General features: G+C 43.3%; 54 protein-coding genes (2 of these 54 cut by a window edge). 26 read left to right on the forward strand and 28 right to left on the reverse strand.

The window, feature by feature from the left end; all coding sequences use genetic code 11:
• From DI392_RS16480 to DI392_RS16490, 3 genes are all read right to left on the reverse strand, one after another.
• Positions 1-977, reverse strand: the 5' portion of a protein-coding gene (locus tag DI392_RS16480; protein ID WP_109320793.1) for an ATP-dependent nuclease. The gene continues 1,117 nt to the left of window position 1, outside the view; the window shows 977 of its 2,094 coding nt (coding positions 1-977); the start codon lies at positions 975-977; its stop codon lies beyond the left edge, outside the window.
• Positions 978-1,261: 284 nt separating this feature from the next.
• Positions 1,262-1,648 (reverse strand): YybH family protein, encoded by a 387-nt coding sequence (locus tag DI392_RS16485; RefSeq protein WP_181388451.1) that lies wholly within the window; start codon positions 1,646-1,648, stop codon positions 1,262-1,264.
• A 186-nt stretch (positions 1,649-1,834) separates the two neighbouring features.
• The gene (locus tag DI392_RS16490; protein ID WP_017066873.1) at positions 1,835-2,746 is read right to left on the reverse strand and encodes a LysR family transcriptional regulator; all 912 of its coding nucleotides are present in this window, start codon (positions 2,744-2,746) and stop codon (positions 1,835-1,837) included.
• A gap of 112 nt (positions 2,747-2,858) precedes the next feature.
• On the opposite strand from DI392_RS16490, the gene DI392_RS16495 reads away from it, so the two are divergent.
• The 6 genes from DI392_RS16495 to clcA all read left to right on the forward strand — a co-directional run bounded on the left by DI392_RS16495 (position 2,859) and on the right by clcA (position 9,678).
• Positions 2,859-4,010, forward strand: a complete 1,152-nt coding sequence (locus tag DI392_RS16495; protein ID WP_017066872.1) for an alanine racemase — start codon at positions 2,859-2,861, stop codon at positions 4,008-4,010.
• 2 nt (positions 4,011-4,012) lie between these two features.
• Entirely contained in the window at positions 4,013-4,936 is a 924-nt protein-coding gene (locus DI392_RS16500) for an ornithine cyclodeaminase family protein (protein ID WP_017066871.1), read from the forward strand.
• Positions 4,929-5,402 carry a GNAT family N-acetyltransferase gene (locus DI392_RS16505; protein WP_050907316.1) on the forward strand — a complete coding sequence of 158 codons (474 nt, stop codon included), beginning with the start codon at positions 4,929-4,931 and terminating at the stop codon, positions 5,400-5,402. The genes DI392_RS16500 and DI392_RS16505 overlap by 8 nt, the downstream gene beginning before the upstream one ends.
• Positions 5,403-5,542: 140 nt before the next feature.
• Positions 5,543-5,896, forward strand: a complete 354-nt coding sequence (locus DI392_RS16510) for a hypothetical protein (protein ID WP_109320794.1) — start codon at positions 5,543-5,545, stop codon at positions 5,894-5,896.
• Positions 5,897-6,727: 831 nt separating this feature from the next.
• A complete protein-coding gene (ylqF, locus tag DI392_RS16515) occupies positions 6,728-7,672 on the forward strand; it encodes a ribosome biogenesis GTPase YlqF (protein WP_109320795.1) in 945 nt (314 codons plus the stop codon).
• A 608-nt stretch (positions 7,673-8,280) separates the two neighbouring features.
• Positions 8,281-9,678: a H(+)/Cl(-) exchange transporter ClcA gene (gene clcA / locus DI392_RS16520; RefSeq protein WP_109320796.1), complete on the forward strand. Its 1,398-nt coding sequence runs from the start codon at positions 8,281-8,283 to the stop codon at positions 9,676-9,678.
• Positions 9,679-9,689: 11 nt separating this feature from the next.
• Here the strand turns inward: clcA and DI392_RS16525 are convergent, their stop codons facing one another.
• The gene (locus tag DI392_RS16525; RefSeq protein WP_109320797.1) at positions 9,690-10,370 is read right to left on the reverse strand and encodes an HAD-IA family hydrolase; all 681 of its coding nucleotides are present in this window, start codon (positions 10,368-10,370) and stop codon (positions 9,690-9,692) included.
• Positions 10,371-10,503: 133 nt separating this feature from the next.
• Positions 10,504-11,040 carry a flavodoxin gene (locus DI392_RS16530; RefSeq protein ID WP_109320798.1) on the reverse strand — a complete coding sequence of 179 codons (537 nt, stop codon included), beginning with the start codon at positions 11,038-11,040 and terminating at the stop codon, positions 10,504-10,506.
• A gap of 293 nt (positions 11,041-11,333) precedes the next feature.
• On the opposite strand from DI392_RS16530, the gene DI392_RS16535 reads away from it, so the two are divergent.
• Positions 11,334-11,804 carry a CreA family protein gene (locus DI392_RS16535; RefSeq protein ID WP_109320799.1) on the forward strand — a complete coding sequence of 157 codons (471 nt, stop codon included), beginning with the start codon at positions 11,334-11,336 and terminating at the stop codon, positions 11,802-11,804.
• A 164-nt stretch (positions 11,805-11,968) separates the two neighbouring features.
• Complete coding sequence (locus DI392_RS16540) at positions 11,969-13,717, forward strand: formate--tetrahydrofolate ligase (protein ID WP_109320800.1); 1,749 nt, start codon at positions 11,969-11,971, stop codon at positions 13,715-13,717.
• Positions 13,718-13,770: 53 nt separating this feature from the next.
• On the opposite strand, the gene DI392_RS16545 is transcribed toward DI392_RS16540, so the two are convergent.
• Complete coding sequence (locus DI392_RS16545; protein ID WP_181388452.1) at positions 13,771-14,415, reverse strand: OmpA family protein; 645 nt, start codon at positions 14,413-14,415, stop codon at positions 13,771-13,773.
• A 238-nt stretch (positions 14,416-14,653) separates the two neighbouring features.
• Between DI392_RS16545 and bamJ the strand changes: the two genes are divergently transcribed.
• Positions 14,654-15,127 carry a BamJ family beta-barrel-assembly machinery protein gene (gene bamJ / locus DI392_RS16550; protein ID WP_109320802.1) on the forward strand — a complete coding sequence of 158 codons (474 nt, stop codon included), beginning with the start codon at positions 14,654-14,656 and terminating at the stop codon, positions 15,125-15,127.
• 119 nt (positions 15,128-15,246) lie between these two features.
• Here bamJ and DI392_RS16555 read toward each other — a convergent pair whose 3' ends face one another.
• Positions 15,247-15,846 carry a beta-phosphoglucomutase family hydrolase gene (locus DI392_RS16555; RefSeq protein WP_109320803.1) on the reverse strand — a complete coding sequence of 200 codons (600 nt, stop codon included), beginning with the start codon at positions 15,844-15,846 and terminating at the stop codon, positions 15,247-15,249.
• 245 nt (positions 15,847-16,091) lie between these two features.
• On the opposite strand from DI392_RS16555, the gene DI392_RS16560 reads away from it, so the two are divergent.
• Entirely contained in the window at positions 16,092-16,547 is a 456-nt protein-coding gene (locus tag DI392_RS16560) for a methylglyoxal synthase (protein ID WP_109320804.1), read from the forward strand.
• 62 nt (positions 16,548-16,609) lie between these two features.
• Here DI392_RS16560 and helD read toward each other — a convergent pair whose 3' ends face one another.
• Entirely contained in the window at positions 16,610-18,679 is a 2,070-nt protein-coding gene (gene helD / locus DI392_RS16565) for a DNA helicase IV (RefSeq protein ID WP_109320805.1), read from the reverse strand.
• A gap of 192 nt (positions 18,680-18,871) precedes the next feature.
• Between helD and yccS the strand changes: the two genes are divergently transcribed.
• The gene (yccS, locus tag DI392_RS16570) at positions 18,872-21,052 is read left to right on the forward strand and encodes a YccS family putative transporter (protein WP_109320806.1); all 2,181 of its coding nucleotides are present in this window, start codon (positions 18,872-18,874) and stop codon (positions 21,050-21,052) included.
• Positions 21,053-21,084: 32 nt separating this feature from the next.
• Entirely contained in the window at positions 21,085-21,492 is a 408-nt protein-coding gene (locus DI392_RS16575) for a hypothetical protein (protein WP_109320807.1), read from the forward strand.
• On the opposite strand, the gene DI392_RS16580 is transcribed toward DI392_RS16575, so the two are convergent.
• The 5 genes from DI392_RS16580 to DI392_RS16600 all read right to left on the reverse strand — a co-directional run bounded on the left by DI392_RS16580 (position 21,483) and on the right by DI392_RS16600 (position 27,636).
• Positions 21,483-24,059, reverse strand: a complete 2,577-nt coding sequence (locus tag DI392_RS16580; protein ID WP_109320808.1) for a LuxQ periplasmic sensor domain-containing protein — start codon at positions 24,057-24,059, stop codon at positions 21,483-21,485. The two genes, DI392_RS16575 and DI392_RS16580, sit on opposite strands and share 10 nt — an antisense overlap.
• 2 nt (positions 24,060-24,061) lie before the next feature.
• Positions 24,062-25,189: an autoinducer 2-binding periplasmic protein LuxP gene (locus tag DI392_RS16585; protein ID WP_109320809.1), complete on the reverse strand. Its 1,128-nt coding sequence runs from the start codon at positions 25,187-25,189 to the stop codon at positions 24,062-24,064.
• Positions 25,190-25,355: 166 nt separating this feature from the next.
• A complete protein-coding gene (locus tag DI392_RS16590; protein ID WP_109320810.1) occupies positions 25,356-26,546 on the reverse strand; it encodes a conjugal transfer protein TraF in 1,191 nt (396 codons plus the stop codon).
• Between the two features lie 112 nt (positions 26,547-26,658).
• A complete protein-coding gene (locus DI392_RS16595) occupies positions 26,659-26,973 on the reverse strand; it encodes a GIY-YIG nuclease family protein (RefSeq protein WP_109320811.1) in 315 nt (104 codons plus the stop codon).
• Between the two features lie 3 nt (positions 26,974-26,976).
• Positions 26,977-27,636: a YceH family protein gene (locus tag DI392_RS16600; protein ID WP_109320812.1), complete on the reverse strand. Its 660-nt coding sequence runs from the start codon at positions 27,634-27,636 to the stop codon at positions 26,977-26,979.
• Between the two features lie 102 nt (positions 27,637-27,738).
• Here DI392_RS16600 and DI392_RS16605 point away from each other — a divergent pair, with 102 nt between their 5' ends.
• Both DI392_RS16605 and DI392_RS16610 read left to right on the forward strand, forming a co-directional pair.
• Complete coding sequence (locus tag DI392_RS16605) at positions 27,739-28,053, forward strand: DUF496 family protein (protein ID WP_109320813.1); 315 nt, start codon at positions 27,739-27,741, stop codon at positions 28,051-28,053.
• A gap of 246 nt (positions 28,054-28,299) precedes the next feature.
• Positions 28,300-28,554 carry a YgjV family protein gene (locus DI392_RS16610; protein ID WP_109320814.1) on the forward strand — a complete coding sequence of 85 codons (255 nt, stop codon included), beginning with the start codon at positions 28,300-28,302 and terminating at the stop codon, positions 28,552-28,554.
• A gap of 75 nt (positions 28,555-28,629) precedes the next feature.
• Here DI392_RS16610 and DI392_RS16615 read toward each other — a convergent pair whose 3' ends face one another.
• On the reverse strand, positions 28,630-29,088 hold the full coding sequence (locus DI392_RS16615) for a TetR family transcriptional regulator (RefSeq protein WP_109320880.1): 459 nt from the start codon (positions 29,086-29,088) through the stop codon (positions 28,630-28,632).
• 411 nt (positions 29,089-29,499) lie between these two features.
• Between DI392_RS16615 and DI392_RS16620 the strand changes: the two genes are divergently transcribed.
• On the forward strand, positions 29,500-29,808 hold the full coding sequence (locus DI392_RS16620) for a YfcZ/YiiS family protein (protein ID WP_109320815.1): 309 nt from the start codon (positions 29,500-29,502) through the stop codon (positions 29,806-29,808).
• Between the two features lie 124 nt (positions 29,809-29,932).
• The gene (locus DI392_RS16625) at positions 29,933-30,547 is read left to right on the forward strand and encodes a hypothetical protein (protein WP_425445701.1); all 615 of its coding nucleotides are present in this window, start codon (positions 29,933-29,935) and stop codon (positions 30,545-30,547) included.
• A gap of 24 nt (positions 30,548-30,571) precedes the next feature.
• On the opposite strand, the gene DI392_RS16630 is transcribed toward DI392_RS16625, so the two are convergent.
• Complete coding sequence (locus DI392_RS16630) at positions 30,572-31,687, reverse strand: 1-acyl-sn-glycerol-3-phosphate acyltransferase (protein ID WP_109320817.1); 1,116 nt, start codon at positions 31,685-31,687, stop codon at positions 30,572-30,574.
• A 210-nt stretch (positions 31,688-31,897) separates the two neighbouring features.
• Between DI392_RS16630 and DI392_RS16635 the strand changes: the two genes are divergently transcribed.
• Positions 31,898-32,506, forward strand: a complete 609-nt coding sequence (locus tag DI392_RS16635) for an AraC family transcriptional regulator (protein WP_109320818.1) — start codon at positions 31,898-31,900, stop codon at positions 32,504-32,506.
• A gap of 9 nt (positions 32,507-32,515) precedes the next feature.
• Here DI392_RS16635 and DI392_RS16640 read toward each other — a convergent pair whose 3' ends face one another.
• Entirely contained in the window at positions 32,516-33,031 is a 516-nt protein-coding gene (locus DI392_RS16640; RefSeq protein ID WP_109320819.1) for a hypothetical protein, read from the reverse strand.
• A 64-nt stretch (positions 33,032-33,095) separates the two neighbouring features.
• Positions 33,096-33,632, reverse strand: a complete 537-nt coding sequence (locus tag DI392_RS16645; protein WP_109320820.1) for a nicotinate-nicotinamide nucleotide adenylyltransferase — start codon at positions 33,630-33,632, stop codon at positions 33,096-33,098.
• Between the two features lie 91 nt (positions 33,633-33,723).
• Here DI392_RS16645 and nadE point away from each other — a divergent pair, with 91 nt between their 5' ends.
• From nadE to DI392_RS16680, 7 genes are all read left to right on the forward strand, one after another.
• Positions 33,724-34,554 carry an ammonia-dependent NAD(+) synthetase gene (gene nadE, locus DI392_RS16650; RefSeq protein WP_109320821.1) on the forward strand — a complete coding sequence of 277 codons (831 nt, stop codon included), beginning with the start codon at positions 33,724-33,726 and terminating at the stop codon, positions 34,552-34,554.
• A 232-nt stretch (positions 34,555-34,786) separates the two neighbouring features.
• Positions 34,787-37,960 (forward strand): HD domain-containing phosphohydrolase, encoded by a 3,174-nt coding sequence (locus DI392_RS19950; RefSeq protein ID WP_109320822.1) that lies wholly within the window; start codon positions 34,787-34,789, stop codon positions 37,958-37,960.
• A 92-nt stretch (positions 37,961-38,052) separates the two neighbouring features.
• Positions 38,053-39,474 (forward strand): xanthine dehydrogenase small subunit, encoded by a 1,422-nt coding sequence (gene xdhA / locus DI392_RS16660; RefSeq protein WP_109320823.1) that lies wholly within the window; start codon positions 38,053-38,055, stop codon positions 39,472-39,474.
• The gene (gene xdhB, locus DI392_RS16665) at positions 39,474-41,861 is read left to right on the forward strand and encodes a xanthine dehydrogenase molybdopterin binding subunit (protein WP_109320824.1); all 2,388 of its coding nucleotides are present in this window, start codon (positions 39,474-39,476) and stop codon (positions 41,859-41,861) included. Before xdhA ends, xdhB begins: the two co-directional genes overlap by 1 nt.
• Positions 41,851-42,666: a xanthine dehydrogenase accessory protein XdhC gene (gene xdhC, locus DI392_RS16670; RefSeq protein ID WP_109320825.1), complete on the forward strand. Its 816-nt coding sequence runs from the start codon at positions 41,851-41,853 to the stop codon at positions 42,664-42,666. The genes xdhB and xdhC overlap by 11 nt, the downstream gene beginning before the upstream one ends.
• 390 nt (positions 42,667-43,056) lie before the next feature.
• Positions 43,057-45,006, forward strand: coding sequence for a HAMP domain-containing methyl-accepting chemotaxis protein (locus tag DI392_RS16675; protein WP_109320826.1), 1,950 nt, complete (start codon positions 43,057-43,059; stop codon positions 45,004-45,006).
• 20 nt (positions 45,007-45,026) lie between these two features.
• The gene (locus DI392_RS16680) at positions 45,027-46,382 is read left to right on the forward strand and encodes an EAL domain-containing protein (protein ID WP_245884114.1); all 1,356 of its coding nucleotides are present in this window, start codon (positions 45,027-45,029) and stop codon (positions 46,380-46,382) included.
• Between the two features lie 126 nt (positions 46,383-46,508).
• On the opposite strand, the gene DI392_RS16685 is transcribed toward DI392_RS16680, so the two are convergent.
• The 5 genes from DI392_RS16685 to DI392_RS16705 all read right to left on the reverse strand — a co-directional run bounded on the left by DI392_RS16685 (position 46,509) and on the right by DI392_RS16705 (position 50,751).
• Positions 46,509-46,745: a PnuC protein gene (locus DI392_RS16685; RefSeq protein ID WP_109320828.1), complete on the reverse strand. Its 237-nt coding sequence runs from the start codon at positions 46,743-46,745 to the stop codon at positions 46,509-46,511.
• Between the two features lie 82 nt (positions 46,746-46,827).
• The gene (gene glgA / locus DI392_RS16690) at positions 46,828-48,303 is read right to left on the reverse strand and encodes a glycogen synthase GlgA (protein ID WP_109320829.1); all 1,476 of its coding nucleotides are present in this window, start codon (positions 48,301-48,303) and stop codon (positions 46,828-46,830) included.
• 167 nt (positions 48,304-48,470) lie between these two features.
• Positions 48,471-48,788 (reverse strand): cupin domain-containing protein, encoded by a 318-nt coding sequence (locus DI392_RS16695; RefSeq protein WP_109320830.1) that lies wholly within the window; start codon positions 48,786-48,788, stop codon positions 48,471-48,473.
• A gap of 35 nt (positions 48,789-48,823) precedes the next feature.
• Positions 48,824-49,528, reverse strand: a complete 705-nt coding sequence (locus tag DI392_RS16700; RefSeq protein ID WP_109320831.1) for a DUF4336 domain-containing protein — start codon at positions 49,526-49,528, stop codon at positions 48,824-48,826.
• A 74-nt stretch (positions 49,529-49,602) separates the two neighbouring features.
• Complete coding sequence (locus tag DI392_RS16705) at positions 49,603-50,751, reverse strand: YcbX family protein (protein ID WP_109320832.1); 1,149 nt, start codon at positions 50,749-50,751, stop codon at positions 49,603-49,605.
• Between the two features lie 223 nt (positions 50,752-50,974).
• Here DI392_RS16705 and pyrC point away from each other — a divergent pair, with 223 nt between their 5' ends.
• Entirely contained in the window at positions 50,975-52,003 is a 1,029-nt protein-coding gene (pyrC, locus tag DI392_RS16710; RefSeq protein ID WP_109320833.1) for a dihydroorotase, read from the forward strand.
• Positions 52,004-52,115: 112 nt separating this feature from the next.
• Here the strand turns inward: pyrC and DI392_RS16715 are convergent, their stop codons facing one another.
• On the reverse strand, positions 52,116-52,904 hold the full coding sequence (locus DI392_RS16715; RefSeq protein WP_109320881.1) for an AraC family transcriptional regulator: 789 nt from the start codon (positions 52,902-52,904) through the stop codon (positions 52,116-52,118).
• Between the two features lie 151 nt (positions 52,905-53,055).
• Between DI392_RS16715 and DI392_RS16720 the strand changes: the two genes are divergently transcribed.
• Positions 53,056-54,105, forward strand: a complete 1,050-nt coding sequence (locus tag DI392_RS16720; RefSeq protein ID WP_109320834.1) for a DUF4382 domain-containing protein — start codon at positions 53,056-53,058, stop codon at positions 54,103-54,105.
• A 94-nt stretch (positions 54,106-54,199) separates the two neighbouring features.
• On the opposite strand, the gene DI392_RS19955 is transcribed toward DI392_RS16720, so the two are convergent.
• The 5 genes from DI392_RS19955 to DI392_RS16740 form a co-directional block, all read right to left on the reverse strand.
• The gene (locus tag DI392_RS19955) at positions 54,200-54,331 is read right to left on the reverse strand and encodes a hypothetical protein (protein ID WP_281259837.1); all 132 of its coding nucleotides are present in this window, start codon (positions 54,329-54,331) and stop codon (positions 54,200-54,202) included.
• A gap of 140 nt (positions 54,332-54,471) precedes the next feature.
• Complete coding sequence (locus DI392_RS16725) at positions 54,472-55,431, reverse strand: LacI family DNA-binding transcriptional regulator (RefSeq protein WP_109320835.1); 960 nt, start codon at positions 55,429-55,431, stop codon at positions 54,472-54,474.
• 250 nt (positions 55,432-55,681) lie between these two features.
• A complete protein-coding gene (chbA, locus tag DI392_RS16730) occupies positions 55,682-55,990 on the reverse strand; it encodes a PTS N,N'-diacetylchitobiose transporter subunit IIA (protein WP_109320882.1) in 309 nt (102 codons plus the stop codon).
• A gap of 55 nt (positions 55,991-56,045) precedes the next feature.
• Positions 56,046-57,428: a glycoside hydrolase family 1 protein gene (locus DI392_RS16735; protein WP_109320836.1), complete on the reverse strand. Its 1,383-nt coding sequence runs from the start codon at positions 57,426-57,428 to the stop codon at positions 56,046-56,048.
• Between the two features lie 116 nt (positions 57,429-57,544).
• Positions 57,545-57,671, reverse strand: the end of a protein-coding gene (locus DI392_RS16740; RefSeq protein WP_109320837.1) for a PTS sugar transporter subunit IIC. 1,196 nt of this gene lie beyond the right edge of the window; only the last 127 of its 1,323 coding nucleotides appear in the window; the start codon falls outside the window, past its right edge — the gene reads right to left on this strand; its stop codon occupies positions 57,545-57,547.

Here is a 57,671-nt window from a genome sequence, read left to right on the forward strand (position 1 = left end):
ACTTGCATTTTTGCCAAGAGAAGAGACATGTATATTAAGTTATTGTAGCCTAAACCATTATGAGTCGCGGGTAACGTTATTCCCGTTTTCTTTTTTATTATAAGTTGCAAAGCAAACAGCATATCTTTTTCAGAAACACTACCATCAAAGTCGGGATACGAATCATTAAAATCCGCACCAGTTTTATTAGCATAGCCTAGTATTTCACCCTTTCCCTCTGACATTCTTTCATGCAGTTGCGCTAGTACGTTTTCAGAGGATGCCTTAAACAGACCTTCTCTAGTCCTGATTTCTTGTACTTTTTTTTCTATTTCATCTGGTTCAAGAGTATTGATATTTTTCTTAAGGTCATAGTCTATAAAAAACTGAAATACATCTTTTAGTAAGTTATTTTTTCCGCTGAGCATGTCTCTTTCAACGTCTCTAATTGCATCCAAGAACTGAAAATCAAACTTACTGATGGTTTCGCTACTAACAGGATCTTTATTTTCAACTTTACCAGCCCAAATTTTATACTTATATTTTCTTAAAAACTTAGATTCAATGATCTTCCATATATCTTCTTTTGAAGTAGTATCTTTTACCTTATCTAGCTCTTGTAAATAGTTGGTTTGTTCTTTTTCTGGCAAAAATAGCTCGTAGGTCAGTTTAGCTTCATAATCCTCCTCAAGCTTAGTCAGGCAGCTAGCAATCGTAGCTAAATCATCTGGAGTGTGGTCACTCCCTTTTTTAAAGGTAACAGCTATCGAGACCTTTGGTGCCGCAATCTTTAACTCGTCCAAAGGGATATTTTTGTTAAAATCATCAATAGATAGACTCTTTGAAGATGAGTTATCCAGTACAACAGCTAATGCACGTAAAAGGTTTGTTTTACCTGCATTGTTATGTCCAACGATAACGTTAATATCATTTTTAAACTGTACGTTTTGACTTCTGAAGCTTCTGTAATTTGAGATATCGATACTAGAAATGTACACGTTTTAACCACCCATGCGAAATTACACATATTTTAGAGCAATGAATGTTACCTACAAATCAATAATTCATTGCCTTTATGAGAAACTTATAGCATAACATCTTCAACGATACTAACTGGGTGAAATGGATTAGAAATTTGACCACATAGTTAAAGTTCTGGGCATAAAGAAAACTAATTCAAATTACGAGGGTTGAAATCAGGTTCAATCACGCTCTAGCTCACTTTGGGGCAGAATCGTGTTTGCGATAAGTAATCACAGATAAGCAATTGACGTCATAGTAGTTATTCACATTTGCCAATGATTTCGTGACCATACGAATTATCGATTGAACACAACCAAACTCCCTCTGAGCTTTTGGTAAAAACATAAGTCGCTTTTCGAATTACTTCTGGGTAATTAGGAGCTGACACAACTGTATTTGCCAAAACTAACGCTGTATCTCCGGTTTCAAGAACTTCTAAACCTTGTTGTTTTACTTGCAACCCATTCTTGAAATACACAGAGATCGCTTCAAAAGCCTCACGAATAGCAGCTTTACCCTCTGCATTTTTGCCAGGTTCAATAACTAAAATTGCGTCATCGGCATAGATATCAAGAAGTGTATCGAAATCTTCGGCAACGATTGCATTATCGGCTTTTTTTATTTGTTCAACTATCGGGTGAGTCATGATTCCTCCTAAGTGCATAATGTAACGGTTGCATACGATATTTATCGAAATATCATAATCAACCATTAAAAAATGTAGGTCAATGACTGCTTAAGGAAAGATGTCTCACTTCTTACTCTGACTGATTTGGGGCAAAGGTGTGTTTGCCATGATCGGCGCTAGCACACCTCTGATAACAACATACTATCAACTTAACCACGGCGCTTTTTGGCATTGATCTTTTAATAGAGATAAAAAGCCAGTGACTCGCGCTGACCTCTCATGCGCAGCAGAACTCACGAGGGCAACAATATCGGCATTTGGAAGCTCATAATTTGGCAATAATCGCACTAATTTACCACTATCAATCTGTGATTGAATATCCCATTCAGATCGCATGATAATCCCTAAGTCTCTTAAGGCCCAGTCTTTAATCACTCTGCCCTCATTACTTGCAAGTGAAGGACGAATTCGAACATTTTCTATGGATCCTGAGACTGTATGAGTAAAGCTCCACAACGTGACATCTTCATTATTTTCTCTCAACGCAATACATTGATGCTTCTTAAGATCTTGCGGAGTTTCAGGCTGTCCATAACGTGATAAATACTCGGGCGAAGCGCAAACAAAGCGCTTGTTTGGGGCTAAACTCACCATCTTAAGGCTGGAATCCGTCAGGTGACCAATGTAGATGATAATGTCCCATTTATGATGGTTGGCCCAGTTTGGCTTATCTGATAACTCTAGCTCCACCTCTAGGCGAGGATGAGCTTTTTTATACTCACCTAATAAAGGGGCTATCACATCGTTGCCAAAGCCAAGGGGCGCCAATACTCTTAGACAACCACTGACATCCCCTCTGCTTTCATTGAGTTTATCGGTGAGCTCGTCCAAATCTTCAAGGATCGAAATACCAGTATCAACTAAAACGCGCCCTTCTTCTGTTAAGCTAACCACGCGCGAAGGCCGTTGAAGTAACTTAAGCGATAGCTTCTTTTCGATATGTTGAATACGCTGAGTGACTGATGGTGGCGTTATATTGAGCGTACGAGCCGCATCTGCCAATGTTCTATGGTTAGAAACTACCACAAGAAATCGAATATCTTCTGTCGTTAACATTAACTTCCAACCTAATGTATAAGTAGATTTTTGTTAATATAATTCAACTTCTTCCTACTTCATAATCATTTCATCAATAGTTAACTTCACTTTGCAAGTTTAGGTAAATGAAATGATTAAGCATACGGAACACCCTGATTTAGAAAAAAAATACAATGCCATCGGCACACCATTTCTCTATTTGGATAAACAAAAATTTTTGAGCAACCTTGCTCAAATGCGCAGCCATATGTCGAAACTAGGCACACCACTAAGGCCCCACTTTAAGACCGTAAAATCGTTAGATGCGCTTCCGTACTTAATTGACTCTATAGAGGATCCAATCACTGTATCCACCCTTGAAGAAGCAGAACAGCTTGCCAGTTATGGTTGTAAAGACATTCTCTATGCTGTTGGCATATCAAAAGAAAAGCTATTGCGAGTCGAACTGCTACTGAAACGTGGTATGAGTATTGTGGTTTTACTTGATAGCATGGAACAAGTCGATTTCGTTAACGCCTACTGTCAAGAACGTGGGTGTGTTATTAGCTGCCTGATAGAGATTGATTGCGACGGACACCGAGGTGGAGTAAGTGCAGATTCCGAAGCCCTGATTGCAATGGCTAAGAGCTTAGGTAAGGGTTTGGGCAATTTTAAAGGGGTGATGCTCCACGCAGGTGAGTCTTACCACTGTAAGTCTCGAGAAGCGTTAAACCAATCCGCCAGTAATGAAGTAGCGACTGCACAACTTGCGGCGAAACGCCTCGAGTCGGTTGGGATTTACTGCGAAATAGTCAGCGTGGGTTCTACCCCGACGGCATGCTCATACACAAACACAAGTGGAATCACAGAAGTCAGAGCTGGCGTCTATTCATTGTTTGACTTAGTGATGCATCGGCTTGGAGTATGTACTTTAAACGATATCGCAATCTCAGTAGTAAGTAGTGTTATTGGACACAACAAATCGAGGGGGCAAATATTTGTTGATGCTGGATGGATGGCTCTTTCTTTAGATAAAGGTCATGACGAACAATGTTATGGCGTGGTTCTCCAACCGAATGGCCAAGAGAGTCAAATACTGAAAGTAGTGCAGGTAAATCAAGAGCACGGCATACTCGAAGCGGCTTCTGGAAGCGAGATCGACTTCGAATGTTTTCCCATTGGTTCTAGAGTACACATCGTCCCAAATCATGCATGCTCTACAAGCGCGATGCACAGTAAATACTATGTCTTTGACTTGGTCGAGGGTCAAATTGAGCAATGGCAACGTGTTTCAGGGTGGTAAACATGATTTATCTAGATGAAAAAACGACAGCAGCGTTAATTTCTCACGAGCTGGCATACAAAGCGGTCAAAGCGGCATTTTCTTCAGTACAAGATCAGCACTCATCAATATTTCCGGTCGTTAACGCATCAGGCCCGATCGAAGGCTCAATGTTTTCACTCAAATCAGCATGCACAAATCAATTACTTGGTTGGAAAATGGGAAGCTATTGGCCTTGCAATAATCAGTTTGGGCGACCGAACCATGGTACTCATATCTTTCTTCTTTCACCGGATACGGGGGAAATGAAAGCCATTTTGTCAGCAAGTTTGGTCAATGCCTACCGAACTGCAGCAGCTGATGCCATCGCTGTTGATCTACTGGCGAGACAAGATTCATCTGTACTCGCGTTATTTGGCACAGGTCATCAAGCTAAATACGAAGCGCTTGCCATTTCAAAAGTTAGGAATCTATCTAAAGTCCTGATTGTTGGTAGAAATCAGACTAACGCCAACCAACTAGCGAAAGAGCTAAGCAAAGAAGGGTTAACAACAGACATCAAATCCGCTCAAGAAGCCTGTGAAAGCGCAGATATTATTGTTACCGTTACAGCGTCCACCGCTCCTTTGTTTGAATCTTCATGGGTAAAACCTGGAACTCATATTTCTGCAATGGGAGCAGATAAAATAGGAAAACAGGAACTTCCACCATCGCTATTTGAGAACGCCACCCTCTATTGTGATTATTTATCTCAGTCCAAAACGATTGGTGAGTTCCAGCATGCGCCAGATAAAGAGATCTATCAGATCGGTGACAAGCTTCAATTAAAAGAAAGGAACAAAAACGACATTACTATTTTTGATAGCTCAGGAATTGCCTATCAAGATCTTTATATTGCGCAAATAGTTTTAGATAAATACCTATCCAAGGGAGATGACCATGAATAACGTTAGCTTTTTAAAAATAAACGGTAACACCATCGATGACATTATCGACCTCTCTGTGGAAGAGTCCCAAAAACATCTCATTGCTAATAACGCAGAATGGCTTGCAGAGGCGAGTTTCAACGACGATAGCGTCAGTTACGGCATTTATTTAGACGACAAGCCAGCAGGGCTCATCTCTCTTATCGATCCAAGACTACTCGACAAGTTCGATGATCACTTTCAAAAGGATCATTTGTACGTGTGGCGCGTCATGATTGACCATCGTTTTCAAGGAAAGGGATTGGGAAATCAAGCGATTAACTTTAGTAAGCGATACGCTTCCATTATCGGTTTACAAGGCGTGTCCCTGACAACAATGGATAAAGAGGAAGGGAATGCTCTCCATATTTACCAAAAGCTCGGATTTATACCAACGGGTAGAAGACTTGATGATGAAATTGAATTAATTTTTAGCTTCAAGATATGATTTAATAATCGGTTTAGATGGTTCAATAAATTACTAACAATTAAACCTTATAGTAAAACATGAAATAATTATTTTAATCTTACAATCACTCGTTAATTAACACGTAAAAACGAATTTTAATTTATCAATTTGGAGAGCTAGTGAAAAACATACCTGTATATGCCATTTTTATTATTTTATTTTCAGGGTGTAACTATGAGTATGAATCATACTCGGAATCATATACCTCAAAGATTATTAAAAATGTTGTGCTAGACATAGAATGTGTTAAATCTTCTCTTGATAAAAATTTAGAATTTAATACAGTGACTGAAAGTAAAAACTCTCTTCGAACCAGCATTTCGGATATTGAAGTGCAAATAAAGGTGACTGAGAATGAATTAGTCATCGTGTCTAAATACAAAACAGAGAGTAAACATGACAAGAATATTTATATTGTAAGTGCTGTTGGAAAGAGAGTTGAAAGAATCATTTTTAATGATTGTGATTATTAAAAATGAACATCACCGTCTAAATAATTGCATCCTTGCTTATAAAGTTCATGAGTTCCATCAGCTTGAAAATTTATAGTTAACCCTGTTTATTGATAACATTTTCTAGACAAGCTAATAGAATCGAATTTATATGCATACAGTCAAGTAAAGAGTGTTATTGCTGGTAACTTGGCATTAGCCAAATTCAAGTAAAATAAATGAATTACTCCCATTCAATTTCACAAGGCTAGCAAGCTTTGGGGCAAAGGTGTTTCAGAACCTGTCGTCCCGACGGATTTTACCCGAAGGATAAAAAAACAAGTCCACCTGTTTCGATGGACTTGCTTTGCTTATTTATTTACCTCTCGGTGAGACACTGCTTCTACGCGGAGCATTGACTCTTCCGCCATGATGTTTGCCAATATTACTTGGACAGTGTTTGTCATGGTCAAAGTGACTGGATAATGGGCCTCTTCCTTTACCGCCTCTTGGCATAATTCCCCCTTAGTGAATTTTACTCACGATGGGTGACAGGAACCTTCTATTCTAAGTCTAGTTGATCCTGATTTATCACGACGGAATACAGCTCAAATCTCGCAATTTCAATCAAGCAAAACCTGGGGCGTATTAACGTTTCAATTTAGAGCCGGTGATGACTGAAAAAGTCTTTAGCCAAGGCTACCCAACGACCAATTCCCGATTTGACAGGTAAAGTGTTACAATCATTCCATTCGAAAATTTTGGTGAACACAATACCATCGGTGCTGGAAGCTGTTATGGCAAACTATTTTTTAACAAAACGGTTTGCTACTCCACCAGCATAATCACAAAGTAAAAGGGCATATTTTTTTAATGGTTAATAACACAATTCAATGGTTTCCGGGGCATATGCATAAAGCACGTAAGGAAATCGAAGAAGTCGTTCCGCAGATTGATGTGATTATCGAAGTGCTGGATGCCCGCATACCTTTCAGTAGTGAAAACCCTCTTATTTCTTCTATTCGTGGCGATAAGCCTTGCGTGAAGGTGCTGAACAAGCGTGATCTGGCCGATCCGGAGCTGACACAGTTATGGATTGATCACTTTGAAAAAGAAAATGACGTAAAAGCCATGGCAATCACCACTGCCAACCCTCAGGAAGTACACAAGATAATGGAGTTGTGTCGTAAACTGGCTCCACATCGTGAAGCGATGGGGAAAAACATCCGCACCATGATCATGGGGATCCCGAATGTCGGCAAATCAACCATCATCAATACTCTGGCAGGTAGAACCATTGCCCAGACAGGCAACCAGCCTGCGGTCACCCGCCGCCAGCAACGCATTAACCTGCAAAATGGGATTGTATTGTCGGATACTCCGGGGATTCTGTGGCCGAAAGTAGAAAACCCGCACAGCGGTTTCCGCCTTGCGGCTACAGGTGCAGTCAAAGATACCGCCATGGAGTATGACGAGGTTGCATTTTATACCGTTGAGTATCTTGCGAAACAGTACCCTGATCTGCTTAAAGAAAGATATCAGATTGATGAACTGCCAGAGACAGAAATTGAGCTGATGGAAGCGATTGGTGCAAAACGGGGCTGTCTGCGGGCCGGTGGCCGTGTTGACCTCCACAAGGCATCAGAAATTCTGCTGCATGAACTGCGTAACGGCACTCTGGGTCAGGTAACACTGGAACTACCGGAGATGATCACCCAGGAACTGATCGAAGTAGAGATAGAAGCGACCAGAAAAGCAGAAGAAAAAGCGAAAAAGAAAGAAGAACGCAGAAAGCGTTACCTGAAGAATAAAAAATAATCAGACGAGATATGGAGAGTGTAAATAAATCTGTGAAAAAGGCGTACCGAACAAGCACGCCTTTTATTCCTCGTGACTCAATCGTGAGTGTGCGGAGCTGAGATCGCAAAGTTTGTATCCCAACATTTTTACGAGGTCTAAGAGTTGATTATGTATCCAACCAAATTGTCTGTAAGGTTTCCATTCCTCCATGTTGTTGGGTCATATTTACCTTACACTTTAAGTCTGGCCTATTTTAGTGAAAACGCAAATAAATATATCAAATTTATACACCTATAGGTCTCGTGATGCAGATCTATGGCCTTCACCAAGAACCTCATTTTTGTGATATTAGATTGCATTGATGGAGTGAATAAAGCCTTTATTGCCAGAATATTTGTGCTAACATGCGACGCTCATCACACTCGGTAGCCACCAACATTAAGGAGATTGTTTTTACCCGCCATGCCTAGAGTTATCAGGTTTTCCCACTCTTCCACTTTCTTTCTTACCAGGCGGACTCTTTCCACTTTACTGCACTGTTCAGAACCTTAGCTACTTTATCCGTTGGAATTGTTTATTAATGTAATTTTAGTTTCTTATCCTTCAATAAAGAGGTTTCTAACCTAATGACCAAAAAAGAGAAAATAAAGCATTCTTTGCTTGCTCGGATGCCTAAAGATGCGATAAACCAGTTTCTCTCAAAAGACAAAACCCCAGTTTCCGTTTTACTTATGTCTTTACTGGTCGGCATTCTTGCCGGTCTTGTCGGTACTTACTTTGAGTTAGCCGTTCACTTTATTTCCGAAACTCGTACTGAGTGGCTCAAAAGTGAAATCAGCCATACAGTTCCACTGTGGCTTGCCGCCTTTCTGATCAGTGGGTTTCTTGCTTTTATCGGTTATTTTCTTGTTCACCGCTTTGCTCCCGAAGCAGCCGGATCCGGTATTCCGGAAATTGAAGGTGCGATGGATGGTATTCGCCCAGTCCGTTGGTGGCGGGTATTGCCGGTAAAATTCTTTGGTGGTATGGGTGCTTTAGGTTCAGGTATGGTGTTAGGCCGTGAAGGCCCTACAGTGCAAATGGGCGGGGCAATTGGCCGAATGATTACCGACATTTTCCGCATTAAAAATGATGACACCAAGCATTCGTTATTAGCTTCCGGTGCTGCCGGTGGCTTGGCTGCGGCTTTTAACGCACCACTAGCTGGTATCATGTTTGTCGTTGAAGAAATGCGTCCCCAGTTCCGTTACTCTCTGATATCCATCAAGGCCGTTATCATCGCTTCTATTTCGGCGAATATCGTCTTTAGGATGATTAAAGGACAAGATGCGGTGATTACCATGCCGCAGTACGCTCCACCGGAGCTTCCGGCCTTATTTCTGTTCCTTCTTTTAGGTGTGTTATTCGGTATTTTTGGAGTGATTTTTAACCGTTTAGTCACCTTTTCACAAGATATGTTCACTAAGATCCATAAGCATATACGCAGCCGTTACCTGCTTACCGGAACATTAATTGGTGGTACTTTCGGTCTTCTTCTTTTATATGTACCTGAACTGACAGCAGGCGGGATCTGGCTTATTCCTCATATTACGAACGGTGATTACGGTGCTGGCTTCCTTCTTCTTCTTTTCCTGGGCCGGATTCTGACAACACTGGTGTGTTTTGGCTCCGGGGCTCCTGGCGGGATATTTGCGCCGATGCTGGCACTAGGAACCTTATTTGGGTATGCGTTTGGCTTAATAGCAAGAAGCATTTACCCTGAGCTGGATATCGATGCAGGCATGTTTGCCATTGCAGGTATGGGGGCGTTATTTGCGGCAACCGTTAGAGCCCCGATTACCGGTATTTTACTGGTTATTGAAATGACCAATAACTATTATCTGATTCTGCCATTGATCACGACTTGCCTGGGAGCCGTTATCTTCGCACAGATGCTTGGTGGTCAGCCTATATATAGTCAGTTGCTACGCCGGAGCCTGAAGAATACCAAATTACGGCAGGAAGATTTACCCGATCAACAGTAATCTGGCTGCAGTCAGGGTGTAGATGGCTCCCTCTCATCAGCAATAACAGACAGGATTTGACGAATGTCAGAAATTTCCTGGACGGCGGACAAATTAGCTTTAGGGCTATAGGCATTGGCCCTGAAGTGGTAAGTCCGCATGCTGGCACCAACTCCAGCCTCTACACCCAGAGGGGTATCATCTATGTATATGCATTCCTGAGGCAATACCGCCATATTCATCGCAGTATACAAAAGCAGATCGGGGTCGGGCTTCCAACTGTTTGCATCAAAAGCTGAAAACAGAGCCCCCCTGAATTCTTCAAGCAAACCAGTTAGATCAAGAAGAAACTCCATTTTCCGTTTAGGACTATTGGATACGACACAGACTGCGACGCCCCTCTCCTTCAACTGACGGATAACCTCCGGAACCCCATCGACGGGTTTTAAGTCCGATTGCAGCAGAGTCTGGATACGCTCGCGATAAAGAGGTTCCAAAATATCCAATGACACATGAATATCCAACCGCTCGCACGTTTGTGTCAGGATATCCGCGAGCTTTCCACCTTGAAAATTGGCAACCAAATCATCTTTAGTGACATTGTCACTAAAACGACTAAACACATAGTATAACGCATCAAGACAACAGCGCTCGCTATCGATTAAAGTACCGTCACAATCAAAGATGATACATTTTACTTTTCCCGTATCCATAGGCTAAGTCCGTTATTAGTCATAATATTTATCTTATGCCGGAAATAACCATGAGGAAGAGCTGAAGCAGTAATGTGATAAGCTCATCATGCAGATAAGGAGAAAACTTAAGACTTGATCACCAAAAAACGGTTTATTTCTCAACCCAAATCGTACCATTTGCTCTATCGATGTTAAGAAAATCGACTAATTGTTTTACAAACGGCAGGTTAAATGAAGTCGTTGACGATATATCAGCACTTTTTGCGTATTCGGCATCAACAACGACATCTGAAATGAGAATTTCTTCACCTTGCTGAGTCACAATCGCGCAAGCGACAGGGCTTGTATCTATAAATCCAATATAAAGCCGGCACTCCTCACTTAAAATGATCTGTGAGAAAAACTCGAGCACATAAGCCCTTTCCTGTTCTTCGGCCCATTGCGATGCCTGGAGTACTGAAAACATCACGGTTAACCGGTGAAAATCGATCAGATACAGTTCATCTACAAATGAAGACAGAGGATTGGCGTCAAACGCTAGCGTTTCAAGGTGGGAATACCGTTTGTTTTTCTCGAGCTCAACATACAGGTCTCGCCCTTTCAGACTTTCTTGCGTCGGATACTGCACTTCAACCTGACTGATAAGCCATTCATTCTTTTTCTTAACAATTTCTGGAAGTAATTCCATTTCACCAGCACACCTTCTCTGTTTTACATCACGGTGATACTCAGTTAGTACCCCCATATATCACATGAAACAGGTGTACAGATCATGGATGCAGGATCGGAGCTGCACGCGGTTATCAATGTGATAAGCAATACTAACAGTACTGATTTTAAAGGAAACCTTATTCTCATTAAGTCCTGACCTTTTTTCGCGAATTGAGCTGAAGTCCTTTATTATATCGGCAGAAATAGCCTTTTCTTTATACCTGGAGTATATGATAAATTGACTGTAACTGTTCTCAAGAGATATTCATTATGAAGAAGCAACTGTTTGTTTTACCTATGCTGGCACTCGTACTTTCCGCCTGTGATAACAATGAAGTCGGCGATGTCAGTTTAGGGGTATTTACAACCAAGGACATCAAACTGAATGTGCTGACCGATCCTCTCATTCCTGGCGTTACCTGCCATGTTGCCAGTATAGAAGCCAACCTGGACTTATCAGACCCGAGTGATTCTTCTATTGCCTGCCGTCAGACCGGTGACATTACTGCGGATATGATAGCCGTCATTGATAAGTCCAAGGATGGTGAAATTGTCTTTAAAAAGTCCAAAAGTATTTTCTTCAAGACAATGAAAATACGCCGGATTTACGATGCAGGCTCACAGACACTGATGTACCTTTCTTATTCGACCAAAGAAACGTCCGGAAGCTATAAACACAGCCTGTCAACGGTGCCTTTGTGGGGTACCAGCGCCTATAATAGCGACAAAAACAAACAATAACTCTTTATTTTAATGGTACTAGCAAGGATTAAACTGCCAGTACCATTATTTCCGGTAAACCCTGCTACTGAAAATCCTTTACAAAGCACAATTGCACGGTATTATCCTTACGCAAACGTTTGCCACATGAAAACCACGCGTATTTAGGTGAGGCCGGAGTAATAATGCTTACTGATATTCAAATCTGCCGTAAGGCAACACTACAGCATATCGAAACCATTGCTGACCAGGCAGGATTAGAGAAAAGTGAGGTCACTTCCCACGGACCTCATAAAGCAAAAGTCTCTCTGGATAGCTTAGAACGCTTGCAGGAAAACAAAGACGGCAAACTCATTCTGCTGACCGCCATCACCCCGACGCCTCTTGGCGAGGGTAAAACAGTGACCACTATCGGACTGGCTCAGGGGTTATCACGCTTAAATCAGTCTGTCATGGCTTGCATACGTCAACCGTCGATGGGCCCGGTATTTGGCGTTAAAGGCGGAGCTGCGGGAGGCGGCTACAGTCAGGTTGCCCCAATGGAAGAACTCAACCTGCATCTTACCGGTGATATCCATGCAGTAACCGCCGCCCATAACCTAGCAGCAGCGGCTATTGATGCCCGTATTTTTCATGAACAAAAGAGCGGCTATCAGGATTTCGAAGCAAGAACCGGCTTACGCGCATTACGTATTGATAGTAACAATATTCTCTGGCGACGGGTGATGGATCACAACGATCGTGCGCTGCGCATGGTCACCATTGGCAAAAACAGTGAAGGGAAAACGGTTAATGGCTTTAAAAGAGAGGAAGGCTTTGATATTTCAGCCGCCTCTGAACTTATGGCTATTCTTGCTCTTGCCCGGGATCTGCAGGATTTGCGTAAGCGGATTGGAAATATTGTCCTCGCTTATAATCTCGATGGTGAAGCGGTGACCGCTGAAGATCTCCAGGTTGCAGGAGCCATGACCGTTACTATGAAAGATGCTATTGAACCAACCATGATGCAGACGCTGGAAGGAGTGCCGACTCTTATTCATTCAGGTCCATTTGCCAATATTGCTCATGGTAATTCGTCCATCATTGCCGATAGACTGGCATTAAAACTTGCTGACTATACCGTGACAGAAGGTGGCTTTGGATCGGATATGGGCTTTGAAAAAGCCTGTAATATAAAGTCAAATGTTTCAGGTAAAAAGCCTGATTGTGCCGTGATTGTAGCAACACTTAGAGGGCTAAAAGCGAACTCAGGCCTATACGATCTTCGTCCCGGTCAGCCCCTTCCGGATTCACTCTTTAATGATGATGACAAAGCATTACAAGCCGGCTTTGAGAATCTTAAATGGCATATTCGCAATGTTACTCGCTATGGGGTTCCTGCGGTGGTCGCCATTAACCGCTTTCCACAAGACTCCGAACAAGAACTGCAGCAGCTGACAAACATGATTCAGCAACTCGATTACCCAGTCTCGGTTGCCGTCAGTGAAGCACATGCCAAAGGTGGTGAAGGCGCGGTAGCTCTGGCTGAAAAAGTCATACAAGCTTGTAACACGCCACTTTCGTTTTCTCCACTTTATCAACTGGCTCAGCCACTGGAAGAAAAGCTGATGGCGGTCGCTGAAGTAGGCTATGGTGCGAAACAAGTTATTCTGTCTGACATCGCCAGAAACCAGCTTGAAAACTTTAAGCAACATGGGTTTGATCACCTTGCCGTGTGCATGGCAAAGACACCGCTTTCTATCTCAACAGATGCCAGTATCAAAGGCGCACCCAACGATTTTGATGTCTATATAAGGGAGTTGAAACTTTGTGCGGGTGCCGGATTTATTTATGCACTGTGTGGAAATGTCATGACCATGCCAGGTCTGCCCGAGAAACCGGCGTTTATGAATTTGGATATTGATGAAAAAGGTCATGTTATCGGGCTGAGCTAAACCAGCCCGAATGGGCGGCCTCTGTGTTGATCAGTAATCCCCAGGGGCACGCCCTAGTACCGGTCAATAATCAAAGTCAGTTCAGCTCGTCGATTACAGGCTTTACCACTTTCTGAACGGTTAGAACACTCTGGCATGTATTCGCCATACCCACGGGTGTATACGGAACCGGACGGTACGTGCTGCTTTAAGAACTGTTCTTTTACCTGAGCAGCACGATTCTGAGAGAGCTTATCATTCAGCGTTTTCTTACCTGTGCTGTCTGTATGCCCATCAATAACAATATTCACCGACTCATGCCTTGCCAGAAATTGACCAATTTGGTTCAACCACTTTCTGGAGTTCGCAGACACATAAGCCGAACCTGTATCAAATTGTATTTTCTTTTTAATTTTTACCATCAGGTGATTTCCCGGCACAACCTGATGGGCAATGCCTAACTGATTTAAGAAATACACCAACTCATCCTCTGTATCGCTACGCTTTTCACCATAAGGACCTTCAACATACGACGTCGGGGCCACGATCTCCCTATTCACCACAGGAGCCTCCTGAGGCTCGCCCCATTCTGGATTCCTTACCTGAAACTCGTTCTTGGGAGCAGTATCCAACATACTATTTCTCATCAGGGACTGACATCCACTTAATGTAATCATTCCGACTAAGGCAACTATCAACACACCAGCGTATTTTTTCATGAGAATAACCATTAACTGTCCCGCACTAAACCTGATACTACACTATCGGCCTTTTTCCGTTTTTCTTTACCAGAATTCACCCAGTAAGCTGCCCGACACAGGAATCTGCGGAAAATATCACACCCAGGTATACTGACACACATCCGGACATATACTTTCTAATATCATGACTTTATACCTGACGGCTTAGGCGGTAAAATCAGACGCTACTTCTATCATTATTACCAAGGATGACATCGTGTCGAAACCTCTTTATATCCTTCTTCTGATTATTCTGGCTGGTTTTTTTATTTACCGGGCCTGGAATAATTATAAAGCAGCAGAAAAAAACTACGCGGAAGGTCAGGCTTTCTTGCTGGAAAATGGTCAGAAAGAAGGTGTTATTACTACCGACAGTGGCCTTCAATATTTGGTACTGGAGAAAGGAACAGGAACCGAACACCCTACCCCGACAAGCAAAGTTACCGTGCATTATCATGGAACGCTCATTAATGGGACGGTATTCGATAGCTCAGTACAACGTGGTGAACCCATCACTTTTGGCCTTAATCAGGTGATTAAAGGCTGGCAGGAAGGTGTGCAGAACATGGTGACAGGCGAAAAAGTCCGTTTATTTATACCAAGTGACCTCGGATACGGGAAGGGAGGTTCAGGCCCTATCCCACCGGCAGCGGTACTTATTTTTGACGTAGAACTACTGGAAATTCAGTAACTCTATAACCATATTGCAAGGCTCAGGTATTGGAAAAATCCTTATATATACGACAATACCTGGGCTCTATATAGCGATATCCGAGGTGAACCTGCTCTTTTATAGCTTTAAGTGAAACTCTATGGCTTAGGATGAAACTCAAAGCTTTCTCCGACAACAAGAAAACAGTCCATACCTGCCGCGTGGGCAGCCTGCTTACCCAATTCTGTATCTTCAAATACAGCACACAACTCTGGTGAAAGACTTAATTTTTCAGCAGCCAAAAGGAATGTATCCGGGTTAGGTTTATATTTTGTGACGTCTGTCGCTGTCACAATTGCCTGTAAGAGAGGCAGCAGATCTCTTTCTTCCAGAAGCCTCATCGCATTGTTTCTCTGGCTTCCTGTCCCTATAGCCGTCCGAAACAAACCCTGAGCACTTTTCAGGACCTGAAATGTGTGCGCGATAATATCGCCATGATATTCAATTTCATCAAAACACTGCATCTTATAAGTAGCGACTATTTTTGGGTCAAGCTCCAGTCCATACCTTTCATTAATTTCTAACGTAATCTCAGGGCTGGGCATCCCTCCCATTCCATGAATCCATTCACGGTCATAAGGAATATTGAACTTCTGAGCCGTCCGCTCCCACGCATCTAAATGCGCCGGCATGGTATCAATCAAGGTACCATCCATATCAAAAATCAAACCCTTATATTTTGAAAGATCAAGATTCATACTACATTAGCTCCTTTCGTTGCAATGAATTGCCTTGAGCGGAAAACGTTACCACTAAAACTTATAGCGTCAACTGTATCATATAAGGGAGTTGTTTATTAGAGATGCTCTGACCATTAATTTCTGTATAATCCAGATATAGTAATGGAAAATTAGTTATCAACTCCCTTAATTTACTGGCAATTTTACTCCTACCCTAGTGAGAGCGTTGCTGGAATTGATATATAAAAAATGGAAGAAAAATAATGCATCAAACAACCCGTACCATGCCCGCACATAAACACATTGCTCTTGTAGCACATGACTCTTGTAAGCCAGACCTGCTTCGCTGGGTACAAGAGAATAAAGAGAAGTTGCAAGGCCATTTCCTTTATGCCACAGGAACCACCGGAGCCATGCTTAGCAAGCAAACCGGCCTGGCTATAAAAAGTATGATTAGCGGACCTATGGGAGGCGACCAACAGCTCGGGGCGTTAATATCAGAAAAACAAATCGACGTATTAGTCTTTTTCTGGGATCCACTCAATGCGGTTCCCCATGATCCTGATGTTAAAGCTTTGCTTCGTATTGCCAGCGTATGGAATATCCCCGTTGCCGTAAACCGAGCGTCTGCAAACTTTTTGTTTGAATCATCACTGATGAGTAAAGACGTCGATATTGAAATTCCGGATTACGACAGGTATCTCGCAGAAAGGGTGTAAGTCAGGCTTAACCCGGCAGACAATAGAAATTATAAATGAAAGGTAAAACAGGTTAGCCTGTTTTACCTTTTTTTCGCTGTAGGGTAATCCCCGGCAATGAGTTCCTGAACAAAAGTCGATGGATGCCCTCCGTGTGTTACCCATACTTTTTCTTTAGCCCTGGTGAGGGCAACATAGAACAGGCGTCGCTCTTCGGCGTGAGGGAAGGTTTCTGAAGAAGCCGATAAAACAGAATCCAGATGACGCTGTCTTTCTTTGGCTGGAAAATGCCCATCGTCTACACTCAGAATAAACACATAATCCGCTTCTTTCCCTTTACTTGCATGGCACGTCATGAAGATGATATCGAGCTGAAGGTACGCTTCCTGCCAGTCACTTAACAATTCAGGTCTATGGTAGTGATTTCTTCCCAAAAGGAGCACCGACTTCTTCGACTTCACTTTCTTATTCAGATCATGTAATTCGCGTTCGATACTCCTGACAGGAAGAATAAACACGGCTTTTTGTTTCTGCTGCCTGAAACTGTTCAGATCTTTTGGTAACTGGTCTGGATTCCTCGCAATAAAACCATTAGCCACAGCACCTATCTGACTGTTAAACCGGTAAGTGGTATCCAGATAGTGAATAGAAGAGCAAGGGTAACGTTGAGAAAATCCCGTAATCAAATCAACATCGGAACCGGCGAACTGGTAAATGGCCTGCCAGTCATCACCTACAGCAAACAGGGAAGTCTGCTGCTCACCTTTCCGTTGCTCACAAATAGCTTCAATAAGCGCCAGCCGATCAGGCGAAATGTCCTGATATTCGTCGACCATGATAAACTTCCACGGAACCTTGAAACGCCCTCGGTTTACATATTGGGTCGCCCGGGTAATCATGGTATGAAAATCTATTTGATTGTCATCTTTAAGCATGGATTGCCATGCCTGATAACACGGCCAGACCAGTGCCAGTTCACTATTTAACCTTGAGTATTCAGGGTGATTAACCAGCTTTTCCTGCAACACTTTTTTCTTCTCGTGCAGCATACACAGCATATCTAACTGTTGCCCCAGCCAGGCAACCAGTTTGGGATTTTCACTCTGGCTTCCCAGCTCATCATCCCCTTTCAGATACGCTATCGGCCACTGAGAAAGGTGTTTCTGCCAACGTTTGAAATTGTTCTGCTGAGACCAGTGCTGTTTCAGCCATTGCGAACACCAAAACTGTTTTTTCTTGTTATCCGTTGCCAACGGAGAAATAACGACTGGTTGCTCCTCGACCTGATTCAGAATTCTTAAACCAAGCTGATGGAATGTATTTACACTGACCGCATCGGAAGCCATACCGACTTTATTTTGTAGTCTTTGTTGCATCTCCTGCGCGGCGTCTTTACCAAACGCGACCATTAACAATTCATCAGCCTGAGCCATATGGCTTTGTAAGAGATAAGCAACGCGGGCGGTTAACACACTGGTTTTCCCCGACCCCGCTCCGGCCAGGATCAGGTTATGATCATTATTAAGCAATACTGCTTTTTGTTGAGACGGATTAAGCGGTGAAGATTCAACCTGTGCAAACAATACTTCCCAGTTATGACATTCCTGGTCAACCCAGCACCGGTTTCTTTCTTTTGCCTGAATCTCCGGCTCTCGACGCCATAGTGAAATATCTTTCAGCTCATCAGGGTACCTTTGCTCCGCTTCTTCCAGGCTGATATTGATTGCTTTAAGCCCTTCCTCCACACTATCTGCCCATCGGTTTACTTCCGAATCAGCAAGGAAAGAAGGCTGGTGAATAAGCATAAACAGGGATTTTTTCCACTCAGGGAGCTGATGGCGGATCTGTCTGCACTGCTCGGCATCCCATTCCTGATAACGAAGTAAAGCCATGCGGACAAACTGTCGCAGAGCTTTCCAGGGAAGCCCCTGCACGACCCAGGCCTCAACCTGATTATCATGAGCAAACGAGTAAAACGTTAAGCTTCCCCAAACACAACCTCTTTCCAGAGTAACTTTGCCACTCCACACAGAGAAAGGGATACGAACTTCCCTGATTGCAGACGTTAGTATAAGGCGGTCTTCCTCAAGATGAATCTGACTGTATTCATCCTGAATAAAAAACCGGGCCATTTTTCCCGCCCTGATCTGCATCATCTCTTCCACTATAATTCTTTATAAAGTAACATCTTATAAACAGGTGACCTTTAGATACAACGTTCATTATAAACGCCTATAAATCACTTAAAATCATTAATGACAAAGTACCGTATCATACTCAGCCTGACTGAACTATAGAATACTGTATAACCTTGTCTTTTCTTTAAATAATTTGAGCAAATTGTTATGTTTACCTTCAGACATTGGGCCAAAAAAGCGGTAAGCCCAATACGCACATTCAATCACAGCGGGCTTATTCTTCTGTCATTCGCTGGTGTCATTATACCCTGTTGGTATCTGAATCAGTTTGCCCCGATCACACCACTGATACTTGGGGTCATTGCGGCAGCCCTTACAGAAACGGATGACAATCTCAGTGGTAAGCTCAAAGCTCAGGGGCTGACCCTTATCTGCTTTGCCATTGCAACTTTTTCTGTTGAAGCGTTGTTTGGGGAGCCGGCTTTGTTCGCTTTGGGTCTCTTCTCTTCTTCATTTGGCTTTATTATGCTGGGAGCCATTGGCCCGCGCTATGCGACCATTGCTTTCGGGTCATTACTTATTGCCATTTATACCATGCTGGGTGCTGATGAAAGTGTACACCTCTGGTATCAGCCCTTCCTGTTACTGGGTGGGGCCATCTGGTATTACTTCCTTTCATTGATCTGGTATGCACTGTGGCCACTGAAACCCGTCCAGGACAATCTTGCTCGTGTGTTTGAGCAGTTGGCAATCTATATGGATACCAAACGAAAACTCCTTCATCCGGTTTCCGACCTGGTTCCCCAGCCATACCGTATTCAGGAAGCCAATTTAAACGCAAAAACCGTAGCGGCTCTCAACCAGAGCAAAGCCAGGTTTCTTTCCCGTTCTAAACGAGGCCGGGTAGACGGGCCAACGGATCGCTTTTTAAAAATCTACTTTCTGGCTCAGGATATTCACGAACGGGTCAACTCTACCCATTATCGTTATCAGGAACTAGCGAAAGCTTTTAACCGCTATGATGTAATGTTTCGCTTTAAACATTTAATGGAGTTGCAATCTGAATCATGTAAAGCCATTGCCGATTCAATCCGGGAAGGCAGACAATATAGCCACAATACTGCCTCCACAATGGCAATGGATGAGTTACAGAAATCTATCCAGCATCTTGAACAGCAAGACCGTCCAGAATGGAAAGATCTTCTGGTACAACTCCACTACCTGTTCGAAAATTTATTGACTGTTGAAAAACTGCTATCGAATGTCAGTAATCCTGATGTTATCGATGTTATCGAAGATGATGAGCTTAGTGATACTACACCAAACAGCCTGAAAGCAATGTGGCAGAAAATCCGTTCAAATTTCAGACTGAGTTCCCCGCTGCTTAGGCACGCAATAAGAGTGTCACTTGCTCTGGTTGCCGGATTTGCCGTCATAGAGTTTATGCAGGTGAACCGTGGATACTGGATCCTCCTGACGGTTTTGTTTGTGTGTCAGCCTAACTACAGCGCCACCAGACAAAAACTGATTTCGCGTATTGGCGGCACTGTTGCCGGATTATTATTAGGTGGCTTGTTGCTGACTCTGTTTCCGTCACAAAGCAGCCAGTTGTTTTTCATCGTTATTTCCGGTGTCGCCTTTTTTGCTTTTAAAGAAAACAACTATAGCTATGCCACCGCGTTTATTACGATTCTGGTCCTGTTCAGCTTCCACCAGATTGGTGAAGGTTACGCAGTGATCCTGCCGCGCCTCTTCGATACCCTCGTCGGCTGCCTTTTGGCTGTAGGCGCTGTGACCCTGCTTCTCCCTGACTGGCATTCCAGCAAACTAAACAAAGCAATGGCAAAGTCCGTGGAAGATAACCAACAGTACCTTGCCCAAATTATTGGTCAGTACCGATTAGGGAAAAAAGACGACCTCAACTACCGTGTTGCTCGCCGTAATGCCCATGACAGTAGTGCCGATTTAAGCTCCATTATCACCAATATGCTGGCAGAACCCGGAAGACACAGGGCTTCTGAAGAAGATAGCTTTCGTTTTCTGACCCTGAATCATGCTCTGCTAAGTTATATTTCGGCCCTTGGAGCTCACCGAAAGCAATTGGATAGTCAATCCGTTCATAAGTTGATCCTTGATGCACACCGGATGATCCACCAGCATCTGACCATATTGAACCAGCAACTGACTAACCAATGTGAGCATTGTGCACCTGATATTGACGAACTCACCGTAGAAAAACGTTTATCTCAGTGGCGGGAAGCCGATGAAAACTCGGCCCGGATGATTCTCCAACAACTGCATCTTATCTACCGGATGATGCCTGAACTACATAAACTGGCCGATAAACTGGCCTCTACATCTGTTGAAAAAACAGCCAAAACAGATTAGGCTTGTACTAAGTAGTAGCGGAGTTTATAAATATGGCTATATCTTCAGTGCAGTCTGGCTATTCCCTGATGCAACAATCCCAGTCCCTGTCAAATCAGGCGGCTCAGGATATTGCACAGCGCACGGGAAATAATAACCCCTTTGAACAGAAGCAGCAGGAAGAACGAATAGCCAACCAGCGGGCTGAAGAAGAACAGCTCACCCGGCAAAATGATCCAAATTCTGCCACCAGAAGTAATTCAGGTGCAGAGCAGGGAATGGGGTTCAATCAGGCAGACAAGTCGGAAGATGCCCCCGTATCCGCTCCCAAAGAGATCTCCCAATCACAAGTGGATTCTCTACTTCAGCTCAATCAGGCACAAACCTATAATCAGATCGGCGCGAATGTCGTTCAGCGCTCTAACGATATTGTCGGAACAATGCTGGATACTCATGTCTGATCAGGTTCCAGCCTGGTTTTCAGATAAGAAAATGCTTCAAATAGATTTTTTTCCCTTAATGGCTTAACAATAACGTAATCTGCGCCTGCTTCGAGGAACTTGTCTCTGGTCTCTTCATAGCCGTCTGCTGTACAGGCAAAAATTGGAGTATTTACCTTTAATTGTTCGCGAATAATTTTTGTTGCTTCAATACCATCAAGATTTGGCATCTGGTTATCCATAAAAATAACGTCGTACTGAGATGTTTTAATTTTTTCCAGCGCACTCAACCCGTCTTCTGCCCAATCCACTTGCATATTGTATTTTTCACAAAATGCTTTAGCGATAAATGCATTCGTTTTATTATCTTCAACCAATAATAAAGAGACCTGCTGTTCAAATAGCTCTGACAAGTCCTCTTTCCGGATAATGCCCGACTGAATATTGTGTGGGCTCACCACCTGTACTGGTATTGACACCATAAACTGAGAGCCGGAGCCAACCAGGCTTTTCACCGAAACTTTCCCGCCAAGAAGAGCAACAAGGTGCTTAACAATGGTTAAACCAAGCCCGCTACCACCATATTCACGCGTTGTGGTTTTTTCCGACTGCTCAAAGGGTTCAAAAATTGTGTCTAGCTTCGCTGAAGAAATACCGATCCCCGAATCCTGAACGTTAATACTCAGATGTCTGATCGGCTGGTCACCGGAATAGGCTTCCAAATCCGGCAATTCAAAGCGTAGCGATATACTTCCCCGATGAGTAAATTTTACGGCATTGCTCAATAAGTTATATATGATCTGATTGAGCCTTACTTTATCACTGTGAAAATGAGTATTTTCAGGAACCTCATTGACAATTTCAAATTTCAGGTGCTTTTCCATACAAAGCGGGCGGTAAATATTCGCAACAGAGCTGACTAACGAGCTGAAGTTAAAATCACTCAGTACAATATTAAATTTACCCTGCTCCATCCGGGAAAAATCAAGAATATCATTAAGAACCGTGAGAAGGTGCTCACCGCTTTGACACAGTACTTCTATCTTCTCTATCTTATCCGAATCTGTTTCCAGATTTTTTAATAACTGTGATATACCCAGTATACCGTTAAGGGGAGTTCTTATTTCATGGCTCATTTTAGCCAGAAAATCAGCTCTCGCATTCGCTGATTTTTCTGCCTCTATGCGCGCCAGATTACTTTGTCTTTCTGCCTCAATCAGCGTGGTAATATCCTGCCCCTGAGCAATGATCGAATGCACACCATCTTCAAGCTCTATCGGAGAAAGGTTCCAACGGTAAACTGTGTCAAATACAGTAATATTCATACCGGTAATCACGGCCCCTTCATTGACCATGTCAAGTTGCGGTTTAATAACAGACTGAAAATTAAGGAAGGCCCGACTAGAAAACTCACCATTCTTTTCGAAAACACGATCTGAGGCTGAGTTCATTCTGACCACTTCACCATGAGAGTCCCACACAATGATAGGAGAAAGAGAGAAATCAAATAAGTCCTGAAAAGAACGCTCTTTATCACGTAAATCCTTAAAGGTTTTTTCAAGGGTTCGGCCTATATGGTTAAACTCTTTTATTTCTGATCCGGAATAAGTGCCCGCATTTTTATCAGTCTGACATCCCTGAGCGAACTTCATCAACGGCGCTAACTCTCCAACAACCCGCTTCTGAATAAGGTATCGGGCAAGAAATCCCGCCAGTAATATAGAAATGAAGTAAAACAGCAAGCTTATCCGGTAATTGTGTTCCAGAGAGAGAATGTTCGTATTATCTTCCGTTGTGTAAACCGAAACTGGCGTTTTTACTCCGGCAATACGCAGGTCAATCTGATTATAGAGGTACTCAGCGCCAAAGGGCTCATGAGACTCCTCCGGAAAATTGTTAGATAAAATTTGTTCGGGATTTTCTATCGTTGACGCAATAGGCTTCCCCCCAATGAGTAGCATTGCCGTGTTGACTCCACTGGCAATTTCAAATTGATGCAATAACTCAATATTATTGTTTAATACAATGGCACCATACAACTGACCGAGAACCTCTCCTGTTTCTTCGGCAACGACAGGAACACGCCGGGCTAACATATATACAGAGCCTTCACCAAGATCAAGGTTGATGAAATGCCATCGATTATTAAACACAATACTTCTGGCTATCCACTCAAGTTGCGTCTCTTGGATACCAAAAAAAGGAGCGTTACCATCATTCCACACGGTATGTCGCCCCTTGGTAATAAAACCAAAGTCAAACACCATTTTTTCGTCTGATTTTTCCAGGTTGAGGAAATAATTATCAAGCAGCGCCTCTTCCTGTTTTTCTAAGTGTTGCTGCAAAGTAACGCTATTCGCCAAATTGTTCTGTAAATTTTTACCATTCGATAAGTGGGTATCAAATAAGTGTTGTAAAAGACTAGAGGTTTGCTGCATATTTCTCAGCACTTCCTGATTCACGGCTTTGGCTGAGATTTGGTAGTTAAAAAGCAGAATCAACGCAGTCAGTATGCTGAAGACAAGAAAAACCAATCGAAGACTTAAGTTCGCCAACGAATTTTTACTTTTTATTGTTTTCTTATTCATTGTTATTTGTCCGAATACCTGAATGCCTGCTTTTTCAACTGCTCTATTCTTCTTTCACTGCTGTCTGAAGTGACCAGCTCAAAGCTACCTGAGTAGACGGTAGGAACCGGTTTTCCTTCCAAATCCCATTTAATCGCTTCCGCCATAGCCACACCTGTGTCGTCATTCATTCTCATGACGGTGACATCAAGCTTCCCCTGCCTTATCGCATCCAGTTCTGCTGAACCGCCCCCCCAGCCATTTACTACAATATCCTGACGTTTTAATACCTTCAAAGCCTCTACCGCCCCTAAAGCGACATCGGTAGAACAGGTATAAATAAAATCCAGATCAGGATGCTCTCTTACCAACTTCAGTGTTGCCTTATAGGCACTCTCTTTATCGGCATGAGTATAAAATGCGGACTGAAGGTAAAAGCCTTTTTCCTGATTCAGAGCATGAATGAATGTGTCACCTCTGACATCACTGATATAACCGGGAGAAAAGTACAAGACCCCATATGGTACCAATGGTTTAAAATGCACTTTGAAATAATCCGCCAGAATCTGACTACCGGTTGTATGATCAAATCCAACGTACATAAAAGGCTGGTGATCTTCCCATTTTACAAGAGGGGTCGTAATATTTTGCAGGATTAACTTAGTATCAGAGTTGTATAACGCATGCTCAATAAATTTTTTATGCCTCCCCGTATCCAGAGTGAACACCAAATAATCAGCATGCGTATTTAAAGCCTGGTTCAGAAACTGACTCTGTTGGCCAATATCGGAGTTGGGGCGGGTGAATATCTGTGAAATCTTGTATTTAATATTTAGCTCATTTAGCCGTTTCTCAAACGCAACTAAGTTTCTTCGCCAATAATCCGAAACTTGCTCGCCAGGGTAAATGACCGATATTTTGATTACTTTATCCTGAGCACTCAGGATAGGAACAGCAGGCTGAACAACGACTCTGGTGAGTTTATCCGTTAACTGTTTTTGTTCCGGGAATTTGTCCAGAAACGCCTGATACCCCCAGTATTCACTCAGCACATCAGCACTAACGGAAACAGGCGCAGAAGACACATTAAAAGAGAATAACAAAACAGCTAAGCACTTAACAAAAGGCTTAATCAGGCCATCAGAAACCATGCCCCACCTTATATCTATATGATGTATACCTGTAACTATAAGTAAGAAATGGGATTTATGGTAGTAGAGACATTGAAGGTGAAGGGTAAAACAGATGCCACGCAGCAATAAAACCGCGAGGCATCAACTTATGATCATGAATATTCAGACGAATGCCTGTGGACTATCAGAAAGTAAATGCAAGGCTCGCTGAAGCACCAAACTGATTTTCACCTGAATAACTGCCGGCAATATCAATATTCACCACGTCAAACGGGCTGAACCCAAGACCGGCAGTGACGGCATTATCCACGTTGCTCAGCATGTCCACTTCATAGCCGGCACGCAGCTGTAACCAGTCCCAAGCGTTACCTTCAACCCCGAAACGGACAAACTGAGTATCGTCAAAGTCATCACTCAACCCTTCAATATCAAGATCCTCGAAACGGGTCTGTTTAGTCAGGTCAAGATCAACAGAAGCCGTAAAGAAGCGAGACACATAAGCACCCGCAACGGTTGCCTGAGGTGACAACTCGTAGGTGCCGATAACCTGTGATGCGTCTGTATCAATAGACTGCTTAATCACATTCTTCACCGCAAAGCCAACACGCCATGCATCTTTGGCCCAGGCCGCCCCTAAATCCAGGTTGAATGCTGTCTTACTTCTCTCGCTCTGGTCATAGTCGTCAATGTCAAAGTCTTCCACTTTTATGTTTTGAGCATAAGTTTTGAGACGTTGGAATTTTGGTGAAACACCAAACATGATTTCCTGACCCGCAATAGTAAACGGTTTAGCCAGAGCCACACCGACTTCACTATAACCGAAGGCCATTAAGTTCACTGTAGAACCCTTATATCGATCTACAGTATCAAGCCTATCATCTTGCGCTGGGTCATCAACAAAATCGACTATTTGCGTAGCTGCAACAACTTCCACATAACCACTGCCAAACAAGTTGGCAGCTATATATTTGTTTGGAATAGCGACAGCAACACCTGCACCGGCATTGACCGAAAGAGGGTCGTTACCCTGTAGAGCATCCAAATAGCCATTCAACTCATCAGCCGCCGCTGAACTTGAAGTACTTGAATCAAAATTATCAATCGCATCCTGCAGGTCATCGATATCCGACAAGGTATCATCCTGATCATTTGCCGTTAATTGTACGCCCGGCAGCAACAAACCTACATCATCGTTATCACGATAAAGCCCGGTTAGTGCCGGGTTATAAAATGGTGCCATCAGGTAATCCGCAGACGCAACGCCTGTATTACCCATTGCATTTCCCCGTCCGTCAGCCACCTTCGCCGCTGAAAATGCGGTTCCGGAACACAAAGCCAGACAGACACCCACTGCTAATTTATTTTTAGTAATCATAAGAGTAAACAACCTTTATATAAACAAGATTCATAATAGATATTATTCTGGCCTGAATTATTAGGCAAGATCAATTAACAATAAAGTCATATAGTTTTACAAAAACCAAGAACTATTCATCAATATGAATATTTTTATTACAAAGCACTATTTGTTCTTTTTTCTGTTTAGTCAGTTTTTTTATCGCAGCTTCAAGCTTAAGTGCCATACTTTTATCTTCCACTCTTTGCGTCCATACAAGCTGGAGCGGACCCTTGCCACGAAGAGCCTTGGCACCTTTCCCTGCTCTATGTGCCTCTAGCCTCTTTTGCACATTATTGCTAATGCCGCAGTAGAGCGCACCAGTGCGGGTTCGGAGCAGGTAAACCCGCCATTCAGAACTCGAAATTGCACGCTCTACTTCTGCCTCCAATGCATGCTTTGTCATGTGCTATAGAAGCTGTTCGACTAATGCTCTTAGCTCGGCCATTTCTGATTTTAACTGTGTGACCTCAGATTCCAGAGCTTCAATTCTTGACTGACTTGCTCCGGAAGGTGGTACAGCAGGACTGGCTGTCGCTATCGCTGCAACATCCACCTCACCACAGAACTGGTGCATATAGCGGGATTCGCGTTTCCCAGCTTCCCTCGGCAGCCGAACAACCAGCGGGCTATCATCAGAGTCACTCGCCAGCTTTTCAAGAACGGCCTCAACTTCTTTTACATCAGCAAACTGACACAGGCGATTTGTCCGCGTTCTGATTTCTCCCGGCGTCTGTGCTCCCCTTAACAGCAGGCAGCATATAACCCCTCGTTCTTGTTCCGTAAACTGGAGATCACCAAATTCAGTATTACAGAATCTGTGCTGATATTTAGATACCCGGCTGTTAAACCCGCTTTCATCATTTACCAACCGGCGAGCAATTAAAGCATCAACGGTATCCAAAACTTCTGATTCAGACAAAGACATGACAGGGTCACGGTTACTTTTCTGGTTACAGGCATTGGTTAAGCTGTTCAGCGTCAGCGGATAATGATCAGGTGTCGTTACTTCTTTCTCGATTAAGCAGCCAATGACGCGTGCTTCAACTGGGGACAATTCTATGCTCATACTCGGCTTTACTCCGTCTTGTTATATTATTAGCGTCCAAAAGTTTTTTGGGTTATGCTTTAATTATTGTATATCAACGCATTAATGTTAGGAATAATACTCATGAACAGCGTATTCGAAATTGTAAATCTGGCGCGTAAAAAAAATAAGCTAAAGCGCGAACTTCAGGATAACGAAAAGAAAATTCGCGATAACACAAAACGTGTTGTCTTGCTGGAAAACCTTATTGATTACATCAAGCCTGAAATGTCTCAGGAAGAAATCATTATGATCATCAAAAACATGAAAGGTGATTACGAAGACCGTGTGGATGATCACATCATCAAAAGTGCTGAAATTTCAAAATCCCGCCGGGAAATCAGCCGTCGTATCCGTCAACTGACGGAAGAAGACAAAGCATCTCAGGGTAAAAACTAAGCCCCTACCCCCTCCAGAATAAGCCTGCCTCGTGCGGGCTTATTTTTATTTCAGAAAACTAAACGTTTGCGTAATCGCTAACCTTCACTTTCTTACCCCTTACCTGTTTTCCTCCCTTTCTGAGCTTGTTAAGATTGATCCTGTTCACACAATCTGAGAACACCATTCGGGGCATGGAGCTTCCTCGCTTATCTCATGATGAGAAGAATTGGTACCGACTTATTCGGCATACAAAGAGGACAAGTAATGGAATTTAATATAGTTGAAATTATCGGTTATGCTGCATCAATCATGGTGGCTATTTCGCTGAGCATGAAACATATCGTAGCACTCCGCGTACTGAACTTTGTAGGGTGCTCACTATTTATCGCCTATGGTCTTTATGTAGGAGCCCTACCGGTAGTGGTCGCCAACAGCTACATTGCAGTGATCAATATTTATTTCTTATATAAAAATCATCAGGAAAGAAAGAATAGTGATCTCAATGGAGTGAAAGCCTGAATTTAAACGAATTTGCTCTAGAAATAAGCATCAGGCAGGAAAAGGCTCTGGTATACATTCCAGAGCCTCTATCATTTAACTCATGTAAGCCAGTGACTTACCCATAAGCCATTCAAGTTCTTTATCGCCTTCCTCGCCAAACTTATCGCCAATCAACCGATATAGTCTTTCTACCCCTTTACGAGCAAATTCATTGGCATTATTTGTCGTAACGATATGAAGAAAAAGCAATTTTAAAATAGAAATGAATTCAGGCTTATTCAAGGCCAGTAGCCAGCTTTCCGAAAAAGTCTTTAAACTGTCACACAAATCCAGATGGCCGATGAACATTTCATGTATACGCTCATCCAACGCAAGGATAAAATCGGTTTTCTTCGGGAAATGATGGCTAATTCCTGTTCTGGAAATACCAGTCTGTTTACTTAATGTGGTATACGACATTTTGTCATATCCCAAGCTGAGTAACTGTTCAGCGACAGCATCCATAATATGTTGGATGGTAATTTCGGTATCTTCTTTACTACGTTTTGGCATATTACGCGCCCTTCTTTGATAACTTTGTACCTCCCCGTTAACACGCAAGCCCCGAATAATCCCTATATCGTTATAGTCCTTATTAATAACCTTCACCTCTGTGCAATGAAAGCTATACATGCCCTTTTCCGGGCTTATTATCAGTCATATGTTATTGATGCCAGACGGATAACTCCGGCCATGGAGATCTTACACAATTTAGCCGTTCACCATACAGATAATACAAATAATGTTACAAACAAAGCCCTGAACTCGGTTCCAAAAAGAGCAATCGTATAAAATTAATACAGCCACCCTGAATCACAGACCATTTAACAGAAAAAGCTAATATTTTTGTTGCCTGGCTGGTAATGGCTAAGATACCCTAAGGCGTGTTTATCTTTCATCACCGTCCCTGCTGGAGGAAATGTTATGTCGGAAGAAAATATGGTTTGTGACCCGGAAAATGAAGTGTGTGAAGCTTGCGGGTGCAGTGCGGAAATGGGCTTTATCATCAAAGAAGGTGATGATGTGGCTGAAGTGTCCCTATTTGGTGAAAACAAGTCTCAACTGGAAGCTGAACTTCAAAACTATGTTGTTCTGGCTAAAGAAGTGAACTCGAATGTGGAGTTCGAAGTAAATCCGCTGGCAGATGATGCAAAAGAGCTTCACGCCCGATTCAAATTTGAAGTGAGTGCTGAAAAACTGATTTTTGAATTGAAGACTCGTTCTCTTCGTTAACTGGCAACGCTACCTTTCCAACAGATAAAGCGAGTATCTTTTTATATGACTACTCGCTTTTCGGCTCTACTTAGGTCACTATAATAAAACCCAGCTAAATTTCTGATGAAACTGAGCCGTTATGATGCGACTGTTCCGCTGTTCCTGCGCGCTATACCTATTTTCACTCTCTATTGCCTTTTCTTTCGTTAGTGCAGAACCACTGGATGAATATCAAATACTTAACCATATTGATAACTATGGTAACGTGTATCTTCGCAATAAACCTTATACCGCACTCCCGGATGGCCTCGAAGTAAAAGGAAACCTGAATATAGCCAAAACTCCAATTCAAATATTACCCCCCGGCCTGGTTGTCAACGGTAGTCTGGACGCATCGAACAGTCAGTTAAAATCAGTCAGACGAGGGACGAAAATAAAAGGTTACGCTAACTTCCTGGGTAGCTATATAGAAAAGTGGCCTTCTGGTGTTTCTGTCGGCGGATATCTGAATTTTACCGATACACCGTTGAAGTCGCTGCCTCCCCGATTACATGTAAAAGGTGACTTAAGTGTCATCCGTACACCACTAACGGAACTTCCCAATGGTATTGTTGTGGAAGGCAATCTGTATATTGGCGGTTCAGGAGTGAGGCAGTTTCCGGACGATATGACAGTAAAAGGTAATATTTTTCTGGGGGGAAACCAGATTAGTAAGTGGCCAAAAAACCTAACGCTTGGTGGAGCAGTCGCCCGTTAGGGCATAACTGCTCAAACACCGAACTTAATTTGATTTACCGCCGTTACGAACCGGGTTTGCATACATGGCTCTCAGGTGGGTACGGGCACCTTCAGGAATAGAATCCAGCTTGGCTTTAAATTCGCTCCTCACTTTATCTGTAATACCGTCATCATCCTGATCTGCTGCTAACAGATTTACAGGGTAGAGTTTGTAGATATTATGGATCTGGCGATCAATTTCTTCAGCCAATGCGTCAGGGCCCTCAACATCCTGAGTAATCACCTCACCAAAACTGACATGTACACGCCCCTTATAGCCAATGATCCCCTGAACGATACTTTCAATATCTTCAAATTCACTTTTCTCATAGCTGCCGTGTGTTTCTTTCTCAAACAACTCACAAGCCTTCGCGGTATCACAAGGGTCATTTTCATAAGAAACTGCCACAGGTACAATTTTCAGAGACTTAACATAGTCAGCAAAACTGAGCTTCTGCTTACGGCCTTCCATGAAAAACATTTTCAGGATAGCTGCATCAGTCATGTCGTTCCCATCTTTTGCCCGACCTTCTCTCTGTGCAATCCAGATAGAATTACCGGTATCCAGTGAGTGTTTGATATAAGAAGAAAGAAGCCCAAGTGCTTTCATCATCTCGCGAGGCGCTTTTGCAGAACGCTTAACAATAAAGCTCTTATTTAACTTCATCAGATCGGTGGCACAAGGTTTTTTAAGCAGGTTGTCACCTATCGCGATCCGAACGGTTTTATGCTTATGCATGTGCAGGCCATAGTTAACCAAAGCCGGATCCATCGCAATGTCCCGGTGATTCGACACAAACAGATACGAAGTGTTTGTGTCCAGTTTATCCAAGCCGGAATAAGTCACGCCATCGGTAGTGGTATCCAGAGCTTTAGTCATGTATTTTTTGACTTCCATCTGAACATCGTGAACCGTTTTTAATTTACCCCATTTGTACTTTAAATATACCCGCACAAGTGGTGTCATCAGGGTTCGAAGCCAACTTGCGGTGTGTTCAAAACGGTGGTTTAGAATGGCATCAATAAATTCTTGATCATTAATCAGACGGTTGATCGCGTCACTGATTTCATTATCGTTATACGGACGGATTTCCTGATAGATATCGTTGTCTACTGTCATTTGAGTACGCTAAATAGATAAAGTAATAAGCCCCGGGAAGTCAGAGCGTTACAAAAACACGATATTCTACGCTTTGTTTCTGCAACAAGCAGCTAAGAGATACCAGGTCGGACCAGATAATCCGATCCACTTACTGTGATGTTGGCATTCTCTCTAATAAACGTTACTCTATGCGCCCAGAAACTCTACCTGCCCCAAAAAGGGTATCTCATGAACTACGCTATTGAATATTACCTGAAACAACATGCTTTTCTTCACAGCACTCCCAGAAAAAAGAGTCTGAAACATTCTCTTCTTACCATTCACACTGGCATGGTATTAGTAAGGCTTGGTAAATATGAATATGCTCTGGAGCAGGGTGATAGCTTCTGGATACCATTTGATTGTCTGGTTTCTGTCACCTTTTTTCCGGACACGACGGCCTCCGCTATTGAGTTTTCAGCACGGCTGGTTGACTCATTCCCCTCTCAAAGCGGTTTTATCGAATTACCAGAGGTTACAAGCGCAATAATTTCGAAGCTCGCCAGACAGCAAGTCAGCGGCTCTCAGAAAAAAGCCTTGCTGGGAGTCGTTCGCCATGAAGTCTGTGAACTAAAACCAGAATTGATATTAGGGCAACTTAGCCAGTGTTTTTCAGAATGGACACCAGAACAACCGGTCAGCCTTTGTAAGGAAATGCATATTGCACTTCTTGTCAGAGAAGCAAAAAAGCAGCGGTTATCCGGTAAAAAACAAGAGAAAATCGTTGAAGAGCTATTTCATAACTCAAAAGAGAATTTTGAGCATTTATGCCAACTAGTGCTTGGAACTGAACTTTAAAACGGAACTTTAAAACGGAACTTCTACCTGAAACATCACATCGGGAGTGTGTGCATCATGCCATCGGTAATCAAAACGCACTCTCGGTTCCTTACCCTTATCACCAACAGCAAAACTAACCTGAAAACCCTGACTTTCCAGCCACTCATCATAACTCAGAGCAGCTTCATCTATATCTTCTGGCATCCACAGGGCTAACCCAACCACATTCTTATCAACCTTACCGCTGATAATGGGCGTGTTTTCAGTGTTAAAAGCCCACTTTTCCCAATAATGATCTTTCTGACGTTTTTCATCATCTTCTGCCTGTCGAAACAGGCTAAGGAATTGCTCAGTAATACCATCCAGCGCGCCCGAAAGCTTACTGCATATTTCTGAACTTTTCTGAACAACAACCGAAGACGGTTGAGAACCCTCACATGCTAATACCGAACCGGACGACAAAAGAACAGTACAAAGCACAGCTAACCTTACTTTCTGTGCTAACTTTATTTTTTGCGCTAACTTTGTAATGTGTAATCCCATCGGATTGCCCTTTAGTTCGGTCTACAAGTCATTCTTATTCACAGGAATTATAAATGTTTAGCTACTATTTATAAAGTTTATTATTAATGAGAAATTTTGCGACAGATTTCGTCGTGAGTTCTGCAACAGATCCCATTTTGTACAGTTCATTACGTATATCTGTACTGCGAATTGAGACCTTCTCCGGGCAGGCCATCACAGACCAGCGACTTAGGATTTCTTCAGCTTTATAAAATTTAGCAAAATTGAAAAAATTGTCGGGTCCAACGACAAACGTAATATCAGCCGACGGGTACACGTCCTGGACTTTTTCCAGTACAGCAAAGGTGGTTACACTGCTGCCAGGCACATAAAGTTCCTCTTCAATACCAGAACGCTGGAATTTGTCAGATCCCAGATCCTGGATAAAAAGATCCAACATGTCACATCTCACGTTATAGTCCAGCATTTCTTTGCCCCAGGCATGTGCAATACTGGGAATAAGTAAAACGGTATCAAAATGAGTCAATGACTCAATCACACTTTTATGTCCCAGGCTGGGTGGATTAAACGCACTGCCAAAAACAGCGATTTTTGTCTTTTTTTCTGTTATATCATTCATTCAGGCGTAATTTACTGGTTGATAGTGATTCGAATCCGGTATGATAAAGCTATTGGCTCTATTTTTACATTGCTGTGGAAAAGGAATATTAATGGAACAGAAAATTCGCGAAGAAATGCGCGTTTTACCTTCAATCGATCCTCACTTTGAGATCGAAAGACGTGTGGCATTTATTAAGCGTAAGCTTCAGGAATCAGGTTGTAAATCACTGGTACTGGGGATTAGTGGCGGTGTTGACTCAACAACCTGTGGTCGTTTAGCTCAGCTTGCGGTAGACAGCCTGAATAAAGAAACCGGCTCTGTCGACTATCAGTTTATCGCCGTCCGACTACCTTACGGTGAGCAAAAGGACGAAGATGAAGCACAACTGGCCCTTCAGTTTATCCAGCCAACACATTCTGTTTCCGTTAATATCAAAGATGGTGTTGATGGTATGCACGCCGCATCTCACGTTGCCCTGGAAGGAACAGGACTTCTGCCTCAAGAAGATGCAAAACTAGACTTTGTCAAAGGAAACGTCAAAGCCAGAGCCCGTATGGTTGCTCAATACGAGATTGCCGGCTATGTGGGCGGACTGGTTATTGGTACCGATCACTCGGCAGAAAACATTACCGGTTTCTACACTAAATTTGGTGATGGTGCCTGTGATTTGGCCCCACTGTTTGGCTTAAATAAGCGCCAGGTACGTGAAATCAGCAAAACGCTGGGAGCCCCGGAAATTCTGGTGACTAAAATCCCGACAGCGGATCTGGAAGAGCTAAGCCCTCAGAAAGCCGACGAATCGGCACTGAACCTGACTTATGATCAAATTGATGATTTTCTGGAAGGAAAACCCGTATCAGATCATGTAACAGAGCGCTTGGTTGGCATTTACACGGCAACCCAGCATAAACGCGAAGCTATTCCTACCATTTACGATTAATACTCATCTGTCATGCGCCGGTTGATATTGCCGGCGCTTACCCCACCCTATATTCAGGTTTATCAGATTTTCCTGATGTAATGAGTAAAACTTTATAGTTATTAATTAGTTGTTTTCTATGGTTAATGTACTATACCTAATAGGTACATTACTCTATTACGAGTTCAAAACGCCTATAAGACAACTCAAAGATTCAACCTGACTTGTAGGCGCTTATTACAAAAGGTTGGCTATGGTTAATAAACTCAAACAGACCCGTTTCAGTATGAGACTAACGGTTATATCCCTGTTTATTGTCTTATCGTCGCTGATAATCATTGTTGCCTTATCTCTTCAGTACTATTTCAGCCAGTCTCTTGCCAAAGAGTCTGCCAATATGTTGTTTAAAAGCACGGCACAAAATATCAGTGAAAAAGTCTATTCTCTGGACAGTGCCAGCAGTGACCTGACATTGCTGCTTTCAGGATATTCTGAAGTATCACAACAAGCTGAGCCTGAATCACTACACCCGATAACCAAGGTAATGGCACGGGCCATGGAACAGAAGCCATATCTCTACTCTATCTATATCGGCTACCAGAACGGCAATTTATATGAGCTCATCAACCTGAACAGCGGTACTAACCTGCGCGAAAAAATAAACGCTACTCCGGCTGATCGCTGGCTAATTATTCATATCAGGGATACGCCATCAGGCCGGGTCCGTGAATCCAGATACTTTGACGCCGAATTTCGCCTTACCCACGAAGATAGTGAAGCCAGTCGTTACCGCGCCAATGTGCGGCCGTGGTACAGAGATGCGATGAATAGCCACTCTACCATTAAAACCGAACCTTATATTTTCCATGTTACCCGCTCGCCCGGTGTTACCTATGCCAAACACATTCCAGGCAGCCAGAACGTCATCGCCGTAGATATATCTCTCGACACCTTTTCTCAATATTTACGCGAAAATCAGGTAATAGAAGGGGCAAATACACTAATATTTAACCAAAACGGCACGGTCTATGCGCACTCATTTTCTATTGAAAAACAGAATACGAGTATTCCTGTGTCAAAGGTTCCTTTATCCAGAGAAGAACAAAAATACATTCGTGAATTAGGCGTATTGAAAGTTTCAAATGAAAAAAACTGGCCTCCTTTTGATTTTGCTTACGGCGGAGAACCTCAGGGGTATTCCATTGATTTACTCAACCTTATCGCCCAAAAATTAGGATTAGATATTGAATACAGCAATGGCTACGACTGGAATGAACTGGTAACGTTGTTTAAGCAACAGAGAGTTGATGTGTTGCATAGTGTTTTCTACAGCACACAACGGGAATCCTGGGGCCTGTTCTCTTCCCCTTACCTTAAACTCTCTCCCGTCTTGGTTACCAGTGAGAACAGTGATCAGGATATTTCGCTAGAGCAATTAAATAACGGGCAAGTTGTCGCTATTCCTAAGGGCTGGGCTTTTGTCAAATTTGTTCAGAAACATTATCCGGAAATTAAAATTCTTGAAGTTCCGGATTCGCTCGCGGGTCTTAAAGCGGTTCAGAATAATGAAGCGGTTGCCGCCTTTGATAACACAAAAGTTATAGAGTACTTAATTGATCGCTATTCTCTTAAGGGACTGGCGTTACACCACGTCACTGATACCTCAGTCAGCACTATCGATCAACAATTACGGTTTTTAGTCCACAACGATCAGCCAGAGCTGAAAACTCTGCTGAATAAGGCGATTGCCTCGTTAACAAAGGAAGAAAAGCAAACAATTGATGACCACTGGAGCAATGATAATTCATCAGCGAAATTACGCCGGGCAATCAATTCCGGCGTGGTACCCACTCCAGTGTTTACGGTTCTGGCGGTGCAAAGCCAACAAGGAGATGTTATCGCCCGTAATATAATGATCGGGGAGAAATCCTACACGCTGTTCGTTCATCACATCCCATCAGAAGAACTTGGGACAGATAATTATCTCGGCATTATGGTTCCGACAACGTTAATACAACAACCCTATATGGAGAAGGTTCGTTTTTCTCTGTTAATTACACTCGGCTTTCTGGTATTGCTGACTCCGGCTCTCTTCCTGTTCACCAAAATGATCGCAACGCCCGTAAGATTGCTGGCAAACGAAAATGAAAAGATTATCCAGCGTAAGTTTAACGAAGTCCGGCATATCCCCAGCCAGATAAAAGAAATTAACGACCTATCATACTCGATCTTTTCTATGGCAGGTTCGATAGAAGAGTATCAGCGTAATCAACAGGAATTAATGGATGCGTTTATCAAGCTGATAGCCCAGGCTATAGATGATAAATCGCCATACACGGGAGGCCACTGCGAACGAGTGCCGGAACTAGCCATCATGCTGGCAGAATCCGCAGAAAAGAGTGACCTCCCCGCTTTTAAAGACTTTAAGTTCCAAACCGCAGAACAGCAGCGGCAATTTAAAATTGCCGCATGGCTACATGACTGCGGCAAGGTTACCAGCCCGGAACATATTATTGACAAAGGCAGTAAGCTCGAAACCATTCATAACCGGCTTCATGAAATACGCACCCGCTTTGAAGTTCTGTGGCGTGATGCAGAAATAATTTACTGGAAAGGCATTGTCTCTGGTCGGCCTGAATCAGAACTCCGCAAAGCACTATCTGAACGCCATGAACAAATCAAAGACGATTTTGCTTTTATTGCTCAGTGCAATGTCGGTTCTGAATACATGGATGAACAAGACATAAAGCGTATTAGTCATATTGCGCAGCAAACCTGGCTCCGCCATCTGGACAACCGGATTGGTTTATCTCCGCAGGAATCTAAATATCTGGAGTCCGTTCCTGCAACACCTCTTCCGGCAGAAGAACATGTGCTCGCCGATCTTAAAGAGCACATGATCCCCTGGACACGCTCCCCTAAGGATAAAATAGGCGGAGTCAAAATGGACATTCCAGAGCATCAATCCAACCTGGGAGAAATCTATAACCTGAGTATTCAGAAAGGAACTCTCACTCAGGAAGATCGGTATCGTATTAACGAACACATCATCTCAACGATTCAGATGCTGGAGGCACTCCCACTTCCAGGAGAGCTTTCACGGGTGCCCGAAATAGCCGGTGGTCACCATGAAACGCTGGACGGAACAGGCTATCCAAGAAAGCTTGCAGCCGAGCAGTTATCGATGGAAGCCCGTATTCTGGCAATAGCGGATGTTTTTGAAGCATTAACAGCATCCGACCGACCCTATAAAAAACCAAAAACACTGAGTGAGGCCATTACTATTTTGTCGTTAATGGTGAAAGAAGAGCATCTTGATGAAGATCTCTTCAGGTTACTGCTGTCCAGCAACATACATAAACAATATGCTTCACGGTTTTTAAATACTTCACAGAATGATGAGGTCGATTTGAGTAAGTATCTATAATACGACGGATCTCTTTATTCTGAGTAACAACCTGCAGGCTCTGCTTCTGCCGCTATACTGAATAATAAGTCCATATAAAAGCGGAAAAAAATATGCTGGAGTTGATGGTCAATGACAGGCTTGTTATTGCAGAATCAGTACCGGTAGATACCACACTACTCGAGTACCTGCGTGAACATTTAGGCTTGACCGGTACGAAAGAGGGATGTGCCAGTGGTGACTGCGGAGCCTGTACGGTTGTTGTGGCGGAACTGGATCAAAGCCAACAGTTACGTTACCGGCATATTAACGCCTGTATTACCCTATTAAATACATTACATGGCAAATGGGTAATTACGGTGGAACACTTAAAACAGGGCGAGGCACTCCACCCGATCCAGCAAGCCGTTGTAGACCAACATGCCTCTCAGTGCGGATTTTGTACACCGGGAATGGTCATGTCCCTCTATGCTTTATCAAAACAATCTATCAAACCGGACAACCCATCCAACTACCTGACTGGTAACCTATGTCGCTGTACCGGCTATGGACCGTTAATCGAAGTCGCCAATCAGATCGTAAAATCGGAGCCAAAAGCGCTCTCCGCTGAAGAACATAAGGTCATCCATTGGATGCAAAACTGTACCGAACAGCAGACTCCGGGTTACCTCAAACCCACAAACCGGAAAGAGCTTCAAGCCGCTAAACGCCATAACCCCACAGCTCGCCTTCTTGCCGGCGGTACGGATTTGGTTCCGGAAATAACCCAGGAGTTTAAAGATATTCACCCCATTATCGATATTTCAGCAGTCGATGATTTACTTACAGTAGAAGAAACCCCAGATGGATGGCGAATAGGGGCGGCGGTTCCGCTTGCTGACGTCGAACCCCTAATGTGCCATTGTTTTCCCAGTACACGAGAATTAATGGATCGCATAGGTAGCCTTTCCATCCGCAATAAAGCGACGTTAGGAGGAAGCTTGGGCCACGCCTCTCCTATCGGGGATATTGCGCCGCTTTTAATCAGCCTGAATGGTCTGATTGAAATAGATGATGGGGAACTAAAACAGCTCCGTACTCCGGAAGATTACATTACCGGATACTGTCAAACTATATTACGTGCAAACCAGTGGGTAAGTGCGATTCACCTGCCCCGTCTCAGAGCAAATCAACACCATGTTATCTATAAAATAAGCAAACGCTATCATGATGATATTTCAACTATTGTTCTGGCAATCAACGTGACTCTCGGTAGTAACGATGTTGTAGAAAAATGCGTTATCGCTGCCGGTGGTGTGGCCACACAGTCCATCCGTCTATACCAGTTGGAGAACATCTTTAACGGTAACCCGTTTTCTCAGGCGCTGATTCATCAGGCTCAGGCTGAAGTTACCAATATCATTCAGCCAATTTCAGATGTCAGAGGCAGCGCCGCCTACCGTATCCAACTAGTCAAAAACCTGCTTCAACGTTTCTACATAGAATGTCACCCGGCAGAACCAAATCACGCTTTCGATAGTAAGGTTGGTGAATAATGCGGGAAATTACCTACCCTTCTCAAGTGACCCCCTCATCTCTTCATTCAGATGATGACAAAAGTCCGGGTTACGCTCGTCCCCATGAGAGTGCAGAAAAACATACGACCGGAGAAGCACACTATGTCGATGACCTGGCCACACCTCCGGGTTGTCTGCATGGTGCTATCATTCTTAGTGAGATAAGCAAAGGGGAAGTAAAAACCCTTGACCTTAGCGCTGTCGTTGCCGTTCCCGGGGTGGTCGCCGTTTACACCAATGAAGATATTCCCGGGCGTAAAGATATAGGAACCATTTATGAAGGCGACCCGCTATTGTGTGACGGAGAAGTTAAATTTCATCACCAGCCCATCGCTCTGGTAGTAGCCAATAGCCACCGGGTTGCATGGCAGGCAAGTCAGAAAGCACTTATTACCTATCAGGAAGAAAAGCCTGTTATCCACTTTGAGGATGCAAAAAAACAGTCCCCACTATTACCTTCGTCCCGGATAGGAACTCAGCTTACTGACGCCGACTTTACCCTCGGGGAAATACAACATTCCGGTACCTTTTCAACTGGCGGACAAGAACATTTTTATCTCGAGGGACAAGTGGCATTAGCAGAAAATACAGAGGATGGCGGTATCTTCTTATATTCTTCCAGTCAGAATCCAACAGAAGTCCAGTTGAAGACCGCCCAGGTGCTGAACATACCGTATAACCTTGTGGTAACGGATACCCGGCGTATCGGCGGCGGATTTGGCGGAAAAGAGACCCAGTCAACCCAGTGGGCATGCCTTGCTGCCCTTGGAGCGTTTCTTAGCCAGCACCCTGTAAAACTTCGACTTCCACGGATGGTGGATATCACCTCAACCGGGAAACGGCACCCTTTTATTAGTGACTACAGACTCTCAGCACACCCCAGCGGGGAAATCCAAAGTATCCGGATTAACCTGCATGCCTTGTGCGGTTGCTCACCCGATTTGTCTCCGGCCATCGTCTCCCGGGCTATGTTTCATTGTGATAATGCGTATTATCTCAACCGCTCTGAAGTCGTTGGTCATCACCTGAAAACTGATACGGTTTCCAACACCGCCTTTCGGGGGTTTGGTGGCCCTCAGGGGACACTGGTGATAGAAAAAATCATGCAGGATTTAGGTATTCATCTTGGCATGGATTCGCTGGATATTCGTCTGAACAACCTCTACAGAAAAGGAAAAAATCATACCCATTATGGTATGGAATTCAGCCAATACGACGATCTGCTTTCTCTGATTAAACGCCTTGAATCAGACTCGGACTATCGACAAAGACGCCGCGAGTGCCAACACTGGAACAAAAATAACGCAATCTTAAAAAAAGGACTGGCCTTAACCCCGGTTAAGTTTGGTATTTCCTTTACCACAAAGCATCTGAATCAGGCCGGAGCTCTGGTACACATTTATACTGACGGCAGTGTTATGGTCTCACAGGGTGGCGTGGAAATGGGTCAGGGGCTTTATACTAAAGTGCGTCAGGTCGTTGCCCGAACACTGGGGATTTCAACTGAGTTCGTCCGGGTAACATCAACCCGAACCGACAAAGTCCCAAACACGTCAGCGACTGCGGCATCATCCGGTTCAGATCTGAATGGCATGGCGGCCTATCAGGCAGCAAGTACCATTAAAAAGCGGTTGCTGGCCTTCGCTCGTGAGCAATATCCGATAACGAACTCCCGAAATAACAATGATCAGGCAACCCCATCCCCTGATTTGAGTGATGGAAAGCTGATATATGGCAATAACACCATCGACTGGCAAACCCTGATACAGGAAGCCTACCTCAACCGGGTCTCACTTTCAGCGACAGGGTTTTATAAGACGCCAAAGCTCAATTATGACGAGCGCCGCTCTCAGGGCCGGCCATTTCTCTACTTTGCTCTTGGCGCAGCCTGCTCCGAGGTCACCATTGATACTCTGACGGGGGAACTGTGTGTTGATCGGGTCGATATCCTGCATGATGCCGGAAACAGTTTAAATCCAGCGATAGACATTGGTCAGATAGAAGGTGCGTTTATTCAGGGATTAGGCTGGCTGACGTGTGAAGAAGTCATCTGGAACGAAAAAGACGGCGCACTGCTCAGTCAATCACCGATGAACTACAAAATCCCAACCATCGGTGATTACCCTAAGCAAATGAATATTTCCTTGTTTGACAAAATGAATCCGGAAAATACCATCTTTCACTCTAAAGGCGTTGGTGAACCCCCATTTCTACACGCTATCAGTGTTTGGTGTGCAATCTATGATGCCGTCGCATCCATCAGCGGGCATAAAGTTATCCCGACATTGAATGCTCCTGCAACGGGAGAACATATTCTGACCGCCTGTATTAACCAAAGACCGGAAATAGAAAGACATGATAACTAGCTCAGAAAATTTAACAGAAAATAATTGGAGTGCGGCCTGCTATTCTCTTGAACAACGGGGTGAAGCCTACTGCCTGGCGACCCTAATTTCCCGGTCAGGTTCAGCACCAGCCAATATTGGAGCAAAAATGGTGATCACTCAGACTCATCAGTCTGGCACATTAGGGGGCGGCAACCTGGAGCATCAGGTAACAACAATGGCCCGTAAAGCGCTGACAGAGGAAACGCCACACATTGATATTCATCCTTTCTCTTTATCCGGAAAGTCCGCACAACATTGCGGTGGCTCAGTGAAAATCATGTTTGAATACCGCAATGTTCACCTTCCCAAAGTCGTCATATTCGGTGCTGGTCACGTCTGTCAGGCACTTTGCTCTATTCTTAAAAATTTGCCATGTAATACAATGGTTGTTGATACCCGTCAACACTGGCTGGATCAGCTTCCGACTCAGCAAATTCAGACCTCTTTACAAAGCGATCCGGTAGCCCTACTCCCTTCCCTGCCAGACAAGGCATATATTCTTATCATGACCCAGAGCCATGACCTGGATTTTGAGGTTGTTCACCATGCGCTTGAACATCAAAGGTTTTCTTATGTAGGGATGATCGGTTCTCTTTCGAAGAAAAAAGTCGTAGAGCGGAAGCTAAAAGAACAGCTTTCAGATCCAAGGTTGTCAGAGAGGCTGACCTGTCCAATAGGGAAAGCTGATATTCCTGGGAAATTGCCCATGGAGATTGCCGTCTCTGTTGCTGCAGAATTGCTCCACCTTTTTTCTAAATCCAAAGAAAACTCATCCCATGTTTGAAGCGCATTTACCTCCTTCTTGTGCCTTTTACTAAAATTAAAATGCCGAAAATCAGTAAATACTAACAGATAATATAGATCTTTTAATTCTCTCTTTATATATCTCTTGTCTGGTTAATATCTACACTTAAATTTAGAGCTAACAACCTAAAATACACTAAAATTTCAATTTGACACCAGATATAAACATCTGATTACAAAATACTACTTTTACCTTACTTATTAGCACATTACACAATAAGTGATCTTGGTTCAGTTTTTGTTGTGTATGCTAAATGTAACGTCAAATCAACACTTGTTAGCATTAATTATATTATTAATACTATTTCATAATAACAATGATAATAAAATGACATAAAGATAAATAATATACAACGAGGCCAGGTCGACCATGTTTAAAGACTTAAAATTAGGTGTAAAAATCAGTGCGGGGTTTGCTTTAATTTTAGCATTACTTTCAATTGTTATAACAATCAGTATGTTAGCTCTTAATGACAGTGATAAAGGAGTTACTCTATATCGCTCTCTCAGCCAACATACCAATCTATTAGGAAAAGTTCAGGCGAATATGCTAATGGTTCGCATGAATATGAAAGATTATCTCATAACACAAGATAAAGAAGATCTAAAACTGTTTTCAAGCTATCTTTCCACCATGAAATCTGAACTACAGGATGTCAGAACAAAGGTCGAAAACAAAGAACAAAAATTACTATTATCAGATATCCACTCGTCTATTGAGGCCTATGATAACGCATTCCATTCTGTCATTAAATTAATAGACCAACAGAATAATATTCACGATAACCAACTGGTTCCTAGTGGTGGATTAATGTACAAAACCATTAATGATATTATTAGCTCAACCTATCAGTCTGACAGCAATGATATTATCTATCAGGCAACTTTTGTTCGGGAAAAAATGCTACACGGTCGTTTGTTTGTGGTTAAATTTTTACAGTCAAATAAAGAAAGTGACTTTAAAATAGCCCTTAACAATATCAATTCCGAGCTAGGAAAAGAAATAAAAGCCCTTAACGAAAAAATAAACGACAACGATCTGCAAGACTTACTCGACCAGTTTAAGCAAGCAAATAAACATTACATTCAGGGTATGCATGATTTTTACAATATAACAAAAGAAAGAAATCATATCGTTACCGACACCCTGGACGTCATCGGTCCAAAGATCGCCGAAGAGGTTGAGAGTGTTAAACTATCCATGATGAAAGAACAGAACGCTATTGGCTCCGAACTGAAATCAAAAACAAATAACAGCGTACATCTCACACTTGGGCTGTCCGTTATCGCCATTCTTATGGGTATCGGTGCTGCTTATCTTCTGACTATCTATATTACTAAACCCATTCATAAAGCGGTAGGGCTGGCCAATCAGCTAGCACAAGGTGACTTAACAATAAATGTGGGTACCACAAGTAAAGATGAAACTGGGTTATTACTAGGTGCAATTCAAAATACAGCTACCAATTTAAAGCAGATGGTTACGACTATCTCAAAAGCGAGTATTGAACTTGCTACCGCTTCTGAAGAGTTAGCAACAGTGACCGAGCAAACGTCTCAAGGTATTGCAAAGCAGGAACAAGAAACCGACATGGTCGCGACAGCCATGACGGAAATGACAACAACCGTTCACGATGTCGCTGGCAACGCTTCCAGTGCGGCCGATGCCGCTAATCAGGCCGATCAGAAAGCCCTGGCAGGGACAGAAACAGTTGACCTGGCTATTAGTCTAATTACCTCGTTGTCCGAAAATGTTAACCACTCATCTGAAAAACTCAATGAAGTGCAACGCGAAGTGATTAATATAGGCAGCATTCTGGACGTTATAAGAGACATCTCAGAACAAACGAATCTTTTAGCACTAAACGCAGCCATTGAAGCCGCCCGGGCGGGCGAACAAGGTCGCGGTTTTGCCGTTGTTGCCGATGAGGTCCGAAACCTGGCCGCAAGAACTCACAACTCAACATCCGAAATTCAAAATATAATTGAAGTACTGAACGTGAGTACCCAAAGCACTGTTGAAGTGATGGATCAGGGTAAAAATCAAGCTAACGAGTGCGTAGAGCAAGCCAGCAATGTCAGTGCGGCGCTTCAGGCTATCGCAGAATCAATTACTGTGATTAATGATATGAATATGCAGATTGCCAGTGCATCTGAACAGCAAAGTACCGTAGCAGAGGATATAAACCAGAACATTGTCAATGTAAAAAACATTGCGGAAGAAAATACTGTCGCATCGGATCAGACACGTAGTTCAAGCTATGAAATAGCACGCCTTGCCGATGACTTAAATCAACTCGTCGTTCAGTTCAGAGTATAGTCTCCACAAAGGTTAATATGATGACTGAATACCATACAGATATTTTCCCATGGCATGATAGTTTTAATATTGGCGTAACTGAAATAGATCAACAACACAGAAAATTAGTTGATCTTCTTAACCAGGCCGCCAACAGGCTCATTCTGCAACATTCAGATATTGAACCAAAAACATTAATTAATGAGTTACTCAATTATGCAGAATATCACTTTAAAACTGAAGATGATTACTGGAATGTCATGTTATCTGACTCCCCTCTGGTAAAAGAACATAAAAGTAGCCATGATGATTTTATTCAGTACATGAATGAAGTAAGAGCTAATATAGGTATTTGCCCTAATGACCAATTGTTCGAAGACCTGTTTTCTTTTCTTGTTCACTGGTTAGCCACACATCTTCTGGAAAAAGATAAACATATGGCTCTGCAAGTAGAAGCCGTTCGTAATAATTTGGTGCCTGAAGAAAGAGAGGCATGGGTTGATTCACAATTGCAGACGCGTTATCAATCCATTATCAGTGTTGTTCTTAGTGCTTATCGTCGACTTTCTTTAAGTACAGTTCATCTTATGCGTGAGATCAAAACCAGAAAAGAAAGTGAGAAAAAAATTGCCAATTTTACACAGTTAGAGTCGGAACTTCATTCAGCGATCAATGGACAGCATTTTGAGCTTTATTATCAACCTCAAGTCAATCAGTGTAATCAAGTTATTGGTGCCGAAGCCCTTATTCGCTGGGTACACCCAATAAATGGAATTATAGGTCCAAACCGTTTTATCCCTATTGCTGAAGAAACAGGGTTGATTGTACCAATTGGGAACTGGGTACTGGAAACGGCTTGCAAGCAATTAGTACAATGGCGAGAAAAAGAGCAGACCAAGCACTTATCACTCTCTGTTAATGTCAGTTATAAACAATTTTGTCAGTCAAGTTTTGTTGCTAATGTTCTGCATCTAATAGAAAAATATGATATCCAAAGTGGAAAGCTTAAAATTGAAATAACAGAAACGACACTTGTTGATGATATCGAGTTAGCGATTTCTCACATGGATAAGTTGAAATGTTTTGGTGTATCTTTTTCTCTTGACGATTTCGGAACGGGTTATTCATCTCTTAAGTACCTGAAACAGTTGCCTTTATGTCAGTTAAAAATCGACAAGTCATTTATTAGCGACCTAGAAACGGATAAAAATGACCAGTCAATAGTCAAAATGATAATAGGAATGGCCCATGCGTTAGGGTTAAATGTTATTGCTGAGGGCGTTGAAACACAGGAGCAGATAAGTTATCTGAAAAGTGAGGGCTGCTTATCCTACCAAGGTTATTTTTACAGCAAACCCACTCCCATTAAGGAATTTGAAAAGTATTTAGAAAACTAGCCAAACCAAGTACTATCGAATGAGAGTTAATACCGATACGACTAATTATGTGAGCCGATTAAGTATCATTGGTATCGTCATTAACCTTATTTGATAGTACTGGTTGTATTTTATACGTAATGAACGCTAACCATTATCAGCACCAGACCACTTAATGATAGCCCTAACATTCATTCCACAAAGAATAATGTTAGCAATGATCATTGCAATACTGCCCGTTAAATAACCAACGGCTACCCAGGCTGCATTAGCAAATGTCATTAAAACAAAGCCTATTTTATTCTTATTCCCTATCTCCCAAATCCCCCAGAAAGTCAGAGCAACCGCAAGCCAGTCAGTACCGTAATATTGAAAATAATCCATATTTCCTACTCCATATAAAGATCAGAAAATCAATCTGGCAACTGACTTACGAATCGCTCCCCACTCGGATGAGGTTTACAGATCAGAACCGGCTTTTCGCGTGCTGATACAACTCCTCATATTCCACCGCAGTATGGTGCCACGAAAAATCTATCTTCATGCCATTGGTCGCCATTTTCTCAATGGCCGCTTTGTCATGGTGATAAATAAGCCCCGCCCATCTCATGGTGCCGCGCAATGCGTCCGGATACAGGTCATAAAACTTAAACCCGGTCGCCTTATTGATGTTACTGGCCGAATAGTTGTTGACTGTATCTTCAAGGCCACCTGTTGAACGTACAATCGGTATCGTGCCATACCTCATACTGTACATCTGATTCAGACCACATGGTTCATATCTGGATGGCATTACAAAGAAATCAGCTCCGGCTTCCACCATATGTGCCAGCTTATTACTGTAACCGATATAGCAGCCAAACTTACCTGGATAAATTCGGGAATAATTTGATAACGCCTCTTCCTGCCACTGCTCACCCGAACCGACAACGACGAACTGAACATTATCTTCTTTCAGCATTTCATCAATGCATTCGATAAAAACATCGAGACCTTTCTGATCAGCCAGTCGCGATACCACGCCATAAACCGGAACATCAGCCTTGACGTCTAAACCAAACTCTTCCTGCAAGGCAGCTTTACATACAGCCTTGCCAGCAAGCTCAGTAAGAGAATAATTTTCGGGGATCAACTCGTCGGTTTCGGGGTTCCACTCATGGATATCAATACCATTAAGAATACCGCGCAACTTACCCTGTACCGCCCGGTGCTGCAGTGAATTTTGCAGACCAAAGCCATACTCGCGAGATAAAATTTCCTCCGCATACGTCGGACTCACCGTTGTCACTATATCCGCTGTCAGCACCCCTGCTTTCAGGAAGTTCATCTGATCATAAAACTCCAGACACTGGAAGTTGAAGTAATCCCAGCCCAGCCCTGTCCAGTACAGATTAGATTTATTAAACACACCCTGATAGCCGATATTGTGGATGGTCATAACAGACTTAGTATTGGCAAAGTTATCAAATGAATCATACAGATGACTTTTCAGATAGACATTACATAAAGCGGTATGCCAGTCGTTAGCATGTAACACATCGGCTTCAATGTCCAATGCCAGCACAGCCTGCATGATCGCGCGGCTCAGGAAGATAAAACGCTCTGCATTATCTGAATATTCACTTCCGCCCCAGTCATACAGCTTAGGACGATCAAAGTATCGATCACACTCAATAAAGTAAAATGAAAGGTTTTCGTTGATCTTGTGCTGCCTGATACGAGCCCATTGTTCATTCCCGTCCCCCAGTGGGACGCCAAGCAGATCGTACACTAGCTCTGTATCAGCACACTTTTCTCCCATCACCTGAGGATAATAGGGCATGAATACCGATACATTATGCCCATTTTCAGCCAGCGCGTAAGGTAAGGAGTAGGATACATCAGCAAGTCCACCTGTTTTAGCATATGGTGCTGCTTCACTCGTTGCCCAGACTATATTCATTATCTAATCCCTCAAATATTAATTATATGTATTATGTAAAGCGCTTCTACGGAAAATGCTCAACTGTTCTTAACGTTGGTTTTATATATTTATATAATATACAGGATATCACATGGTAATCAGTGACTTCAGATAGAAAAATTTTATATCGCCTGGCCTATTCGTCTTTATGGCTGATAGAAAACCGCTAGCCATATTGTTATTTCATTGCACGCCGTCTCTTTAACTTTATGTTTTTCATGTGGCGGAATGTTAAGATGATCCCCGGGATACAGGGTAATCACCCGCCCGCCCTCAAACTCGATACAGCCATGACCAGACAAGACTAACACCCATTCATTTTCATCTTGATCATACCAGCCGTTATCCGGAGAAGTATGCCCGTGGGATATAATGCGTTCTATTCTCATTTTTTCAGAAGAAAGAATATCTTCGAATATTTCTTCCGGTAAATTATCTGGAATATTTGAAAAAAGGTTCACCATCAGTTTCTCCAAGAGCCTATATTACTAAAGCGTATTTATCTCTCATTGCTCTGGTAATTTAACCAGCCAAACGATCGATGTAAAAACGTCATCGCACCGGTGTTAATCAAGTTTCCATGCGCCAAAATAATCCGCTCTGGTTTCCAGCCCAATATTTTAGCGTAATGCTTCCGGGCTTCTTTTTTGTGAAAAAGAAAACTCATACGCCAATCAATCGGCATTTTACCATTCGGAGCCAAAATACCGGTGCATCTGGCCAGTAAACGCTGAGTTGGGGTAAAGTCCGAGGGTGGAAAGTTCTCAATCAAATCCGTAACAATTAACGAACCTGACTGATTATGCATAAAAACACATTCCTCCATAAGTGGAGAACCGGTAAATAGAAGCTGCGTAACCTCAGGCTCCCATGGGTAATTGCCCTCTGTAAGTAACTCTCCGGCGAAATTCAGATCATTACGTTTTTTGATCACTTCTGCCGTACCGTAGCTTGCGGCATCCGGATAGTGCTCCTGCCATTCTTTTAAAAATAGGTGGTGCAGATGGTTTGGTGCAATCAAATATTTCACGGTGCCTAATGAGTGGATGTGGGACTTCAATTCTGAAGTCAGTTCAATCGGGCTATGTACCCATAATTCATTTTCTCTCAAACGAATCACTGTCATTCTGGTCGTAAAAGGGAGTGTCAAAAATGGCACTGCCTTTCCATCAAACACCCAGATATTTGCGCTAATTTCTACCATGATACTGCCACCTGAATTATTTAAGCTGATTTGATATACAACGTTTACAAGTTAGACAATATCACAATATGAAATCACGCACTTATTTCTATGTCGGTTTTTGGAATGCAGCAACAAGCCAGAACCCGGCCCGCCTTTCTGTCGACATCCCATAGTCCCGGAGCGTCAGGCTGATGAACCTCACCGGACTCAAGTTTAACCATACAGGCACCACAGATACCGGCACGACAACTGTTCATAATAGGCAGGCCGTTTTTCTCTGCCTGCTCTAACACTGTCTCCGTATTATTACCTTCGAATACATTGCTATTAATACTGACCGTCAGCGCACGGTTTTCCTGAGCCAGCTTTGATGGTTCTTTCTGTTCTGCTGTTACTTTCTTTGATGCCTTATCTTCGTACTTCACTTTCGGTTGTGTTTCCAAAACTTCTATCACATCGCCGGCACGGATCACCCCTTCGTTTTTGGCCACCATATTCTGGCCGAAGAAAGTGCCGCCCTGTTCGTTCGCCCGAAAAGTCAATAGGGTTTTAAGGGGCTCTTTAGACACCCGAAAAGTCCCCTTTTCCGTATCTACCGTTGTCAGAATGCAACGCTCACATGGCTTAACAATTTCAAATTCTACTTCGCCTATGCGTATGCGTTTCCAGCCGTCCTCAATAAATGGCTCATCACCAGAAACCACCAGGTTAGGACGAAACTGAGCCATCATATGGTTTTCGGAACTACGCCGGTTAAGCTCATCCAACGATGCCTCACTAATAACCAATAACGGATAGCCATCAGCAAAACTCACGTTATGCCCAATCTTTTCTCTTACGCGGTTAGACTGTTCTCCGCAAAACAGTAACTGTACGGGTTGTTCCAGAATCCCGCTAAACCATACGTTTGCTTCTTCCGTTGTGGTATAAGCCATAAAAGCGTCTTTCCACACGGTTGCATCGGCCTCTTTCATGTCGAAATCGGCGTAGTTAAGTTTCAGGGGCTGCTGATCTTCGTAACTTAGAACCATCCCCATGGCCGTCAGTGTCGCTGAAACTTTAACCATTTTGGGGTGCTTTCGCGCCGTCACCATACTTCCGTCATGAAGTGCCAGCATAAAGCGGCGATCAAAGACCAGTCCCTGCTTCTCCACCCAAGCAGAGGACAGGCTGATTCCTGCAATGGATTTAACCGGAAATAGATTAATTTGCGATAAGGTTACTGGCTGTTGTGCTGACATAGTTTCTCACTGTGCTTATCGAATATAAGTCGGAATGACCGCAATTGGCTACCGGATAGCCCTTACGACGGAAAGCTTACAAACTTCGTTCCTTATTGTCATGCTTTTCATCGTAAGTAACAGATAATGGATGAAATGAACCCTGATTTTTACTATCATCCTGTCGCCGCATGAAATCGTTTGCGGTACTCAGGAATTATTGAACATAAGGTGGGAACTTTAAATGACAACACTTACGATTACTCGCCCCGACGACTGGCACGTTCACTTACGCGATGGCGACGTACTTGCCGACACTGTCCGGGATATCAGCCGCTACAACGGCCGTGCGATCATCATGCCTAACACCATCCCACCTATTACTGATACCGCAATGGCTCTGGATTATTACCAGCGTATTATGGCCCAACAGCCAGCAGAAACGTTTCAGCCTTTGATGACGCTTTATCTTACTGATAACACAACACCAGAAGAAATCCACAAAGCGAAGGCTTCAGGAAAAGTCTTTGCGGCAAAACTGTATCCGGCTGGCGCAACGACAAACTCAGACTCCGGCGTGACTACTATCGAAAACATGTACCCTGTATTCGAAGCCATGGAAGAAGCCGGTATGCTGTTGCTTATTCATGGTGAAGTGACAACACACGACATTGATATTTTTGACCGGGAAAAGGTATTTCTGGAAACGGTACTGGCACCTATTGTTAAAGCATTCCCGAAACTGAAAATTGTATCTGAGCATATTACCACTGCTGATGCCGTTGAATTTGTGAAAAACGCCGGCGACAACGTTGCTGCGACTATCACGGCTCACCACCTGCTGTTTAACCGTAACCATATGCTGGTTGGCGGAATTAAACCTCACTTCTATTGCCTGCCAATCTTGAAGCGTAATATCCACCAGCAAGCACTGATCGAAGCCGCCACCAGCGGGAATAAAAAATTCTTCCTGGGTACAGACTCAGCCCCGCATGCCAAAGGACGTAAAGAGTCCAGCTGTGGCTGTGCGGGTTCTTACACCGCTCATGCTTCTCTTGAATTGTATGCAGAAGCTTTCGAAGCAGCAGGAAAGCTGGAAAACCTTGAAGCATTTGCTTCTTTCAACGGTGCAGACTTCTACGGCCTGCCTCGAAATAGTGACACGGTCACGCTAGTTAAAGAAGAATGGTCGGTGCCTGAGTCAATGCCATTTGGATCTGACACCGTTGTTCCTATCCGTGGTGGCGAAACCATTAGCTGGAAGGTTAAATAAGCCTCAAACCCTGAATAAAGATAAGCCTGGCTGTTTTAGAATAGCCAGGCTTTATTATTTCTGAAGCTTTTTGTTTCTACTGTACTCTTTATTTCTACTGCACTTTTTATTTCTACTGCACTCTGTTTTTATACTGCTCTGGTGTCTCACCTGCATATTTTTTGAACATAGCGATAAACGGGCTTGCCTGCTTGTATCTCAGGGTTAACGCCACTTCCTTTACCGACATCCCCTTTTTCAGCAGTGTCATTGAGTGCAGATATCTTGCACGGATCCGCCATTCTGTAAAACTCATCCCCAGCTCATTATGACAATGCCGGGCCAGCGTTCTTTCCGTTGTATGAACCCTGCTTGCCCATTCGCTTAACGGAGTATCATCCGTAGGATCCTCTTCCAGTGCTAACAAAATCGGAAGCAAGGTTTTATGACTGGTCGTCGGCAGAAAATGTTGCTGTTCCTGACTGATAGCCAGTTGATCCAGAAGCACATTGGCCAGCCGTTGATCGGGAATAGACTCTGCCACGGTAACTGAGCGTTGACGAAAATCATCAATGATTGCGGACACAATGGGCGTAACACTGACAAGACAAGTATAAGGAGGCAGAGACTGCGCTTTATCCGCGTTGATATTGATAGAGCAATAATTCAGGGGCTTGCGGTTATAACTATAATGCTGAATCCCGGCAGGAACCCAAATAGCCAGATGAGGTGGAGCAATAAAGCGCATTCCCTCAGCGTTCAGCTCTAAAGTCCCCCCGTTGATTACCTGTAATTGTCCCCAGGGGTGCGAATGCAAACGGGTTTCCGTATTCGACTGGAAAGCGTCAAAATTCATAAACACATCAGAAGGCGCGTTTTCAATTTCAAGCGATGGATGAATAGTTTTGGACTTTTTCAAGATATTGGCTTGTACTTTCAGGTTGTTGACTTCTACTAGGTCAGCGGTAGGTAAGATTCTAGCAAATTGACCGTAAAATTCCGATAACTCGATATCACCTTCTAATTGACTCAACTATAATTATTGATAACACAATCAATAAGGAAGTTCGATTATGCGCTCTTCAATAGTATTTCCAAGCTTAAGTATACTGGCACTTGCTCTTAGTGGCTGTGGCGGTGGCGATTCAGATAGCAGCAGCGCCATGGTATCCTTCTCCGTCGCCGATGCTCCGGTTGATGATGTAAAAGCCGTATGGGTAACACTTGAATCCGTTACACTGACTGATACCAGTGATGACACAAACTCGCACACTCTGGTCATTAACAACAGCGACGGCGATCCGGAGCCCTTGCTCATCAACCTGAAAGACTATCAGGACGGGGCTAAAAAGCTGATTATCAGTGATGCTGAAGTCGCATTGGGGGATTATAACCTGACCTTAAACACCTATGGCTGTCCGCAAAGTGCAAATGGTACAGGCTCAACCAACGACTGCTGGGTAGTGGAAAATGACGACACTATCTATCCCCTGAAAACCCCGAGTAATAAGTTAAAACTGGGTTCTTTTAGTGTCAGTCAGGAAGGTACACAGGCTTATACCATCGACTTTAACTTGCGCTCTGCGCTGGTCAACAATGGTGGTGGTGATAACTACAACCTGAAGCCTCACGGCATTACCATTGTCGATAATTTTACTCTGGGCAAAATTTCAGCAACGGTAACAGATACTCTGTTTAACCTTGCAGATGATACCTGTACCGCAGGGACTGGCAATGCGCTTTACCTGTATCAGGGCTGGCACAGTACTTCAGGTATTCTGGATGTGACTTTAGGTGATGAATTTGATCCGGACGTCGATACCGATATCGCTGAAGACGTTCTGATGCCTTACGCATCAAAACTGGTCACTACAGCATCTGAATCCACTCCGGAAGGTGACGTTCCGGTAGAATATGTATTCGCCAATCTTCCTGAAGGAAATTATACCTTAGCGTTCAGTTGTAGTGATGCGGGCTACGCTCAAAACGGCGATCCCAGCAACGGTGACAGTGCTGAATACTATGATCAGATTACCATCGCTAATCCGACCGAGCAGTGGGTAGAGCTCAGCGTCAGTTATGATCAGACCGCTGCCCATGCCTTTGATGTTTCGGCACTTTAAATAGTAAATAAAAAGGCAGGAAAGGGTAATACTGATATATTACTTTTTCCTGCCTTTCAGCATCCTATTCACTATACGTGAAAGGATATCGATTTTACTTAAAGAAAGCCTTAACTTTTGAGAAAAAAGACTTCTTCTTTGGCTGTGCTTTGCCGTACATCATTTCATGCAGCATCTCATTCGCAACAACCTGACTTACATAAACAGCACCAAGTTCAAAACTCATAGCACACCTCACCTTTTGTAATAAATTTTCTTTATGAGGTAATTGTACGACAAAAAATCACAAAAACAAGATATATATCACACTTTTTATGTAATAAACTTTCTTGTTAGTGTTGCATATCGATATAAGAAGCGGCTGCCTCAACGACGGTTAGTCACTGAATCGCGAGAAACCAAACGCCCCGAAATCAACGGCTGCTCGCGAACCGGTCTCCCTTCCAGACAAGCATCTAATTGTTCCATGGCCACATCGACTAATTGCTGAGACGGATAGCTGATACAGCTTAAAGACGGAGAAAGCTGGCTGGCCAGCGGAGAATCTTCCAGAGACATAATGGACACTTCCTGAGGCGTCGCCAGATTAAAGTCCCGGAATAAACGCATCGCAACGGCAGCCTGACTGTCGCGCATCACAATCAGTGCGGTAAAAGGATGGTAACTGTTCAACAGGGTCATAATCGCCTGCTCACTGTTATTATTTGCCCGGACAATAAGCTGACGGTTTACCGGTATCGATGAGTTTTGCAGTGCAGTCTTATACCCTTCAAGTACCTGATGAGAAGCGTAGCTGTCGTCATCCACGACGACAGCAATACTGGTATGCCCTTTACTGGTCAGAAAACGGCAAGCACTTTCACAGGCAAAATTAAAATCATAACCAATGCTTCTGTGATCATCATTTGCCCGACTGTCTATTGCAATCACTTTCTCATCTGCGGATTCAGGTAGGTCACCACCAATGGCAATGATCACGTCACAGTAGCGTTGTTTAAGCTCATCAATCAGTCGATCATATTCATCTTTATTGTCAGCAAAATGCACCAGCATATGCTTACCCTTTTCTTTTAGGGATTTAGCCAAAAGAGGAAGATACGTCGATACCTGACCGGCATCTGTAGAAGAAAGGATCACACCAATATAATCTGAACTTTGGTTTGCCAATGCCTGCGCGGCGACATTTGGCCGATAGTTCAGCTCTTCTGCTGCACGAAGCACCGCATCACGGCTTGCAGATTTCACCCCCCGGCTACCGCTGAATACGCGGGAAACTGTTGCCTTGGAAACATTGGCCAGTTTGGATACATCAGTAATGGTTGCCATGAAAAATCACCGGAAGTTATTTGCTATTAAGTCGGTACAGAAACCTTATCCATAAGGGAAAACGGTTCCCGTTTGTTTCATTATTTTACCTTTTCCTGATTGATGCACAAGAATGAATTAACCCGCATCTGTTATTCCATTAGCTCATATCATTAATTCGGCAAAACACATCAGTTCTGCAAAACAAAAGAAGCAGCAGCCAAAATAAGGCTGGGGCTGCTGCTAAGATAGTCAGGAGTGACTATTCCGGTTAGGCTGTAACGCGCTTATGCAGCTCAATCAGTTCCGACACCAATTCCTTCGCCAGCATGGATGTCATCAGGTGATCCTGAGCATGAACCATGACCAGCGTCATTTTGGTTTTTCCGGTTCCCTCATCAGCTTCGATCAGTTTCGTCTGGACCAAATGTGCCTGATTGGCAAATTCCTGAGCTTCCTGCATCAGGCCTTCCGCCTCAATAAACTCTCCGTTTTTAGCATGACGCAGCGCCTCGTAGCACAAGCTACGGGACTGTCCCGCATTGATGATAATACCCATCACCTGCTCTTCTAAATCCATCTCCATTACTCTCTCCCGATAAAAACTATAAAAAATCAATCAAAAACGCTATAACTCAATTAAAACCATTATTTCTGGACACTTCTGCATACCACTCGCCACTTTTCTTTACAGTACGAGCCTGGGTGGTCAGGTTTAAGCGGTAGAACCCGTAACGGTTCTTATAGGCGTTAGACCAGGACCAGTTGTCAATAAATGTCCACAAGTGGTAACCAAAACAGTTCGAGCCTTCCTGGATACCTTTATGCAGCCACTTCAGGTGCTCTTTAATAAAATCGATTCGATAGTCATCCTGAATCTGACCATCTTTGACAAACTTTTCCTCCCCCTCGACACCCATGCCATTTTCTGAAATGTAACAAGGCAGGTTTCCGTAATTTTCCCGCAGATTAGTCAGAATATCGTAAACCCCCTTCTCATAGATTTCCCAGCCACGGTGCGGATTCATCTTACGACCCGGCATTTCGTAGTAATCGAAGAACCATTCAGGCATAAATAGCGCGTCAGGATGAACCGCATTTTCACGGGCTTTCACTCTGCGAGGCTGATAGTAGTTAATACCCAACATATCGACCTTACCAGATGCAATCAGCTCACAATCTCCGTCTTCAAACTGAGGTAACTGCTCATACTGCTTAAGTAACTCCATCAGTTCCTGCGGATATTCCCCTTTCACAGCCGGGTCTAGGAAACTGCGGTTAAACATCAGATCACAGATATTGGCCGCCTTGAGATCCGCCTCATTCTCAGAACGCGGATACGATGGCGTCAGGTTCAGAATAATGCCGATCTGCCCATCCTGTTCCATTGCTTTGTATCGACTAACCGCCTTGGCATGAGCCAGAATGGTATGAAAAGCCACTGTCGCAGCGCGACGGAAATCCACCACATTCGGATAGTGGAAATCGTAAAGATAGCCACCTTCAACAGGCACAACTGGCTCGTTAAAGGTAAACCAGTATTTCACACGGTCACCGAACAACTTAAAACAGGTCTCAGCGTAATCAGCATAAGCTTCAAGCACTTCTCTGCTTTCAAATCCCCCCATATTTTGCATCGCCATCGGCATATCAAAATGGAAAAGACAGATAAAAGGCTCTACCCCCTGCACGATCAGCTCGTTGATCATCTTATTATAGAAATCAACAGCTTCAGGGTTCACTTCTCCTGTACCATCCGGAATAAGACGAGACCAGGATATAGAGGTTCGAAAACTGTTATGTCCAATATCCTTCATTAACTGAATGTCAGACTTGTAGTTCGCATAAAAGGTCGACGCCTCTGTCGCAGGAACACTATGATGAAAGCGATTTGGTTCAGTTTTAAACCAGTGGTCCCAGATGTTTTCGCCTTTACCACCTTCAAACGCGGCACCTTCGCTCTGTGTCGCAGAGGAAGCACTCCCCCAGTAAAAATTGTCAGGAAATTGATATTGCATACTATTTATCTCAACTTAAAAATCTATATCTCAAATTAAAAATCGGTATCTCAGATTAAACGTTTTGTCTCAGATTAGAGGGCAGGCAAAACCTGCCCTGTGTTGATATCAATAAATTACGCAGTGACCGGCTTCGCGTCACCAGCCTGCTGCTCCTGCTCAGCTTCCTGTTCAAGAATTTGCTTCTCATACGCTTTCAGGAAGGGCAGATACATAAGTGCCGCAGTCGCCATACAGATAAGG

Origin of the sequence: Vibrio albus (assembly GCF_003144035.1) — a bacterium.
Classification (GTDB): Bacteria; Pseudomonadota; Gammaproteobacteria; order Enterobacterales; family Vibrionaceae; genus Vibrio; species Vibrio albus.

Coding starts and splice junctions, on each gene's coding strand:
- DI392_RS16700 (WP_109320831.1), bottom strand. CDS start 49,528: ATGGTAGAAATTAGCGCAAATATCTGGGTGTTTGATGGAAAGGCAGTG.
- yccS (WP_109320806.1), top strand. CDS start 18,872: ATGTTTACCTTCAGACATTGGGCCAAAAAAGCGGTAAGCCCAATACGC.
- DI392_RS16530 (WP_109320798.1), bottom strand. CDS start 11,040: ATGGAATTACTTCCAGAAATTGTTAAGAAAAAGAATGAATGGCTTATC.
- DI392_RS16505 (WP_050907316.1), top strand. CDS start 4,929: ATGAATAACGTTAGCTTTTTAAAAATAAACGGTAACACCATCGATGAC.
- DI392_RS16615 (WP_109320880.1), bottom strand. CDS start 29,088: ATGCCAAAACGTAGTAAAGAAGATACCGAAATTACCATCCAACATATT.
- DI392_RS16720 (WP_109320834.1), top strand. CDS start 53,056: ATGCGCTCTTCAATAGTATTTCCAAGCTTAAGTATACTGGCACTTGCT.
- DI392_RS16540 (WP_109320800.1), top strand. CDS start 11,969: ATGCTTACTGATATTCAAATCTGCCGTAAGGCAACACTACAGCATATC.
- DI392_RS16585 (WP_109320809.1), bottom strand. CDS start 25,189: ATGGTTTCTGATGGCCTGATTAAGCCTTTTGTTAAGTGCTTAGCTGTT.
- DI392_RS16500 (WP_017066871.1), top strand. CDS start 4,013: ATGATTTATCTAGATGAAAAAACGACAGCAGCGTTAATTTCTCACGAG.
- DI392_RS16645 (WP_109320820.1), bottom strand. CDS start 33,632: ATGAATGATATAACAGAAAAAAAGACAAAAATCGCTGTTTTTGGCAGT.
- ylqF (WP_109320795.1), top strand. CDS start 6,728: ATGGTTAATAACACAATTCAATGGTTTCCGGGGCATATGCATAAAGCA.
- DI392_RS16590 (WP_109320810.1), bottom strand. CDS start 26,546: ATGATTACTAAAAATAAATTAGCAGTGGGTGTCTGTCTGGCTTTGTGT.
- DI392_RS16535 (WP_109320799.1), top strand. CDS start 11,334: ATGAAGAAGCAACTGTTTGTTTTACCTATGCTGGCACTCGTACTTTCC.
- DI392_RS16725 (WP_109320835.1), bottom strand. CDS start 55,431: ATGGCAACCATTACTGATGTATCCAAACTGGCCAATGTTTCCAAGGCA.
- DI392_RS16545 (WP_181388452.1), bottom strand. CDS start 14,415: ATGAAAAAATACGCTGGTGTGTTGATAGTTGCCTTAGTCGGAATGATT.
- DI392_RS16595 (WP_109320811.1), bottom strand. CDS start 26,973: ATGACAAAGCATGCATTGGAGGCAGAAGTAGAGCGTGCAATTTCGAGT.
- DI392_RS19950 (WP_109320822.1), top strand. CDS start 34,787: ATGGTTAATAAACTCAAACAGACCCGTTTCAGTATGAGACTAACGGTT.
- xdhB (WP_109320824.1), top strand. CDS start 39,474: ATGCGGGAAATTACCTACCCTTCTCAAGTGACCCCCTCATCTCTTCAT.
- DI392_RS16610 (WP_109320814.1), top strand. CDS start 28,300: ATGGAATTTAATATAGTTGAAATTATCGGTTATGCTGCATCAATCATG.
- pyrC (WP_109320833.1), top strand. CDS start 50,975: ATGACAACACTTACGATTACTCGCCCCGACGACTGGCACGTTCACTTA.
- DI392_RS16705 (WP_109320832.1), bottom strand. CDS start 50,751: ATGTCAGCACAACAGCCAGTAACCTTATCGCAAATTAATCTATTTCCG.
- DI392_RS16685 (WP_109320828.1), bottom strand. CDS start 46,745: ATGGATTATTTTCAATATTACGGTACTGACTGGCTTGCGGTTGCTCTG.
- DI392_RS16640 (WP_109320819.1), bottom strand. CDS start 33,031: ATGGGATTACACATTACAAAGTTAGCGCAAAAAATAAAGTTAGCACAG.
- clcA (WP_109320796.1), top strand. CDS start 8,281: ATGACCAAAAAAGAGAAAATAAAGCATTCTTTGCTTGCTCGGATGCCT.
- helD (WP_109320805.1), bottom strand. CDS start 18,679: ATGCAGATCAGGGCGGGAAAAATGGCCCGGTTTTTTATTCAGGATGAA.
- DI392_RS19955 (WP_281259837.1), bottom strand. CDS start 54,331: ATGAGTTTTGAACTTGGTGCTGTTTATGTAAGTCAGGTTGTTGCGAAT.
- DI392_RS16485 (WP_181388451.1), bottom strand. CDS start 1,648: ATGACTCACCCGATAGTTGAACAAATAAAAAAAGCCGATAATGCAATC.
- DI392_RS16560 (WP_109320804.1), top strand. CDS start 16,092: ATGCATCAAACAACCCGTACCATGCCCGCACATAAACACATTGCTCTT.
- nadE (WP_109320821.1), top strand. CDS start 33,724: ATGGAACAGAAAATTCGCGAAGAAATGCGCGTTTTACCTTCAATCGAT.
- DI392_RS16490 (WP_017066873.1), bottom strand. CDS start 2,746: ATGTTAACGACAGAAGATATTCGATTTCTTGTGGTAGTTTCTAACCAT.
- DI392_RS16605 (WP_109320813.1), top strand. CDS start 27,739: ATGAACAGCGTATTCGAAATTGTAAATCTGGCGCGTAAAAAAAATAAG.
- DI392_RS16580 (WP_109320808.1), bottom strand. CDS start 24,059: ATGAATAAGAAAACAATAAAAAGTAAAAATTCGTTGGCGAACTTAAGT.
- DI392_RS16695 (WP_109320830.1), bottom strand. CDS start 48,788: ATGGTGAACCTTTTTTCAAATATTCCAGATAATTTACCGGAAGAAATA.
- chbA (WP_109320882.1), bottom strand. CDS start 55,990: ATGGATTTAGAAGAGCAGGTGATGGGTATTATCATCAATGCGGGACAG.
- DI392_RS16575 (WP_109320807.1), top strand. CDS start 21,085: ATGGCTATATCTTCAGTGCAGTCTGGCTATTCCCTGATGCAACAATCC.
- DI392_RS16735 (WP_109320836.1), bottom strand. CDS start 57,428: ATGCAATATCAATTTCCTGACAATTTTTACTGGGGGAGTGCTTCCTCT.
- DI392_RS16555 (WP_109320803.1), bottom strand. CDS start 15,846: ATGAATCTTGATCTTTCAAAATATAAGGGTTTGATTTTTGATATGGAT.
- DI392_RS16635 (WP_109320818.1), top strand. CDS start 31,898: ATGAACTACGCTATTGAATATTACCTGAAACAACATGCTTTTCTTCAC.
- DI392_RS16630 (WP_109320817.1), bottom strand. CDS start 31,687: ATGACAGTAGACAACGATATCTATCAGGAAATCCGTCCGTATAACGAT.
- DI392_RS16525 (WP_109320797.1), bottom strand. CDS start 10,370: ATGGATACGGGAAAAGTAAAATGTATCATCTTTGATTGTGACGGTACT.
- xdhC (WP_109320825.1), top strand. CDS start 41,851: ATGATAACTAGCTCAGAAAATTTAACAGAAAATAATTGGAGTGCGGCC.
- DI392_RS16625 (WP_425445701.1), top strand. CDS start 29,933: ATGCGACTGTTCCGCTGTTCCTGCGCGCTATACCTATTTTCACTCTCT.
- DI392_RS16680 (WP_245884114.1), top strand. CDS start 45,027: ATGACTGAATACCATACAGATATTTTCCCATGGCATGATAGTTTTAAT.
- DI392_RS16495 (WP_017066872.1), top strand. CDS start 2,859: ATGATTAAGCATACGGAACACCCTGATTTAGAAAAAAAATACAATGCC.
- glgA (WP_109320829.1), bottom strand. CDS start 48,303: ATGAATATAGTCTGGGCAACGAGTGAAGCAGCACCATATGCTAAAACA.
- DI392_RS16620 (WP_109320815.1), top strand. CDS start 29,500: ATGTCGGAAGAAAATATGGTTTGTGACCCGGAAAATGAAGTGTGTGAA.
- xdhA (WP_109320823.1), top strand. CDS start 38,053: ATGCTGGAGTTGATGGTCAATGACAGGCTTGTTATTGCAGAATCAGTA.
- DI392_RS16600 (WP_109320812.1), bottom strand. CDS start 27,636: ATGAGCATAGAATTGTCCCCAGTTGAAGCACGCGTCATTGGCTGCTTA.
- DI392_RS16675 (WP_109320826.1), top strand. CDS start 43,057: ATGTTTAAAGACTTAAAATTAGGTGTAAAAATCAGTGCGGGGTTTGCT.